General features: G+C 44.2%; 62 protein-coding genes, 1 tRNA gene and 1 riboswitch (2 of these 64 only partly in view). Of the genes, 24 read left to right on the top strand and 39 right to left on the bottom strand.

All coding sequences use genetic code 11. From position 1 onward, the window contains the following. Window positions 1–903: the 3' portion of a D-lactate dehydrogenase gene (dld, locus tag ACYVGZ_RS01175; RefSeq protein ID WP_460750013.1), read on the top strand. It extends 843 nt beyond the left edge of the window; only the last 903 of its 1746 coding nucleotides appear in the window; its start codon lies beyond the left edge, outside the window; the stop codon is at window positions 901–903. A gap of 257 nt (window positions 904–1160) precedes the next feature. Continuing rightward, complete coding sequence (locus tag ACYVGZ_RS01180) at window positions 1161–1532, top strand: MarR family winged helix-turn-helix transcriptional regulator (RefSeq protein ID WP_460750015.1); 372 nt, start codon at window positions 1161–1163, stop codon at window positions 1530–1532. A gap of 7 nt (window positions 1533–1539) precedes the next feature. Here the strand turns inward: ACYVGZ_RS01180 and ACYVGZ_RS01185 are convergent, their stop codons facing one another. The 6 genes from ACYVGZ_RS01185 to htpG all read right to left on the bottom strand — a co-directional run bounded on the left by ACYVGZ_RS01185 (window position 1540) and on the right by htpG (window position 6434). Next, window positions 1540–1743, bottom strand: a complete 204-nt coding sequence (locus tag ACYVGZ_RS01185; RefSeq protein ID WP_460750018.1) for a hypothetical protein — start codon at window positions 1741–1743, stop codon at window positions 1540–1542. Between the two features lie 186 nt (window positions 1744–1929). After that, window positions 1930–2109, bottom strand: coding sequence for a hypothetical protein (locus tag ACYVGZ_RS01190; RefSeq protein ID WP_460750021.1), 180 nt, complete (start codon window positions 2107–2109; stop codon window positions 1930–1932). A gap of 69 nt (window positions 2110–2178) precedes the next feature. Beyond that, window positions 2179–2805, bottom strand: coding sequence for a LysE family translocator (locus ACYVGZ_RS01195; RefSeq protein WP_460750023.1), 627 nt, complete (start codon window positions 2803–2805; stop codon window positions 2179–2181). Between the two features lie 125 nt (window positions 2806–2930). Continuing rightward, window positions 2931–3227, bottom strand: coding sequence for a type II toxin-antitoxin system RelE/ParE family toxin (locus tag ACYVGZ_RS01200; RefSeq protein ID WP_460750026.1), 297 nt, complete (start codon window positions 3225–3227; stop codon window positions 2931–2933). After that, entirely contained in the window at window positions 3215–3472 is a 258-nt protein-coding gene (locus ACYVGZ_RS01205; protein ID WP_460750028.1) for a type II toxin-antitoxin system Phd/YefM family antitoxin, read from the bottom strand. The genes ACYVGZ_RS01200 and ACYVGZ_RS01205 overlap by 13 nt, the downstream gene beginning before the upstream one ends. A 1033-nt stretch (window positions 3473–4505) precedes the next feature. Further along, window positions 4506–6434 carry a molecular chaperone HtpG gene (gene htpG, locus ACYVGZ_RS01210; RefSeq protein WP_460750031.1) on the bottom strand — a complete coding sequence of 643 codons (1929 nt, stop codon included), beginning with the start codon at window positions 6432–6434 and terminating at the stop codon, window positions 4506–4508. 379 nt (window positions 6435–6813) lie between these two features. Between htpG and ACYVGZ_RS01215 the strand changes: the two genes are divergently transcribed. Continuing rightward, a complete protein-coding gene (locus ACYVGZ_RS01215; protein ID WP_460750033.1) occupies window positions 6814–7242 on the top strand; it encodes a hypothetical protein in 429 nt (142 codons plus the stop codon). Window positions 7243–7290: 48 nt separating this feature from the next. Here the strand turns inward: ACYVGZ_RS01215 and ACYVGZ_RS01220 are convergent, their stop codons facing one another. Both ACYVGZ_RS01220 and ACYVGZ_RS01225 read right to left on the bottom strand, forming a co-directional pair. Then, window positions 7291–7992, bottom strand: a complete 702-nt coding sequence (locus ACYVGZ_RS01220; RefSeq protein ID WP_460750036.1) for an O-methyltransferase — start codon at window positions 7990–7992, stop codon at window positions 7291–7293. Further along, a complete protein-coding gene (locus ACYVGZ_RS01225; protein WP_460750039.1) occupies window positions 7982–8710 on the bottom strand; it encodes a DUF599 domain-containing protein in 729 nt (242 codons plus the stop codon). The genes ACYVGZ_RS01220 and ACYVGZ_RS01225 overlap by 11 nt, the downstream gene beginning before the upstream one ends. Window positions 8711–8873: 163 nt before the next feature. Between ACYVGZ_RS01225 and ACYVGZ_RS01230 the strand changes: the two genes are divergently transcribed. Continuing rightward, window positions 8874–8958 (top strand) — tRNA-Leu (locus tag ACYVGZ_RS01230). Between the two features lie 206 nt (window positions 8959–9164). On the opposite strand, the gene pyrC is transcribed toward ACYVGZ_RS01230, so the two are convergent. The 4 genes from pyrC to sbcB form a co-directional block, all read right to left on the bottom strand. After that, window positions 9165–10199 (bottom strand): dihydroorotase, encoded by a 1035-nt coding sequence (gene pyrC, locus ACYVGZ_RS01235; protein ID WP_460750041.1) that lies wholly within the window; start codon window positions 10197–10199, stop codon window positions 9165–9167. Between the two features lie 119 nt (window positions 10200–10318). Next, window positions 10319–12130 (bottom strand): DEAD/DEAH box helicase, encoded by a 1812-nt coding sequence (locus ACYVGZ_RS01240; RefSeq protein ID WP_460750043.1) that lies wholly within the window; start codon window positions 12128–12130, stop codon window positions 10319–10321. Between the two features lie 178 nt (window positions 12131–12308). Next, a complete protein-coding gene (locus ACYVGZ_RS01245) occupies window positions 12309–13346 on the bottom strand; it encodes an AI-2E family transporter (protein WP_460750046.1) in 1038 nt (345 codons plus the stop codon). Between the two features lie 9 nt (window positions 13347–13355). Then, window positions 13356–14810 (bottom strand): exodeoxyribonuclease I, encoded by a 1455-nt coding sequence (sbcB, locus tag ACYVGZ_RS01250; RefSeq protein WP_460750048.1) that lies wholly within the window; start codon window positions 14808–14810, stop codon window positions 13356–13358. 79 nt (window positions 14811–14889) lie between these two features. On the opposite strand from sbcB, the gene ACYVGZ_RS01255 reads away from it, so the two are divergent. After that, window positions 14890–15393: a YchJ family protein gene (locus ACYVGZ_RS01255; protein WP_460750051.1), complete on the top strand. Its 504-nt coding sequence runs from the start codon at window positions 14890–14892 to the stop codon at window positions 15391–15393. A gap of 58 nt (window positions 15394–15451) precedes the next feature. Here ACYVGZ_RS01255 and ACYVGZ_RS01260 read toward each other — a convergent pair whose 3' ends face one another. Beyond that, window positions 15452–16351, bottom strand: a complete 900-nt coding sequence (locus tag ACYVGZ_RS01260; protein ID WP_460750053.1) for an aldo/keto reductase — start codon at window positions 16349–16351, stop codon at window positions 15452–15454. Window positions 16352–16487: 136 nt separating this feature from the next. Here ACYVGZ_RS01260 and ACYVGZ_RS01265 point away from each other — a divergent pair, with 136 nt between their 5' ends. The 3 genes from ACYVGZ_RS01265 to ACYVGZ_RS01275 are packed head-to-tail and all read left to right on the top strand — an operon-like array spanning window position 16488 to window position 19275. Then, window positions 16488–17399 carry a heme/hemin ABC transporter substrate-binding protein gene (locus ACYVGZ_RS01265; RefSeq protein ID WP_460750056.1) on the top strand — a complete coding sequence of 304 codons (912 nt, stop codon included), beginning with the start codon at window positions 16488–16490 and terminating at the stop codon, window positions 17397–17399. Window positions 17400–17401: 2 nt separating this feature from the next. Continuing rightward, window positions 17402–18463 carry a FecCD family ABC transporter permease gene (locus ACYVGZ_RS01270; protein ID WP_460750059.1) on the top strand — a complete coding sequence of 354 codons (1062 nt, stop codon included), beginning with the start codon at window positions 17402–17404 and terminating at the stop codon, window positions 18461–18463. 17 nt (window positions 18464–18480) lie between these two features. Then, window positions 18481–19275, top strand: a complete 795-nt coding sequence (locus tag ACYVGZ_RS01275; RefSeq protein ID WP_460750061.1) for a heme ABC transporter ATP-binding protein — start codon at window positions 18481–18483, stop codon at window positions 19273–19275. Between the two features lie 83 nt (window positions 19276–19358). Here the strand turns inward: ACYVGZ_RS01275 and ACYVGZ_RS01280 are convergent, their stop codons facing one another. Together ACYVGZ_RS01280 and ACYVGZ_RS01285 are read right to left on the bottom strand one after the other, a co-directional pair. Continuing rightward, complete coding sequence (locus ACYVGZ_RS01280; protein WP_460750064.1) at window positions 19359–20435, bottom strand: hemin-degrading factor; 1077 nt, start codon at window positions 20433–20435, stop codon at window positions 19359–19361. A gap of 17 nt (window positions 20436–20452) precedes the next feature. Beyond that, window positions 20453–22345, bottom strand: coding sequence for a TonB-dependent receptor plug domain-containing protein (locus tag ACYVGZ_RS01285; protein WP_460750066.1), 1893 nt, complete (start codon window positions 22343–22345; stop codon window positions 20453–20455). Window positions 22346–22656: 311 nt separating this feature from the next. Between ACYVGZ_RS01285 and aroA the strand changes: the two genes are divergently transcribed. Further along, complete coding sequence (gene aroA / locus ACYVGZ_RS01290; protein WP_460750069.1) at window positions 22657–23937, top strand: 3-phosphoshikimate 1-carboxyvinyltransferase; 1281 nt, start codon at window positions 22657–22659, stop codon at window positions 23935–23937. A gap of 64 nt (window positions 23938–24001) precedes the next feature. Here aroA and ACYVGZ_RS01295 read toward each other — a convergent pair whose 3' ends face one another. Both ACYVGZ_RS01295 and ACYVGZ_RS01300 read right to left on the bottom strand, forming a co-directional pair. Beyond that, the gene (locus tag ACYVGZ_RS01295; RefSeq protein ID WP_460750071.1) at window positions 24002–24253 is read right to left on the bottom strand and encodes a DUF2164 domain-containing protein; all 252 of its coding nucleotides are present in this window, start codon (window positions 24251–24253) and stop codon (window positions 24002–24004) included. Between the two features lie 17 nt (window positions 24254–24270). Continuing rightward, window positions 24271–24738, bottom strand: a complete 468-nt coding sequence (locus ACYVGZ_RS01300) for an OsmC family protein (protein ID WP_460750073.1) — start codon at window positions 24736–24738, stop codon at window positions 24271–24273. Window positions 24739–24851: 113 nt separating this feature from the next. Between ACYVGZ_RS01300 and gloA the strand changes: the two genes are divergently transcribed. Further along, the gene (gene gloA, locus ACYVGZ_RS01305; protein ID WP_460750076.1) at window positions 24852–25379 is read left to right on the top strand and encodes a lactoylglutathione lyase; all 528 of its coding nucleotides are present in this window, start codon (window positions 24852–24854) and stop codon (window positions 25377–25379) included. 526 nt (window positions 25380–25905) lie between these two features. Here the strand turns inward: gloA and thiH are convergent. The 5 genes from thiH to rsmI all read right to left on the bottom strand — a co-directional run bounded on the left by thiH (window position 25906) and on the right by rsmI (window position 31874). Beyond that, entirely contained in the window at window positions 25906–27084 is a 1179-nt protein-coding gene (thiH, locus tag ACYVGZ_RS01310; RefSeq protein ID WP_460750079.1) for a 2-iminoacetate synthase ThiH, read from the bottom strand. Next, a complete protein-coding gene (locus ACYVGZ_RS01315) occupies window positions 27081–27857 on the bottom strand; it encodes a thiazole synthase (RefSeq protein ID WP_460750081.1) in 777 nt (258 codons plus the stop codon). The genes thiH and ACYVGZ_RS01315 overlap by 4 nt, the downstream gene beginning before the upstream one ends. Window positions 27858–27859: 2 nt before the next feature. Further along, a complete protein-coding gene (gene thiS, locus ACYVGZ_RS01320) occupies window positions 27860–28069 on the bottom strand; it encodes a sulfur carrier protein ThiS (RefSeq protein WP_460750084.1) in 210 nt (69 codons plus the stop codon). Beyond that, entirely contained in the window at window positions 28066–30666 is a 2601-nt protein-coding gene (gene thiC, locus ACYVGZ_RS01325; RefSeq protein WP_460750087.1) for a phosphomethylpyrimidine synthase ThiC, read from the bottom strand. Before thiC ends, thiS begins: the two co-directional genes overlap by 4 nt. A 180-nt stretch (window positions 30667–30846) precedes the next feature. Then, window positions 30847–30951: riboswitch (TPP riboswitch) on the bottom strand. 65 nt (window positions 30952–31016) lie between these two features. Then, complete coding sequence (gene rsmI, locus ACYVGZ_RS01330) at window positions 31017–31874, bottom strand: 16S rRNA (cytidine(1402)-2'-O)-methyltransferase (protein ID WP_460750089.1); 858 nt, start codon at window positions 31872–31874, stop codon at window positions 31017–31019. Between the two features lie 33 nt (window positions 31875–31907). Here rsmI and ACYVGZ_RS01335 point away from each other — a divergent pair, with 33 nt between their 5' ends. Genes ACYVGZ_RS01335 through ACYVGZ_RS01345 form a run of 3 tightly spaced genes read left to right on the top strand, consistent with a single transcriptional unit; the run spans window position 31908 to window position 34707 of the window. Further along, the gene (locus ACYVGZ_RS01335) at window positions 31908–33758 is read left to right on the top strand and encodes a penicillin-binding protein activator (protein ID WP_460750092.1); all 1851 of its coding nucleotides are present in this window, start codon (window positions 31908–31910) and stop codon (window positions 33756–33758) included. Further along, entirely contained in the window at window positions 33715–34110 is a 396-nt protein-coding gene (locus ACYVGZ_RS01340) for a YraN family protein (protein ID WP_460750094.1), read from the top strand. Before ACYVGZ_RS01335 ends, ACYVGZ_RS01340 begins: the two co-directional genes overlap by 44 nt. Before the next feature lie 3 nt (window positions 34111–34113). After that, window positions 34114–34707: an SIS domain-containing protein gene (locus ACYVGZ_RS01345; protein WP_460750096.1), complete on the top strand. Its 594-nt coding sequence runs from the start codon at window positions 34114–34116 to the stop codon at window positions 34705–34707. An 87-nt stretch (window positions 34708–34794) separates the two neighbouring features. Here the strand turns inward: ACYVGZ_RS01345 and ACYVGZ_RS01350 are convergent, their stop codons facing one another. The 5 genes from ACYVGZ_RS01350 to zapE form a co-directional block, all read right to left on the bottom strand. Further along, the gene (locus ACYVGZ_RS01350; protein ID WP_460750099.1) at window positions 34795–35178 is read right to left on the bottom strand and encodes a ClpXP protease specificity-enhancing factor; all 384 of its coding nucleotides are present in this window, start codon (window positions 35176–35178) and stop codon (window positions 34795–34797) included. Between the two features lie 72 nt (window positions 35179–35250). Beyond that, window positions 35251–35883, bottom strand: a complete 633-nt coding sequence (locus ACYVGZ_RS01355) for a glutathione S-transferase N-terminal domain-containing protein (protein WP_460750101.1) — start codon at window positions 35881–35883, stop codon at window positions 35251–35253. Window positions 35884–36151: 268 nt separating this feature from the next. Further along, a complete protein-coding gene (gene rpsI, locus ACYVGZ_RS01360) occupies window positions 36152–36544 on the bottom strand; it encodes a 30S ribosomal protein S9 (protein ID WP_460750104.1) in 393 nt (130 codons plus the stop codon). A gap of 14 nt (window positions 36545–36558) precedes the next feature. Then, window positions 36559–36987 (bottom strand): 50S ribosomal protein L13, encoded by a 429-nt coding sequence (rplM, locus tag ACYVGZ_RS01365; protein WP_460750106.1) that lies wholly within the window; start codon window positions 36985–36987, stop codon window positions 36559–36561. 148 nt (window positions 36988–37135) lie between these two features. Beyond that, window positions 37136–38239 (bottom strand): cell division protein ZapE, encoded by a 1104-nt coding sequence (gene zapE / locus ACYVGZ_RS01370; protein ID WP_460750109.1) that lies wholly within the window; start codon window positions 38237–38239, stop codon window positions 37136–37138. Between the two features lie 128 nt (window positions 38240–38367). Between zapE and ACYVGZ_RS01375 the strand changes: the two genes are divergently transcribed. Beyond that, a complete protein-coding gene (locus tag ACYVGZ_RS01375; RefSeq protein ID WP_460750112.1) occupies window positions 38368–38829 on the top strand; it encodes a Z-ring associated ZapG family protein in 462 nt (153 codons plus the stop codon). A 59-nt stretch (window positions 38830–38888) separates the two neighbouring features. Here the strand turns inward: ACYVGZ_RS01375 and ACYVGZ_RS01380 are convergent, their stop codons facing one another. Further along, window positions 38889–39650 (bottom strand): Nif3-like dinuclear metal center hexameric protein, encoded by a 762-nt coding sequence (locus tag ACYVGZ_RS01380; RefSeq protein ID WP_460750115.1) that lies wholly within the window; start codon window positions 39648–39650, stop codon window positions 38889–38891. 19 nt (window positions 39651–39669) lie between these two features. On the opposite strand from ACYVGZ_RS01380, the gene ACYVGZ_RS01385 reads away from it, so the two are divergent. Further along, window positions 39670–40704, top strand: a complete 1035-nt coding sequence (locus ACYVGZ_RS01385) for a S1C family serine protease (RefSeq protein WP_460750118.1) — start codon at window positions 39670–39672, stop codon at window positions 40702–40704. A 7-nt stretch (window positions 40705–40711) separates the two neighbouring features. On the opposite strand, the gene ACYVGZ_RS01390 is transcribed toward ACYVGZ_RS01385, so the two are convergent. The 9 genes from ACYVGZ_RS01390 to ACYVGZ_RS01430 form a co-directional block, all read right to left on the bottom strand. Beyond that, window positions 40712–41251, bottom strand: a complete 540-nt coding sequence (locus tag ACYVGZ_RS01390; RefSeq protein ID WP_460750120.1) for an SRPBCC family protein — start codon at window positions 41249–41251, stop codon at window positions 40712–40714. Continuing rightward, on the bottom strand, window positions 41244–42563 hold the full coding sequence (gene hisD, locus ACYVGZ_RS01395) for a histidinol dehydrogenase (protein WP_460750123.1): 1320 nt from the start codon (window positions 42561–42563) through the stop codon (window positions 41244–41246). The genes ACYVGZ_RS01390 and hisD overlap by 8 nt, the downstream gene beginning before the upstream one ends. Further along, window positions 42564–43208 (bottom strand): ATP phosphoribosyltransferase, encoded by a 645-nt coding sequence (gene hisG / locus ACYVGZ_RS01400; protein WP_460750126.1) that lies wholly within the window; start codon window positions 43206–43208, stop codon window positions 42564–42566. A gap of 1 nt (window position 43209) precedes the next feature. Beyond that, window positions 43210–44472, bottom strand: coding sequence for a UDP-N-acetylglucosamine 1-carboxyvinyltransferase (murA, locus tag ACYVGZ_RS01405; protein ID WP_460750128.1), 1263 nt, complete (start codon window positions 44470–44472; stop codon window positions 43210–43212). A gap of 21 nt (window positions 44473–44493) precedes the next feature. Then, the gene (locus tag ACYVGZ_RS01410; RefSeq protein WP_460750243.1) at window positions 44494–44730 is read right to left on the bottom strand and encodes a BolA family protein; all 237 of its coding nucleotides are present in this window, start codon (window positions 44728–44730) and stop codon (window positions 44494–44496) included. Between the two features lie 182 nt (window positions 44731–44912). Beyond that, window positions 44913–45518 (bottom strand): MlaC/ttg2D family ABC transporter substrate-binding protein, encoded by a 606-nt coding sequence (locus tag ACYVGZ_RS01415; RefSeq protein WP_460750131.1) that lies wholly within the window; start codon window positions 45516–45518, stop codon window positions 44913–44915. Window positions 45519–45521: 3 nt separating this feature from the next. Then, a complete protein-coding gene (gene mlaD, locus ACYVGZ_RS01420) occupies window positions 45522–45986 on the bottom strand; it encodes an outer membrane lipid asymmetry maintenance protein MlaD (RefSeq protein WP_460750134.1) in 465 nt (154 codons plus the stop codon). A gap of 1 nt (window position 45987) precedes the next feature. Further along, window positions 45988–46770 carry a lipid asymmetry maintenance ABC transporter permease subunit MlaE gene (gene mlaE, locus ACYVGZ_RS01425; RefSeq protein ID WP_460750137.1) on the bottom strand — a complete coding sequence of 261 codons (783 nt, stop codon included), beginning with the start codon at window positions 46768–46770 and terminating at the stop codon, window positions 45988–45990. Further along, entirely contained in the window at window positions 46767–47567 is an 801-nt protein-coding gene (locus tag ACYVGZ_RS01430) for an ABC transporter ATP-binding protein (protein ID WP_460750139.1), read from the bottom strand. The genes mlaE and ACYVGZ_RS01430 overlap by 4 nt, the downstream gene beginning before the upstream one ends. Window positions 47568–47738: 171 nt before the next feature. On the opposite strand from ACYVGZ_RS01430, the gene ACYVGZ_RS01435 reads away from it, so the two are divergent. From ACYVGZ_RS01435 to yjgA, 9 genes are all read left to right on the top strand, one after another. After that, complete coding sequence (locus ACYVGZ_RS01435) at window positions 47739–48695, top strand: calcium/sodium antiporter (RefSeq protein ID WP_460750142.1); 957 nt, start codon at window positions 47739–47741, stop codon at window positions 48693–48695. Window positions 48696–48716: 21 nt separating this feature from the next. Further along, entirely contained in the window at window positions 48717–49274 is a 558-nt protein-coding gene (gene lptC / locus ACYVGZ_RS01440) for an LPS export ABC transporter periplasmic protein LptC (RefSeq protein WP_460750145.1), read from the top strand. Next, window positions 49258–49767: a lipopolysaccharide transport periplasmic protein LptA gene (gene lptA, locus ACYVGZ_RS01445; protein WP_460750148.1), complete on the top strand. Its 510-nt coding sequence runs from the start codon at window positions 49258–49260 to the stop codon at window positions 49765–49767. Before lptC ends, lptA begins: the two co-directional genes overlap by 17 nt. After that, window positions 49768–50493, top strand: coding sequence for an LPS export ABC transporter ATP-binding protein (gene lptB / locus ACYVGZ_RS01450; RefSeq protein ID WP_460750151.1), 726 nt, complete (start codon window positions 49768–49770; stop codon window positions 50491–50493). Window positions 50494–50564: 71 nt separating this feature from the next. Next, entirely contained in the window at window positions 50565–52052 is a 1488-nt protein-coding gene (locus tag ACYVGZ_RS01455) for an RNA polymerase factor sigma-54 (protein WP_460750154.1), read from the top strand. Window positions 52053–52069: 17 nt separating this feature from the next. Further along, window positions 52070–52519, top strand: a complete 450-nt coding sequence (locus ACYVGZ_RS01460; protein ID WP_460750157.1) for a PTS sugar transporter subunit IIA — start codon at window positions 52070–52072, stop codon at window positions 52517–52519. Window positions 52520–52529: 10 nt separating this feature from the next. Further along, on the top strand, window positions 52530–52799 hold the full coding sequence (locus ACYVGZ_RS01465; protein ID WP_460750159.1) for an HPr family phosphocarrier protein: 270 nt from the start codon (window positions 52530–52532) through the stop codon (window positions 52797–52799). Between the two features lie 5 nt (window positions 52800–52804). Then, complete coding sequence (gene mgtE, locus ACYVGZ_RS01470) at window positions 52805–54157, top strand: magnesium transporter (protein ID WP_460750161.1); 1353 nt, start codon at window positions 52805–52807, stop codon at window positions 54155–54157. Between the two features lie 6 nt (window positions 54158–54163). Beyond that, window positions 54164–54700, top strand: a complete 537-nt coding sequence (gene yjgA, locus ACYVGZ_RS01475) for a ribosome biogenesis factor YjgA (protein ID WP_460750164.1) — start codon at window positions 54164–54166, stop codon at window positions 54698–54700. On the opposite strand, the gene ACYVGZ_RS01480 is transcribed toward yjgA, so the two are convergent. Together ACYVGZ_RS01480 and ACYVGZ_RS01485 are read right to left on the bottom strand one after the other, a co-directional pair. Beyond that, entirely contained in the window at window positions 54697–55533 is an 837-nt protein-coding gene (locus ACYVGZ_RS01480; protein ID WP_460750167.1) for a carbon-nitrogen hydrolase family protein, read from the bottom strand. The genes yjgA and ACYVGZ_RS01480 overlap by 4 nt on opposite strands. After that, window positions 55534–56429, bottom strand: the 3' portion of a protein-coding gene (locus tag ACYVGZ_RS01485; RefSeq protein WP_460750169.1) for a YhdP family phospholipid transporter. Its footprint extends 2929 nt past the window's final position; only the last 896 of its 3825 coding nucleotides appear in the window; its start codon lies off the right edge, out of view — the gene reads right to left on this strand; it ends in the stop codon at window positions 55534–55536. It lies immediately after the preceding gene.

Here is a 56429-nt window from a genome sequence, read left to right on the forward strand (position 1 = left end):
GACCCACAAGTCATGACGCAAATACGCCGCGACATGTTATCAGGCTTTAAAACCTTACCTGTTTCAGGGGAGTACCTACATAAAGACTGTTACGATGTATCGAAAAAATATGGCAAGGACTCATTCATCGTGATTGACAAATTAGGTGCTAAGTACATGCCTAAGTTATTTGCAATGAAGCGTTCTATTGACGGTTTTACAGACAAACTCGGCTTTTTACCAAGCAAGTTTTCTGATCGCATGCTGCAGTTTATGAGCCAGCTTTGGCCTAATCACCTACCTAAAAGATTAGAAGATTACCGTGCAAAGTATGAACATCATTGGATCATTGAAACCAATGGCGATGGGGTTGATGAAGCACAGGAGTATCTACAAGAATTTTTCAAAACAAACGAAGGGGATTACTTCGCATGTACTGAAGACGAAGCAGATAAAGCCATTCTACACCGCTTTGTTGCCGCTGGAGCAATTGGCCGTAAGCACATTATGGAAGGCAAGGATTTAGGCGCAATTATGACCATAGATGTGGCCTTCCCACGTAATGAGCGCGATTGGCTTGAGCAACTTCCACCAGAAATTGAAGAACACTTGGCAGCAAAATTCTATTATGGGCATTTCTTCTGCCACGTTATGCATCAAAACTACATTATGAAAAAAGGCTCTGATGCGAAAACGATAAAAGATAAAATTCTTAAAACCTTTGACGAGCGTGGTGCAGAATACCCTGCTGAACATAACGTTGGGCACGAGTATACTGCAAAACAGTCATTACGTGATTTCTACAAACAGATTGACCCTACAAACAGTTTTAATGCTGGTATTGGTAAAACCAGTAAGCTTAAATACTATGAAGGCCAAGTCGATCTTCCGCAGTCAGGTTGTGGCTGCGGGCAAAAACACTAATAGCTATTGATAAAAAACGGGCCGCGAAGGCCCGTTTTGAACTGACTCCCAATAGTTGAATTGTCAACTTTGGGGCGGCATTTCTCTTTTGCGTTCATATTTATTCGACCTTGAATTGAATCTTAAATTAGTTGATAATATCAACCAATTCGCTATTTATTAGTTGATAAAACCAACCAATTTAAGGTTATTTTATTGTGCAAAAGAAACATTCATTCGATACGTTTTTCGAACTCATACATTTATTAAAGAAACAAATGCTAAAGCAGATTGAGGAACTTAACCTTGATATCAGCCCCATGCACGTTAGGACATTAAAAATTATTCACCTTACCGAAAGCTGTAAAGCAAGTGATATTGCCAATGTCATGCACAGAGACAAGGCTCAAATTACCCGTTTAATCAGCCCATTAATTAAGGACAATTGGGTCGTTAAAGTGGACAACCCGAACGATAAACGCAGCCAATACCTTTCCCTAACCGAACAGGGAGAAGACTTGATCGACACCATCAACCAAATTGAAACTCGTGTGTTTGATAAAATGACCCAAAACATACCTAAAAAAGAACTACAAGATTTTCTAGAGACTTGCGAACTGTTAAACAGCAACCTAACAAATACGCCCTAACTAATTGTTATTTCAAATACCCCAGATCGTAGGGGGCGTTAGGCCAAAGGCCGTAATGCACCGTCAAACGTAGGGCGCTGTTAAGCCGCAGGCCGTAATGCGCCGTTGGGAACGCAGTTCCCATAACGTAACCGCATACACCATCACCCACCAATGGGCCCGCCTCAACATGCATTTTTAACCAAATTTTACTGCCATTTGAAAATGGCATTCCTCCTCGAAACTCCCGCCTACCTCGTTGGAATGCCATATTTCAAATACCTAAACACGCCTGCCTTGTTAATACTACTGACGAAAATAATACACACCATCACCCACCAATGGGCCCGCATCAACATGCATTTTTAACCGAACTCTGCCAACATTTGAAAATGGCATTCCTCCTCGAAACTCCCGCCTACACCGTTGGAATGCCATATTTCAAATGCCCAAACATGACCGTCTTGCTAATATTACTGACGAAAATAATACACACCAAACCGTAGGGGGCGTTAGGCCGAAGGCCGTAATGCACCGTTGGGAACGCAGTTCCCATAACGTAACCAAACACACCATCACCACTACCCGCCATTACCATGGCAAAGCTAACTTTCGCTACTTAACAATGCAATTGTGCACTTAGCGTATGACATGCAAAATATAAACATTATCGTTGCTTCATAAACGCCACTGCTAACCCTGAAGAAACGAACGTGATACCAACGCCAATATTTAACCCTGACACTAACTTAGGCTTATTCCAAAGCCACTGTGATAACTGATACGAGAAAACACCCATTAGGCTAAATCCAACAGCTGTTAATAACGAAAACCAGACTCCATAGCCGATCATTTGAGTTGTTACTGAGCCTAAGCTTGGATTGACAAATTGAGGAACAAAAGCAAGAACAAACATGCCAGGCTTCGGATTGAGCGCTGCGGATAGAAAGCCAGTGGAAAAAATAACTTTCAGAGACTGCTTTTTCGCAGGTTTTAATGAGAACAGATTCCTCGAACAAAGAACCTTTATACCCAACCAAATTAAATAAGCAGCGCCAATGAATTTAACAACGAAAAAAGCCACTTGCGAGGTTTGAATTAGAAGGGTTAGCCCGAATGTAGCTGCGACAACATGAAATAAGATCCCCGCCCCAGAAGACATACCTGACATTACTGCCGCCAATCTCCCTTGACTTAACCCTCTGCCAATAGCGAGCAAGTTATCCGGACCCGGAGAGATAACCAAGAGTAAACAAGCCAATGTATAAGTAACAAATACCTCAAATGGAAACATGAAATCTCCTTATTTTATGGATCTGAGTGCTAACGCCCCTAATAAACGGCAAATGCTTGCTGGCTAAACTTGCGAGGAACGGCGAGTATTTGTCCGGTTGATTGGTTTGTTAGCCTTACTTACCGTCATTTTAACAAGTACTTTATGAGATCTCGCTCTTGCCTCAAAACAAACAAGATAAATACACAGTCATTTTCTATCTTGTAAAAAATACGACATGGTTCAACTATTACTTCGCGGTAATAAGATGACTCTAATTCTGGAATTTTACGACCAGAAAGAGGATGTTCTCCTAAGCGTTCAACTTTCTCAAAGACCGATTTGACCAGTGATGTTGCAGCAGATGGATTGGACAATTCAATGTAGTCAGCTATTTCACTCAAACCGCTCAAAGCAGGTTCTGTCCAGACTATTTCAACCATTTAGCTAATTTCACTTTCGCTTCAGAATGAGAAACCACTCTATTTTCCTTGATTGCTTTTTCACCTAAAGCTAATCCTTCTAGAATTTGAATTCGTTTTTGCATCAATTCGTAGTCTTGCACATCAACTAAATATGCTGAAGGCTGTCCGTGCTCAGTAATCAGGACTGGTTCTTTTGAAATATGCAGATCAGCTAGGATCTTAGTTGCTTGTCTCTTAAGAGTTGTTACTAATTCGACTTTCATATTCTACCCCCAATCAATGTGATACTAAAGTATCACATCACGAAACTCAACCTTGTAAGGCTAACATCTATGGACACTCCGATTTTTGCAAGCAAAATCAAGTATTAACAAGAGTAGTTTTGCAGCCATCTATTCGGATTTTTTGTAAGACATTAATTGCCTTTATCCCTGATGAACTTCGCCGACTTGGTTCTAATCATTTTAGCGTTTTCAACGAAACGATGTTAGTCCCAGAATTTCCAAGTCACGGTCTTACCTATCTTGTCATCACTCTTCTTTTACTAAGCAAAACTTGGTGTATCACTTTCTTTTCCTCTCTTTTTAACTAATTAGCTGACGTAATCAATATAGAAAGGAGTGTCCATTTCATTATTTTAATAGTGCGCACTATATCTGTGCCGGAAACCTTTATTAATTGATATTAAAAGACTTTTTACTTGACGACCAGTAAAAACAAGCAAATTCGTGATTATTTTTTAGACAAAACAGGCAAGGGCTCACGACACACAAAAATAAACTGTATATTTATATAAATTCAGCACAAACAAGCCAGACATATTTGAGACGGTAAACGGAAAAAACGATAGTGCTCATACACTTTATGGGAACTTCGTTCCCAGCGGTGCATTACGGCCTTCGGCCTAACGGCCCCCTACAATTTTGTGTGTATTATTTTGGTTAGAAATTTTAGCAAGCAGGTATGTTTGATCATTTGAAAAATGGCATTCCAACGAGGTAGGCGGGAGTTTCGAGGAGGAATGCCATTTTCAAATGGTGGCAGAGTTTTGTAGAAATGCATGTTGAGGCGAGCCCATTGGTGGGTGATGGTGTGTTTGGTTACGTTATGGGGGCTGCGCTCCCAGCGGTGCATTACGGCCTTCGGCCTAACGGCCCCCTACGGTTTGGTGTGCGTGATTTTTGTCAGAAGTCATAGCAAGACAGGGGGTGTTTGGTATTGGGAAAAACAGGAAAGCCCCATGCTCGTGGGAGTATGGGGCTTTCGGTGTTGGTTAGCTAGTGCGTAACCTTTGTGTTACTTGCTCAGTTGAACAATCAGTTTGTTCATGCGGCTAACGAAGGTTGCTGGGTCGTCAAGTTGTCCGCCTTCAGAAAGAGTCGCTTGTTCGAACAGTAGCCAAGCCATGTCTGCGAAGCGGTCTTCGTCTGATTCTGCATCCATTTTCGCTACGATTGGGTGATCAGGGTTCACTTCTAAAGTAGGTTTGGATTCAGGCAAGCTCTGGCCTGCTTGCTCAAGCAGGCGGCGCATTTGAAGACCCATGTCGTATTCACCCACTACCAAACAAGCTGGTGAGTTGGTTAGACGGTCTGTGGTGTTCACTCCTGCTACCTGCTCTTCAAGTACGGCTTTCATGCGATCAAGAAGAGGTTTTAGCTGTTCAGCTTTCTCTTCTTTCTCTTTCTTAGCGTCTTCATTTTCTTCTTCCGCTAGATCTAGTTTGCCTTTGGTTACGTCTTGGAAAGATTTACCATCAAACTCTTGTAGGGAAGACATCATCCACTCGTCGATACGGTCGCTCAATAGCAAGACTTCGAAACCTTTCTTACGAAGGATTTCTAGGTGCGGGCTGTTTTTCGCTGTGTTGTGGTTCTCTGCGTAGATGTAGTAGATCTTGTCTTGGCCTTCGCTCATACGAGACACGTAGTCAGCCAAAGATTCTGTTTGATCAACTTTATCCGTATGAGTAGTACTAAAGCGCAACAAAGCAGAAATCTTATCTTTGTTACCCATGTCATCAGCAGGCCCTTCTTTTAGTACGCTACCGAACTCGTTCCAGAAGTTTTGGTAAGTTTCTGGGTCGTTTTTCGCCATTTTAGCCAGCATGTCGAGAACACGCTTAGTTAAGGCTGCACGCATGGAGTCTACTGCGTTATCGCTTTGTAGAATCTCACGAGATACGTTCAAAGATAGATCGTTTGAATCCACCACACCTTTTACAAAACGCATGTAAGGAGGCAGGAAGGCTTCCGCTTCGTCCATGATGAACACACGCTGTACATAAAGTTTTAGGCCACGCTGCATTTCGCGGTTCCACAAGTCATGTGGGGCTTTAGCAGGAATGTACAATAAGCTGGTGTACTCAAGCTTACCTTCTACCTTGTTGTGAGACCATTTTAGTGGCGCTTGGAAATCATGAGATACGTGTTTGTAGAACTCTTGGTACTCTTCGTCCGTCACTTCGTTACGTGGGCGAGTCCATAGGGCTTTAGCTGAGTTAACTGCTTCAAATTCAGCAGGCTTAGACTCATCAACAGGTTTTGGGTTGCCCTCTTCGTCCATTTCTGGGTAGACAATTTTTTCCATTTCAACCGGAATAGACAGGTGATCAGAGTATTTTGTTACTAATGAGCGCAGGCGGTAGTTGTCTGCAAATTCGGCTTCGTCTTTTTTCAGATGAAGGGTAATGCGAGTACCGCGAGTTTCTTTGTCGATGTTTTCAATGGTAAATTCGCCAGAACCGTCAGACACCCAACGTACTGCACTGTCAGCAGAGGCACCAGCGCGGCGGCTTTCTACCGTTACGGAATCCGCAACGATAAAGGCAGAGTAGAAGCCCACACCAAACTGACCAATCAGTTGGCTGTCTTTTTTCTGGTCGCCACTTAGTTGCTCTAGGAACGCAGAAGTTCCCGACTTTGCAATGGTACCAAGGTTGGTAATGGCTTCTTCGCGGCTCATACCAACACCGTTATCATCAATGATGACTGTGTTAGCTTCTTTATCAAACTCGACGCGAACACGAAGGTTTGGGTCGTCAGATAGTAAATCCGAGTTAGCAACGGACTCAAATCGTAGCTTATCTACTGCATCAGATGCATTGGAAATCAGCTCTCTTAGAAAGATTTCTTTGTTGGAATACAAAGAGTGGATCATCAAATGAAGAAGTTGTTTTACTTCTGTTTGAAACCCTAACGTTTCTTTTTGAGTATCAGTTGACATCTTATTACCTGCTCCTATTTTTGCAAAATCTCCTTGTAATTCCACAAGGAGGACATGTTTTAAATAACTTGTGCAACATAGATAAAGCCTCTTAACGTAATTTCAAGAGGTTTAGACTTAATAAATTTGTGGGTATTCGATTATTGCCTTTAAAAGGCGCACCCCACCCCCGTTCATGGCAAGTGCACCTGCCCAGCAAAGGCTAATAGGTGCCTATTTTTTCACACATGATTGAAAGTCACCCCTAAGCCGAGTAGCATTAGGGCTAGGCTAGTTGGGCGCCTACCTCGCAAAAACGATAGTGCCAGCGTAATACAACTTATTTTTTGTATATCATCCTGTAACCGACGGCGAGTAGGTTCATTGAAAGGAGGACGATATGCGTCATCAAAACTATTCAGACCTAGACTGCTGGCTTAGAGAAGCCAAAAACCTACACAGGCTCAGCCAGTCATTTCCTATTTCTCACGCATTGCCTGTGCTTAGGCGATTAGTAAAGTCAAAGGTGTTACCACAAGCGTCTTTACTTGAGCTCAAACACAATACGGCGTTAATCAAACGAAAGCACCTGCTGCACATGTTAGCCATTGAGAATGGAGCACCTTGTTGGGGCGATTTCAAACAACAGGTTCTGGCCTCACAGCCGGGCTCCCTACTGCCAAGCAGCTTGCAACTCAAGCAGGCTGGCTACCCCATTCATTGGTTTTCAAATGAGGGTGAGGCACTCAGTTTTCACGAGACTAACGGCGGGAAGGTAATTAGAGTTGGCGAGCAAGCTGCGGTGATTCCGCAGCACTGGCATCAATAGAATAGTTGGCGTTTGGGAAACCAAACGCCATTAACCTGGCGTGGTCGTTTAACGCTTGCGAATAAGCGTTAAACCATCGCCAATCGGTAAGAGGGAAAGGTCTACGTCTTGGTCTTGGTGGACAAGCTGGTTGAGCTCTCTTACGATTCGGGTGTCTTTGTCGGTAAAAGACTCATCCGCAACATTTCCCCACCAAAGGGTATTGTCGATCACCATGCAGCCCCCTGCCCGCAGCAATTGCTTGCCATACAGGTAGTACTCAATCAGGTTTTGTTTATCTGCGTCAATAAAGAGAAAATCAAAGCTGTTCGCTTCTTGCTCTAACAAGATTTGCATTCTGGGTAAGGCTTTCTCGCAATAGGTGGTCACACGTTCTAACACCCCTGCGTCATTTAAATAGCGAGTCGCAATGTCTAACCACATTTGCTTTTTTTCAATGGCAATGAGTTTGGCATCAGAAGCCATGGCTAAAGCGATCGATAAGGTGCTGTAGCCGGTAAAAACCCCAACTTCGAGAATTTTTTTGGCATTTTGTATTTGCACCAACAGCCCCAAAAACTGCCCCACTTCAGGAGAAAGCTGCATTCTGGCCATATGGTATTGAGCGGTTTCTCTGCGTAAAGCCTCCAAAATAGCAGGCTCACGAACAGAGGTGTTAATCAGATAATCGTATAGGCGGTCATCGACCTTAACAGTGCGGTTCACCGGTTTGTTTTGCGCGCTTACCGCTTTAGGAAAATTAGGAAGCATGGGACTTAATCACCAACCCTCGGCTTAATGTTTTAAAGGTTTTCGAGCGGAACTCGCGACGGTACAAAACCGCCACCACCATAACACTGGCGGCCATACAAAAATAAGGCCCTAAAAACCAGCCACAAAACGCCATGGCAAAATAGTAGGCTCTTAAACCATAGTTAAATTGGTTCGCTGCTAAGCTACAAATTTGCGCCATATGAGTGGCATACATTTCGCGCTCACTTTCTTCGATGCCTCGCTCCGTGGCTAAAGGCGCACTGCCTACTAACACTGAGCAAAAGTTATATTGGCGCACAGACCAGGTAAAGGTAAAAAAGGCGTAGGAGAAAATAATCACCAGAATGATAATTTTTAATTCCCATTCTTGGGGGCTAATCGGTGCCATTAGGTAGAAGTCTGAAATAATTCCTAAGGCTTTTTCGGAGTAATTAAAGGCCGTAAATAAGCCTGCAATGATCAGCAGACTACTGGAGGCAAAAAATAAACTACTACGTTCTAGGTTCGCCATAACCGAGGCATCGGCAATGCGATTATCGCGGCGTAATAGACGCGACATCCAAGCCAACCTAAACTGGTGCAACACGCTCACCAAACAAGATTTTCGCTTGGCATTATGTTTTGAATATAAGGCATACCCCCACCAGCAAGAGAAAAAGACAAACAGGGTAACAAAGTCGATGGTATCAAGCTGCAGTAATGAATGACGTTCCATAGATAGCTCGGTAGATGTGACAATAGGAGAAGTATTATTAGAGCATTTTTTGCCACAAGTGTCCTTGCTTTATGGCTTACATAAAAGTGTTTTTTTATTCTTTGAAAGAAAAGCTTGCATCAGAGAATAAAATCCGTATTATCTCGCGCTGTCAACACGACATGCGGATGTGGTGGAATTGGTAGACACGCTGGATTTAGGTTCCAGTGCTTCACGGCGTGAGAGTTCGAGTCTCTCCATCCGCACCATTTTTCTTCTCTTATTTATTTCTTTAGATTATACCTTCATTTATTAGATAACCCCCTTTTCAAGACTGCTTTCTTTATTCGCGCTACTTATTTAACACTCTATTTTTTAATAATTGTCCTCTCTGTGGCCTCTGACATTCGTACGTTTCAGCGACAAAAAAGCCGAACCCATTACTGAGTCCGGCTTCTGTGTTGAATACTCTAGTCTACTTTTTTAAAGACCAAGCCAAGTTTCTACCAGCAAAGAAAGGAACAATGTTATCCCCTGTTGGCAAAACAATGTTTTTTGGCACTGTCCATTCTTCACGTACTAGGGTCACTGTGTCTGTATTACGGGGTAAACCGTAGAAGTCAGCCCCATAATGGCTGGCAAAGCCTTCTAATTTATCTAACGCATCCAGCTCTTCAAACACCTGAGCATACAACTCAAGAGCAGACCAAGCGCTGTAACAACCGGCACAACCACAGTCGGATTCTTTTCTATCCTTTGTGTGTGGTGCGGAATCGGTTCCTAGAAAGAACCTAGGAGAGCCAGATTTCACTACCGCACGCAAAGCTTCTTGGTGCAGGCTGCGCTTTAGTACAGGTAAACAGTAATTATGAGGTCTGATACCACCGTCTAGCATGTCATTTCGATTCAGCAAAAGGTGCTGAGGCGTAATGGTCGCCGCGACACCCTCACGGGATTCCAACACAAAATCCGCCGCGTCTTTCGTAGTAATATGCTCGAAGACCACTTTTAAGTGAGGAACACGTTTTACGATATTCACCATGTGCTGGTCTATAAATTCTTTTTCACGATCAAAAATATCAATATGTTTCTGAGTCACTTCACCATGAATAAGCAGCAACATGCCGTTATCTGCTAAGGCTTCAAACACAGGGTAAAGGCTTTCAAGTGAGCTGACGCCAGCATCTGAGTTGGTCGTTGCACCTGCTGGGTACATTTTGCAAGCCAACACCCCAGCCTGTTTCGCGGCTTTAATGTCTTCAACACTGGTTTTATCGGTGAGATACAGAGTCATTAAAGGCTCAAATTGACTCCCTTCTGGGCGAGCAGCCAAAATACGCTCTTTGTAAGACATAGCTAATTCTGCTGTGGTCACAGGGGGTACCAGATTAGGCATAACAATCGCACGTTGAAAGCAACGAGCCGTTGCTGGCACGGTTTCTAGCAACATTTCCTGATCACGAAAGTGCAAGTGCCAGTCGTCAGGCTTAGTTATGGTAATCTCGTTCATTTTTACATCCTCTACTAACATAATGTTCGTTTAGCCTGTGCAGGCTTAGAAAAAGGTAAAAAAAAACTGAGTAACCTAAATCACTCAGTTTTTTTGGAATCCACATAGACAAGGGCTGCCTAGCTATCTTTACGATTTCTAGGGCGACGATCACGACCATTTGAAGGTCGGCGGCGATCCCCAGATGGGCGACGGTCACCAAAAGAGCGCTTACGCGAAGGCGCAGCGGCACGTTTGTTTAGCTCGTCGGCGTTTTCCAACACAGCAATGTCGGAACGTTGTCCGCAAATGCGTGTTTTGCCCAACTTACCAATCACATCGCCTGCCAAGTTAGCTGGCAAGTCTACAGTTGAGAAGTCTTCATAAATTTCAATGTGGCCAATGTAGCGGCTTTCAATGTCGGCTTCGTTGGCAATGGCACCCACAATGTTGCCAGGCTTAACACCGTTGTTGTAACCCACTTGAACCACATAACGCTTCATGCTCATGCCAGGGTCGTCTTTAAGCGGCATTGCATCCTGTGTTACAGGGCGATGCTTACGCTGACGTTCACGAGGCTGGCGGTCATCACGATCACGACGCTCACGGCGTTCTTGACGCACTTCCATTTCTGACAACAATAGAGGCGTTTTGCCTTGTGCCATATGAGCCAATGCCGCCGCCATTTTTAATGGGTCCACGTCATTGTCTTTGTGGTAGCTTTGTACCAACTCTAGGAAGAAGTCTAGGTTTTCGTTGTCTAATGTATCCGTAATACGCTGCTTAAATCGCTCAACACGTTGTGCATTGATATCAGAAGCCGTTGGCAGCTCCATACGCTCAATTGGCTGACGAGTTGCACGCTCAATGGCTTGCAACATACGGCGCTCACGGTGTGCAACAAACAAGATTGCTGTACCAGAACGGCCCGCACGACCTGTACGACCAATACGGTGAACGTAAGACTCTGTATCGTATGGGATATCGTAGTTAACAACATGGCTGACACGCTCAACGTCCAAACCACGCGCCACAACGTCCGTTGCTACAAGAATGTCAATTTGACCTTTCTTGATGCGCTCAACAGTACGCTCACGTAAGTTCTGGCTGATGTCGCCATTCAAGGCTTCACAAGCATGACCACGAGCGGTTAGCTTTTCAGCCAACTCAACCGTAGCGGCTTTTGTACGTACGAAGATGATCATGCCATCATGTTCACTCATTTCTAGAATACGCGTGAGGGCATCTAGCTTATGCAGACCACTGACCTGCCAGTATTTTTGAGTGATGGTTGTTGCCGTAGAGGTTTTTGTAACAATTTTAACTTCTTTCGGGTTCACCAAATGGCGGTTCGCAACCTGACGAATAATAGACGGCATAGTCGCTGAGAATAGAGCAATTTGGCGCTCTGATGGCGTATGCTCAAGAATCCACTCAACATCGTCTATGAACCCCATACGAAGCATTTCATCTGCTTCGTCCAATACTAGGGCTTTCAGGCCATCTAGCTTAAGGGTTTTACGGCGAATGTGGTCCATAACACGACCAGGCGTACCGACAACCACTTGCACACCGCGGCGAAGCTGGCGCAATTGTGTGTCGTAAGACATACCACCATAAATAGGCAGTACGTGGAAATCTGGAATATTACGGGCATAACTTTGAAATGCTTCAGAAACCTGAATAGCAAGTTCACGAGTTGGCGCCAAAACAAGAAGTTGGGTTGTTCTATCTGTTGCATCTAAACGAGACAACAGCGGCAATGCAAATGCAGCCGTTTTACCCGTACCTGTTTGCGCTTGCCCAAGAAGGTCATGACCTTCTAATAAATGCGGAATACTTTGCGCTTGGATTGCGGAAGGCTGTTCGTAACCTAGATCAGAAACAGCTTTAAGAACAGGGGCGATGAGGCCCAACGAATCGAATGTAGGCTGATTATCAGCGTCTGACATGTAAATGTGTACCTTTTAATGGGATGGATAAGGCGCATCACCATTGATGTACCTTACAAGAATTACCGAGGCTAAAACCTGATGGCGAATTATATACCAGCTATCAGTAATTAGCTACCGAGTTTCAGCATTAAGTTGATTGTTTTTTAACCAGACACTATTAACTAAAATCCGCGCGCTATTTTTTATTCTCTGCCTCTGGGTGGGAGTCAATCATAATGGCTAGCCAATGGGTTTTGGGATTCGCTTCAAGGGCAATTTTCACTATGATGGTTAAGGGAATCGACAACAACATGCCAACAGGCCCGAACACCCAGCCCCACAAAATTAACGAGAGAAACACCACAAGAGTGGACAACCCTAAACCACGCCCCATGTAGCGCGGTTCAATCACATTTCCCATAATTAAGTTCACCACAACAAAGCCTAAACCGGTTAACCCTGCTGATAAGGCTCCCAACTGAACAAACGCCAACATAATAGCCGGCACAGCCGCAATGATTGAACCAATATTCGGAACAAAATTGAGCAAAAAGGCACACACCCCCCAAAGTATTGGGAAGTCTACTCCTAAAAACCACAACCAAGTGGTGATACAAATACCTGTCATCACACTGACGGTTGTTTTAATCACAAGATAACGGTTTACAGACTGAATGAATGACTGAAAGCTTTGTAATGATTGATCCGCATTGTTTAGGGCAAGCGTTAACTTACGAGGTAGCTCTACCGCTTCAAATAACACAAAGACCACAATCATCACCACTAGGATCATGTTTGTCAGTGCACTGCCTAACCCTCGAAGCGCATTTGCCACCATTTGCATTAACACAGAAGGGTCCACAACCCCCTTTACTTGCTCATAAGAAATTTGCACGCCCAACTGATTTAGCAGAGCAATGGCATTGGCCATTTCATCTGCTAACCGGGCTTTATAAACAGGCAATTGATTAGAGAAACTATCAAGAGAAGCTCCCACTAATAATCCCACCGAGCCTATGCCGATCAAAATAAACAGCACAACCAAAAGTATCGACAACCAAGTAGGCACATGACGACGGCGCAAGCTCGACATAACCGGAGCACAAATAATCGCAATAAAAATAGACAGCATTAGCGGTACAACAATTTGTGATGCAGCCTTAAGCCCAGCAATAATAATGACTATCGCGGCAAAAATCACAAAACCATTGGCCCCTTTGTGTTGCTCTAACATTTTGTCACCTTAATCGTTTATTGGATAAATACTCTGTGCGTAATCAGACAGATCTTGTAACATAATTTGTTTGCTTTGTGACAGATCTGGGTTTTGCGCCAAGGTATTTAAACGGTCAAAATAGGCATCCATGTAAATGGTACCGCCGCCCTCTTTAGATAATAATTTCATAGAACGATATTCTTCCCATTCTTCACGCTGGGCGTCACTTAACTGGTCTGGGTAGTTTCGTGCAATATATCGCATTAACATTTCTGGTAAACGTCGGTCATCGAAAGACAACTCTAATTCACTCAAGCTGTCTGCTGGCGTTGTTCGAATTGTTTCCATTCTGGCTTTGTCTTCTCGACTAAAAAAGCCGCCACTGTAAAGCATTAGATCAGGGTCTTTATGTATTGGGTGCTCTTGTTGCTCGAAAACCTTGCTTAACTTAGCCGCCAGTTGAGGCGCTTGTTTGAGCAACGCCAAGTTTCGACGACAAGTATCGCCATCTAACCCCAAGCGAGTCACAACTTGCTGATCTTTCAAGAAAGTCGCTGGCGCCACCGCTGGGCACTTATTGTAATGGATCACTTTTAAAGGCAAACGACTGAGTTCACCCAACTCCTCTTGCTTGCTAAACGCGCGATGACGAATGTCTTCAATGGATAAATCCACTAATGGTTGGGCATCTGCCATTAAGTCATACACAATCACCCCGTTTTTATTACTTGGGTGCGGCGCAACAGGCACGACAAAAGCGGCGTATTTTTTGGCCTGCCCAAACATTCCCGAAATATGCAAAAACGGTTTCATCCGAACGACATCAATAAATTGTTGTAACTCGTGCTTTTGTCGCATTTTTAAGAAATAGGCAAATAACTTAGGTTGCTTATCGCGTATTAATTTCGCGATGGCAATGGTGCCATACACATCAGATAAAGCATCGTGAGCTTGTTCATGAGCAATGCCATTTTCTTGCGTCAGCAACTCCAATTTCATGGACACTTGGCCGTCTTCATTGGTTGGCCATTTAATGCCTTCTGGGCGCATCGCGTAAGTCATTCGCACCAGATCTATGATATCCCAACGGGAGCAATTGTTTTGCCACTCTCGGGCATAAGGGTCAATAAAGTTACGATAAAAGCCATTACGAACCACTTCATCATCAAAACGAATGGTGTTGTAACCCAATGCACACGTGCCTGGAACTGAGAGTTGGGCTTCAATTGCCTGCATAAACTCGGCTTCACACAAGCCTTCCCGGTTGGCATCTTGAGGGGTAATACCTGTTAACAAACAAGCTTCGGGTTGCGGCAAGACATCTTCAGCTAAACGACAGTAAAGCATGATGGGTTCCCCAATGGGGTTAAAGTCACTGTCGGTGCGAATCCCTGCAAATTGCATAGGACGATCGCGGGCGGGATCAACCCCTGTTGTTTCGAAATCAAACCAAAAAAATGTGCTTGGAGCCGCTACTGTCACAAATAAGTCCTGTTAGCCTTTGAATAAAAAGGTATTATACGCATCTTGGTGACGATTTGGCGATGTAAGGAGTTAATCTATGCCAACCCCTGAGAACTGCCTATGTGGTAATGGCAGCCCTTATGAAATTTGTTGTGGCATGTACCACAATAACCCTGGCACTGCTCCAACAGCAGAAGCCCTAATGCGCTCGCGCTATTCCGCCTTTGCGTTAGGCAAGTTTGATTACATTGCTGCCACCCAAAAATTAGAGGACGACCCGAAGCAAACAGGTGCCGATGTTGAAGACAGCAACCAACATACCCAATGGATCAAGCTGGAAATCACCGACACGGAAAACGGCTCAGAAAAAGACAAAACGGGCATGGTGGCATTCTGCGCACACTTTAAAGAAGGCAAGCACATTGGTCGTTTGAGCGAACGCTCTCTTTTCAAAAAAGTCAAAGGCCAATGGTTTTACATTGCTGGCGAGCATGAGGTACAAAAAAATACGCCGTTAATAAAAAACGACGCGATGAAGATTGGCCGCAATGACCCCTGCCTATGCGGCTCTGGTAAAAAATACAAAAAGTGCTGTGGTTAGCCCCTTCTAGGCTGGCTAAATAAAGGAGGACAAAATTGTTGCCCTCCCCTGTAGCTACTTATGGCACCGCATGCCCCTGAGAGGCAATTAGTATACGAAACCAATCATCATCGCTGAGTGAATTCTCCTGAGCCGCAACCGCTGAGGCCAAGCGTTCAACCTGCCCTGATCCCATAACAGGACAAATTCCTGCAGGATGATGCAGCAGCCAGGCAATCGCCAATTGATCAATCGTTAAACCTAACGAGTGCGACATTTGCACTAATTCATGTTGTAGCCTTTGTGCTTGAGAGTCTTGAGCGGAAAACAGTCGGCCTCCTGCAAAGGGGGACCAAGCCATGGGTGTCACTGCATGCTGCTGCATATGCTCTAATGTGCCATCATTAAAGTGCTTCAATTCTAATGCCGATAATTCCACCTGATTCACCACTAAAGGGGCTTCCACACGAGACTGCAATAAATCAAATTGCGCTGGTGTAAAGTTAGAAACACCAAAATGCTTCACTTTACCCAAGGTAAATAGTAGATCAAATGCTTGCGCCACTTCATCCGCGTCCATAAGAGGGCTCGGGCGATGCAACAATAAGGTATCGATATACTCGCACTTTAAGTGGCTAAGAGAACGGTCAACGCTGGCAATAATATGCTCTGCTCGATAGTCATACCGATGCACCTTAATGTCGGCTCTATTATCACTAGGTAATAGAATGCCACACTTTGTCACGATTTCGAGTTTGTCTCGTAGCGCTGGTTTTAACGCTAACGCCTGACCGAACAACTGCTCACACTGGTAATCCCCATAGATGTCAGCGTGATCCATTGTGGTGACCCCAAGATCCACACACTGCTCAATAAACCCAAGCATTTCCGACTGACTCTTCTGCCACTCGTCAGCGCGCCAAAAGCCTTGTGCTATACGTGAACCCTCAAAACCTAATGGGTGATATTGGTGTCTCATTTTTCTTCATCCTTTTCAATAATGAGCGACATTGTAAACAACCGAGTAACAAACTCAAATTACCCAAGCAAATATAGAATTGACTTTCATTTGCTAATGATTATCATTTGTTTAAATTATTCTATCGAGACCGTCCATGAAACCATTCCGCTTATTATCGTTTCTTACATTCGCTTTTTTGCTGCTTCACCCCCCCACTTATGCCGCAGACCGCATTGCCGTGGCAGGTGGCTCTATCACTGAAATCATTTACCGCTTAGGAGAAGAGCAACGAATTGTAGGGGTCGACTCCACCAGCACCTTTGCCCAAGCGGACAAAACTCACCCATTATTAGGCTATGTGCGCAATATTTCGGTAGAAGGCTTGCTTTCCCTTAAACCAGATCTACTCCTAGGAGAGAACGACACTGGCCCAACTAAAGCCCTAGAACAGGTAAAATCCGTTGGTCTAAAAACCGTTATTATTGAGGAAGATGGCTCCATCCCAGCTATAAAAGAAAAAATTCGCCACGTGGCTAAGCTATTAAATGTTGCTGAAAAAGGCGAAGCGTTAATAAAAGACATCCAAGTCGACATTGATGCATTAGCCTTTGCTCGACATAAGCTTAGTCAATCACATACTCCCCAACCAAAGGTGTTATTTCTGCTAACCCTCAGAAACGGCACACCTATTGCCGCAGGCACTCAAACCACAGCGGACACAACGATTACTGAAGCGGGAGGTAAAAACGTTCTAGATTCAGAGAAAGGTTGGGTAAAACTGTCTCCCGAGGCTGCATTAGCGTTAAACCCAGATGCGATTATTGTTATGAACCACCACGACGCCCCTCTTGATGCGGTCAGCAAGCTTGCGCACTTTAAGTACTCTAACGCCGTGAAAAATCAAACTGTTCACAGTATTGATGGTGGTTACCTACTTGGCTTCGGCCCACGAACTCCCCAAGCTATTGTCGAGCTGGGCACGCTTATTTTTCCAAATTACCCATTACCCGACAACTACCAGTTTCGCTATGAAAATGGCCGCGATAACCATCAGGAACACCACTAAACATGGATACCTTAACCCTTAGTAGTGGCCGCAGTGTAAAACAAAGTGTCGCTTTTCCCATTGGCATTACTTTATTAGTTGTTAGCTTTTTACTGTCCATCAGTATTGGAGCCATGCCACTACCCTTTGCAACCGTGCTTACAGACATATTCTCTTTTAAAAGCCCTTCGGATTACAGTTTAAACACCAATGTATTGCTCGAAATACGCTTACCAAGAACGCTACTCGCCATGGGAGTCGGAGCAGCATTAGGCTTATGCGGTGCTGCCATGCAAGCCCTGTTTCGCAACCCTTTAGCAGACCCGGGTCTAATTGGCGTAGCTGGCGGAGGCGCATTTGGAGCGGTGCTTGTGATCGTTCTGGGTAACGCGTTAGCCGCTAATTTCATGTCTTATTTTGGTATTTTCGCTCTACCTATCGGGGCTATGTTAGGCTGCCTTGGTGTTTGTAGCATTATTTACAAACTCAGCAACCAACAAGGGCAATTCACGATTATTACCTTGCTTCTAGCAGGCATTGCGGTTAATGCCATTGTGGGTTCTCTTATCGGTATTCTTACTTTAATTAGTACAGATGAAGAGCTTAGAGAACTGACCTTTTGGACAATGGGCAACCTTGGTGGAAACGGATGGGCGCTCACTTTGCCTGTTTTAGGGCTTATATCGATAAGCTTGGCGGGATTAAATAAGCTTGCCAAGCCACTTAACTTGTATTTGCTCGGTGAAGCCCAAGCACAGCATTTAGGCATTCAGGTGGCAGGGCTTAAAAAGCAAGTCTTTTTGTATACTGCCATTGCTATCGGTGCTGCGGTTTCTATTAGCGGAATGATTGGTTTTGTCGGTTTTGTTATCCCACACCTAGTTCGAATTATGCTTGGTCCAGATCATAAATACCTGTTTCCTACAAGTATGCTTCTCGGGGCCAGCTTTTTAACCTTAACCGATGTGATTGCCCGTATTGTGATCATTCCAGCAGAGCTGCCTATTGGACTGGTGACCAGTGCTTTAGGAGGGCCATTTTTCCTTTACGTACTTTACAAGCAAACAAACCGTTTGAACCATTAGTGAATGAGGGACTCATCATGTCTATTTCAACACATGGCTTGTCTGTCACCTTTAATGGTAAGACCTGCCTTAAAGAAGCCAACTTATCTATAAAAAGTGGTGAGTTAACTGTTTTAATTGGCCCCAATGGGGCTGGAAAGTCAACGCTGTTAAAAGCCTGCAGTGGAGACTTGGCAAGCTTTCAAGGGCAAATCAACATGAATGGTCATGCCATTGATGAGATCTCTCCAAGTGAGATGGCGAAAACTCGCGCTGTGATGACACAATCCTATGAGTTAGATTTTAGTTTCAGTGTGAAAGAAATCGTCGCCATGGGCTGTCATGCTTATGAGGAGCGTGTCAGTCACTATGATAAGCAACAAATAATTCAAGAGACCATGGGGTTTCTTGGTATATCACACCTAAGTGAGAGCAACTTTATGACGCTCTCTGGTGGGGAAAAACAACGTACTCAACTGGCGCGTGTGCTAACTCAAATTTGGTACCCATATGAACAAGAGCACCCTAGATTCCTTTTGTTGGATGAGCCGACATCAAGCTTGGATATTTTTCATCAATATCATGTACTCACGCTTGCTAAGCAACTGACCAAGCGCAATATTGGTGTGTTAGCCGTACTACATGATTTATCGCTAGCCGCCAGTTTCGCCGATCAGTTAATATTATTAAAGCAAGGTTCTATCATTGCTAAAGGAAGTGCCAAAGAGGTTCTACAACGCCAGCACTTAGAAGATGTCTATCAAGTAAAAGCAGACTACTACCGGCACTCGAACCTAACGAACCCCACTATACTGCTCGATTCCCAGCAGTAGACTGTTTGATACAAGAACCCACCAAAAAAGGGAGCATCAACACCAGACGCTCCCTTTTTCATGCATTACGATCTCGTAATATATTAAGCAACCAAGGTTGCTTCCGCTACTTGTCGCCAAGCTAGGTTTTCAGGGCTTTTCTCAATTCTCTTACCAAAGAATTGGGCCACTTGTTGGCTTTCTTGGTCGTATAACTCTAATGAAGTGATAATACCATCAGAAGTCGGTTTACGAACCAACCAGCCTTTCGTTACACCGCTCATCAATAAGTGTAAGCTAAACTCAGGGTCTAAAATATTGAGCCAATCCCCTTTCTCAACGACTCTATGGATTTCTCCTGAATGGATTTGAATACCACCATTGTTTCCCACAAAGCACATAATCGGCACCTGCTCTTGGGCAAGACTGACGAGTGCAGCCTTTAACTTACTTACTTCAAACGGCTGAGCATATTGATCACCAACAATGGCAAAGGCTTGCTCCCGACTCACCCCATACTTTTTTAGGAGCCCTACAAACTGATGCACATCGGTCATGTTAGACCAGTCTTCTCGTAACGCTTGCTGATCAACCTTCTCACTATCTGTGTATTCAATTACTTCGCTTGTTTCATCAAAGGTTATTTCTTGGCGCTGGTCTGTGTGGCGATATTTTGCAAGTAATCGCTCAAAAGCGGATATATCACTATTCTCTTGTAGATACAGCTTTTGAATTGCTATCCCCTTGGCATCAAAAAACTGCAAACTGTAACGCTCACCGTTTTCTAAACGCTCCCGCACTGCAAAGCCATGTTTCCAGCGTCGCAAGAATAACCGTAAATCAATACGGTTATCAGAGGAGATGATCAGCCCCATTCCCATAGGGCCTCCCACTTTCACATTTTCATAAATCCCTTTGCGCTCATGCACTGCGAATTCATTTCGCATTAAAATCATTACATAGCCAAGTTCAGGTAGGTCTTTAAGCAGATCCGAAAACTCACCATTAAGATACACACTTTGTAGCCCTAATTGGTTGCTCACCAATTCCGCTTCAGGTACTCCCAAGCTGGCAGCAATGTCGCGCTGCCTAGCACGTGGATGATCTTTTTTATAATCTATATATTGCTCAACCAATGCTTTATTCATACAAGGTCGATCAAAGTATTCATTCAAATTCATTACAATTACCTTATCTATTAAAATGAAGAAGTGAGTGACAGCTTGTAAGAACGCCCACTTTCTAGGTATTGATCTGACTCATTCAATACTACTTTGTCGGTGAGGTTGTTTATACCAAAACGCAGGGTCGTATTATCGAAAATAGCTTTACTCACACCAATATCAGCCACAAAGTAAGAGTCGATGGCTTCTGTGTTATCGGTATCCGTAAACTGGTCTCCTACATATCGAGCAGACGCATCTAAATCGAATCCGGCAAAGGCATTTCTTTGCAGGTAATACGCTTTTGCTAGGTGATCAGCACGATCTGTCAGCTCCTTACCATTCGATTCATCTTCCGTGTCCAGGTAGGTGTAGCTCAGAGTGAGTTTGCTTGAGCCATCGCCGTTAAATACCGACCAGTTTATCTCTAACCCTTTCAGAATCGCTGAATCAACATTGTTGTACTGCACTGAGGTGATACCGGAAGCTGTTGATGAGGTGGTTGCAATTAGGTCGTCCACATTAGAGCGGAACAAGGTAATTTCACCAGAAGAGTTAGCTTGTTGGAACGTCAGCCCTAGCTCAGCGGTTTTTGCTGTTTCCGGTTTCAAATCATCATTACCAAGATATTGACGAGTTGGCCCAGCGCTCACCACATAGCTAGATGACCCCTGACTAATCGAAGGCGCTAAATAGCTTTTTCCGTAACCTGCTTTAAAACCAATATTTGGAGTAATTTGCGTCAAAACACTCACTTTAGGGCTGGTTTCATTACCATATTTGCTGTGGGAGTCATATGCCACACCAAAGGTTAAGCTCGTATCTTCTGAGACTTGGTACACGTCTTGAACGGAAACCGTTGTTGCGTCTACTTTGTCTTCGAAAGTGGTTGTATCATCACGTATTGCTTCTTCTTCCCGATAGTTGAGCCCCAAACTTAGGTAGTTTTTATCGTTCAGATAACCTTGTGTGTCTAGGGCTAAATCATCTTCATTGACTGTCCAGACTTTCGTTCCTTCAATAACACTCGCCTCACCTGTAGTTAAAGAAGCTGAGGTATCAAAGCTACCAAGTTGGGTAAAATATTCCGCCGTGAAAATTTTATTTTCAATGTCTGTTGAATCATCACCACGGCTTGATGCAAGAACAAACTCTTTACTTCGCTCATCGGAAACCAGCGCACCTAATTCGAAACGGTCTCCGTTATCAAAGTCGACCCCTAGCTCTACTTGGTAGTTGTCTAGGTCTTTCGAAGACTGCAGGCTGGCTTCATTGTTTTCGTCTAGAATTTCATCGGTACTGGAAGTTTGACCGGCAACCAATAGGTCTATATTGTCACTAACAGCTCCTGAAGCGGAGAGACTAAGGCCCTGACCATCGCCACCATTTGCGTCGTCCATTACCTCTGTGTACATAGTAAGGGAACCACTCCATTCGGCTGTTGCCTTCTTGGTAATAATATTGATTACACCGGCTAAGGCATCGGCACCGTATAAGCTAGAGGCAGGTCCACGAATAATTTCAATTTTCTCAATATTGGCTACAGGCACCAGACCATATCGATAAGCAGGCTCGGAAGGTACACTTCGATCTGTATTAGGAATGCGCTTACCATTCACAAGAATGAGCACCTGCTCAGAGTCAAAGCCACGAATTTGGGGCGCTAAAGCAGGATTATTTCCCGTCTTCACTAGCTGCACACTTGGAGACATATTAATAATGTCCGTTAAATTACTTGCGCCGCTGGCTTGAATATCCTCGGCGGTAATAACATCAACTGAGCCAGAGAAACTTTTTTCGTCAACTGGCGCTTTCGCTGAAACAATTAATGAGTCTAGCGCCACGCTAGCATTATTTGCCGCTAAAACACTACCTGCCGCTAGGCAAGAGCAAACGAGCACTGCTATATCTTTCTTTTTGAACTGCATGTGTAAAACCTAATGTAAAGTTAATTTAAGAAATAAACTGCATCCTTGTAACTTATTCTCAAATAATAATGATTATCATAACCATTATCAACAATATCTTTACATTGATTTTGATTTATTTGTTTCGCTGCAAATATGACAACCCTCTTCTTACTCGTTATACTTACCGTTATTCAAGACTGACCTCGACATAAAGAGCGAAGCGACCACCACTACACGGAATACATTTACACCTTATGTAACGCGAACATTTTTCTGAACAACCACTTCTTGAAGCATAAAATTACAACCACATAGTGATGGATAAAAACATGAACTCAATTACGCTTGGCCCGCTTAAAAGCGCCAACGGTAAAATCCAAATTCCTGGATCAAAAAGCCTTTCAAATCGTATTTTGTTACTGGCTACTTTGGCCAAAGGAACCACCAAGATCACAAACCTATTGGACAGTGATGATATTCGCCATATGCTAGAAAGCCTAAAGCAACTCGGGGTGAATTACCGCCTTGAAGACCAAGGCGCAACTTGTTATGTAGACGGTTTAGCAGGCCCTATTAAGGCTGACTTTGGTGACCTATTTTTAGGCAATGCGGGTACCGCTATGCGTCCACTAACTGCGGCGCTGTGTTTAGGGCAAGGTGAATACCGTTTACATGGTGAACCTCGTATGCACGAACGTCCTATTGGTGACCTTGTGGATGCCCTGCAAACATTAGGCGTGGACATTCAATACGAAGGCGAAGTTAACTACCCCCCTCTGCGTATTAAAGCTAACGGCTTAGCTGGCGGGGAAGTGTCGATTAAAGGCAATATTTCCAGCCAGTTTTTAACCGCTATTTTAATGAGCGCCCCTTTAGCCCAAAGTGATTTAACCATTAAGGTTGAAGGTGAATTGGTCTCTAAGCCCTACATAGACATTACTCTGCATGCCATGAAGCAATTTGGTGTGGATGTTGAAAATCAAAATTACCAAGCCTTTGTGGTCAAAGGCGGTCAGACTTACCAGAGCCCAGGCGAAATCATGGTTGAAGGGGATGCGTCTTCGGCGTCTTACTTCCTTGCTGCAGCAGCCATTGCGGGTGGCAAAATCAAGGTTCACGGCATTGGCACTGACAGCGTGCAAGGTGACGTGAAATTCGCTGAAGTACTGGAAAAAATGGGGGCCAAAATCACTTATGGTCCAACTTGGGTCGAAGCAGAACGTAACGAGCTAAAAGGTGTGGATTTAGACATGAATCACATTCCTGATGCTGCCATGACCATTGCCACCACAGCCCTTTTTGCTGATGGCCCAACAACGATTCGTAATATCTACAACTGGCGTGTAAAAGAAACGGATCGTTTATATGCTATGGCTACTGAACTGAAGAAACTCGGCGCTGAAGTCATTGAAGGTGAAGACTACATCAGTGTCACTCCGGTTAAAAACCTACAGCATGCCGCGATCGATACCTATAACGATCACCGTATTGCCATGTGTTTTTCACTGGTAGCTTTCTCGGATACGCCAGTAACCATTAACGATCCGGGTTGTACTTCAAAAACCTTCCCGACTTATTTTGAACTCTTCAATCAAGTTACTAAAAGTTAACCCTGAAACACATTGGGTGTTCAAACGGATTCGTTTGTTCGCCCAATGTGTTTTCACCTAATCATCAATCGAGCTTTTCAGCCATTTCTAACCCGTAAATATCATCGTTAATGCTTTCCACTTTTGCCATCAATGCTTGTTGCGCATCCGCTAAGCCTTGATTATAAAAAGGAGCGGCAAAGTGCTCGGTGATAAAATCTAAAAGAAATTCTCCTTCAAAAGTGCCAATTTGAGTATCCAGCTCTTGCTCCAAATACTCTTTTAATTTGTCGACCATTTTCTCTTTCGTTGCTGAGTCCAGCTCTATTTTTGCCATCCATCGTCTCTCTTGAGTTAATTAGGTATTTCCGTAACCACCTTGGTGATAACCGAATTAGCAATAAAGCATTTATTATGGGCTAATTCATGCATTTGTTCTAATTCAATTTGAGAAGGAATAGAATCACCAGAAAAGTCGACTTGTGGCCTTAAACGCACCTCTGTCATGGCCATTTTTTCCGCGCTATTTTTAGCCATTACACCGATAGCATTATCCAAGTACTGATCCACTACAAAGCCTTTTTGGGCAGCAATGGATAAGAAGAACAACATATGACAACTGGATAAAGACGCCACAAACGCCTCTTCTGGATCTAAATTTTCTTCATTAGAGTAAGGAATTGGCACCACATGAGGGGAAGAAGACGCAGGTACGCTCAAGCCGCCATCAAACGACCATTGATGGGCACGACTGTATTTATTATCTGTATAAGCCTCATTACTACCACGCCGCCAAACCACTTTTGCATAATATTCAGACATAGATTCCTCTACTCACTAATGACAATGACCTCATTGATTGCAAAATTCTTTGTTGTACCCCGCCCATGCTACCTCATAAAATACCTTAACTCATTACAGAAAAGGCTTTCTATATGTCATCATTCAACGAGTCACCCGAAGCAATATCTCAGGCAACCAAAGGATATGTGATGCAGCAAACTATGCTACGCATTAAAGATCCAAAACCCTCTTTAGCGTTTTATCAAAATGTCTTGGGTATGAAACTACTAGGCAAATACGACTTCCCTACCATGAAGTTCACCCTGTACTTTTTGGGTTATGAAGAAAACTTACCCGAAGAAGATGGCCCAAAAAAAACCGCGTGGGTATTTAAACGCCCTGCCTTAGTAGAGCTCACCCATAACTGGGGCAGTGAAAACGACGACAGTTTTGCAGGTTACCACAATGGTAACGACGCGCCGAAAGGCTTTGGCCATATTGGCATCAGCGTTCCTAATGTCTATGAAGCCTGCGAACGCTTTGAAAAGTATGGCGTAAATTTTGTTAAAAAGCCCGACGACGGCTCTATGAAAGGCTTGGCTTTCATACAAGATCCAGACGGATATTGGATTGAAATCTTTTCTGCTCAAGGCATTACAGAGATTATCCACGCCCAATAGTTCTCATCAGCTATCTAAGCGCGCCACCTTCAGGTCGCGCTTACCTTTCCCCCCCTACTTCAATCAAGTTACTTTGCTTGATGTATTTGCAATAAGGCACAACCTATATTGCTGCCACCACTCAGCACGAAGGTTGTGGTTGTGCATTTACGCTGACGCGTTGAGGAACGAAACAGGCGCAAGTAAATGTAAAGCACAACCTGTATTGTTGCCACCGATCAGCACGAAGGTTGCGGTTGTGCATTTACGCCGACGCGTTGAGGAACGAAACAGGCGCAAGTCAATGTGAAGCACAACCTGTATTGTTGCCACCACTCAGCACGAAGGTTGTTGTTTTGGCATTTGCGCTGATGCGTCGAGGAACGAGACAGGCGCAAGTAAATATGAAGCACAACCTGTATTATTTCCACCGATCAGCACGAAGGTTGTGGTTGTACATTTGCGCTGATGCGTCGAGGAACGAGACAGGCGCAAGTAAATGCAAAACAATAACCAGCTATCTAACTCCCCAACCAAGCCCATAGCCTCAACACAATGCTGGGTCCCAATCTTTCCAAACCACATCTTTCCCTTGCCCTCGGATCATGGCCGCAATCTCTTGAACATTGCGTTCATCACTGATTTCGAACTGCTCAAGAGCTTGTTGTGCGTCATCAGCATAACCACCAGGTTGGGTTTTCGATTCAGCACTCATGGTGGTAAAGCCCATGTTAATAGCATGATTACGAAACTCAGGAGACTCACGGGTAGATAAGCTCATTTCCACGTCAGGGTCAAAAAGACGCCATGCGGCAATTAGCTGAACCAGTTGGCGGTCACTGATTACAGATTTTGGCTCAATACCTCCTTCACAAGGTCGAATTCTCGGGAAGGCAACGCTAAAGCGACTGCGCCAATAGTGTTTTTGTAAATGTCTTAGATGATGCGCCATCATAACGGAATCGGTTCGCCAGTCATCAAGCCCCAAAAGCACCCCTAAACCAATTTTATGGATGCCCGCTTTACCCAAGCGATCTGGAGCATCCAAGCGGTAATTAAAGTTGCCTTTATTGCCTCGTAAATGGTGCTCCAAGTAAGTATTTTTTGAGTAAGTCTCTTGGTAGACCAATACCGCATCAAGACCTAATTGCTGTAACTTTGCGTATTCATGGGTTTCTAAAGGCTGAACCTCCATAGACAGCTGACTAAAATGAGGCTTTATGTGGGGCAGCATTTTTTCAAAGTATGGCATAGAGACACGTTTCGTCTCACCAGTGACCAAAAGGATATGATCAAATCCCTTGCCTTTAATGGCCGCAATTTCCGCGGCTATTTGCCCTTCATTCAAAGTTAAACGCTTAATGGCATTGCTCATGGAAAAGCCACAATAAGTACACTCATTGGCACAGGTATTCGACAGGTACAAAGGAGCAAACAAACTCATGGTGTTTCCAAACCTTTGCTTTGTCATTTGCTCACTTTGGGCCACCATTTCTAATAAAAATGGTTCCGCCGCAGGCGAAATGAGCGCGGCAAAATCGTCAACATTACGTTTCGTTTTAGCAAGAGCACGTAAAACATCGGATTCCTTGTAATGCTGCTGACGTTTTTCTACTTGAGACCACTGTACTTGCTCCAGCCAAGCGCTGAACTGCCCAGCTACAGCTGGGCTCTGCACAGGAGCAAGTTTATCCTTTCGATCTGTACCAATTAGGGATTGTGTCACGATAGCGCCCCAAGAAACTCGGTTAATGGGCTCGACGCTTGTGCCTTCACCTGTTTCTCACCTAGGCCTGCTTCATATGCCATACGCCCCGCTTGCACCGCCATTTTAAAAGCCTGCGCCATTGGAACTGGCTGTTTCGCAACCGCCATCGCGGTATTGACTAAAACAGCGTCAGCGCCAATTTCTAACGCCAATGCAGCATCCGATGGTGCCCCTATTCCTGCATCCACAATGACGGGCACATTACTTTGCTCTATGATAATTTCTAAAAATGGACGGCTTGCCAAGCCCATATTTGAACCGATAGGCGACCCAAGCGGCATGACGCACTGACTACCGACTTCTTCCAAACGCTTACATAAAACGGGGTCAGCATGCACATAAGGCATGACAACAAAGCCTTTTTTGACCAACTCTTCAGCGGCAAGCAAGGTTTCCATTCCGTCTGGCATTAAATACCTTGGGTCTGGGTGAATTTCTAATTTCACCCAGTTTGTTTGCAGAGCTTCCCGGGCCAATTCTGCGGCAAACACGGCTTCTTTTGCGGTTCTGGCACCCGATGTATTTGGCAATAGTTTTAAGCCCTGTTGCTGTAAAGGCTGCAAAATATTATCAGACTGATTTTGCAGGTCCATGCGCCTTAATGACAAGGTCACCAGTTGCGTTTCACTGGCCAGCAATGAGTTCATCATGGTATCAGCACTGGCGTATTTTCCTGTCCCTGTGAATAAGCGCGATTGAAACTCATGACCGGCAATGACTAAAGGTTCCATTTCTATCCTCCTGCAATCGATTCAAATATATAAACATGTTGCCCTGCCTCAAGGGTGGTAGAAGCCCATAGGCTTTTGGGTACCACTTGCTGATTCAAAGCAATGGCCAACCCTCGCCCCTCGCTTTCTAGCTCTACTAACAGGTCAGCAAGAGTTTGGCCCGCAAAATGATAGGCTTCATCATTCAATTGGATTAGACACTTTTGGGTCATGGCTTTGTTCCTACTGGCTGTAAGCATTCCGACATAAGCTGTTTTATCACTCGCTCAGGATTCTGTGACTGAGTAATTGCGGTGACCACCGCCACGCTGTCTACGCCCGTTTTCACAACACTGGCAAAACGTTCTTGGCTAATGCCACCAATGGCCACAGTAGGTACAGCACCATCAATTAAAGCCACTTGCCTAGCAAGCTCTGTTAAACCTTGAGGTTGAGATGGCATTTGTTTAGTTTGAGTAGGAAAAATGTGCCCCAATGCCACATAGCTGGGTTTGAGGTGCAGAGCTTGCTTAAGCTCTTGTTCATCGTGAGTGCTGACCCCAAAACGCAACCCTGCTTGCTGTATTTTCTGTAAATCTGCGACTTGTAAATCTTCTTGGCCCAAGTGAACGCCATAAGCGCCAAGCTCAATGGCCAATTGCCAGAAATCATTAATGAATACTTGGGCTTGGTATTGTTCACCTAGGGCAATCGCCTGGGCAATTTGCTCTTTAAGCTGACTATAATCGGGCTCTTTAATACGCAATTGGGCCAGCTTAACACCTTGCTTTAGGACACACTCCAGCCACTCTAATGTATCTACAACAGGGTAAAGCCCCATTTTTTCTTTATCCATCGGAGCAAAGGGTTCTAACTCTGAGGACACTAATTTATCTTGGCTTAAATACACCTGACTGCCTAATTCACGAAACTGCTCTGACATTTTTTGCATGCCTTGATCAGCCTCTACATCCGGTAAAGTTAAAGCCTGTACTTCTAGATCTTTGGCGTAGTCACGTACTTCTTGAGTGATTTTCATAGAACAAAACTTCGGGCCACACATAGAACAAAAGTGGGCCACCTTACCAGAGGCTTGAGGCAAGGTTTCGTCGTGGTACTGGCGTGCTGTTTCAGGGTCTAGCGCGAGGTTAAATTGGTCCTCCCAACGGAACTCAAAACGTGCTTTGGATAAAGCGTTATCACGAATTTGAGCGCCGGGGTGACCTTTCGCCAAATCAGCGGCATGAGCCGCAATTTTATAGGTAATTAAGCCCTGCTTTACATCTTCTTTATTAGGCAAACCTAAATGTTCTTTGGGGGTCACATAACACAACATAGCACACCCATACCAACCTATTTGGGCGGCGCCTATACCTGAGGTAATATGGTCATAGCCTGGCGCAATATCTTGCGTTAAGGGCCCTAAGGTGTAGAAAGGTGCTTCATGACAATGCTCTAATTGCTCATGCATGTTTTCTTCAATAAGTTGCATAGGAACATGGCCTGGCCCTTCAATCATGACTTGCACATCGTATTCCCAAGCCACCTTTGTCAGCTCACCTAATGTACGCAGTTCTGACATTTGAGCTTCATCGTTGGCGTCCATAATGGAGCCAGGACGCAAACCATCTCCTAACGACAGCGACACGTCGTAGGCTGCACAAATCTCACAAATTTCTCTAAAGCGGGTATATAAAAAGTTTTCTTCATGATGGGCCAGACACCATTTAGCCATAATCGAGCCGCCACGAGAAACAATCCCCGTCAATCGTTTTGCCGTCATTGGTACAAAACGTAATAACACACCGGCATGAATCGTAAAATAATCTACTCCCTGCTCCGCTTGCTCTATTAGTGTGTCTCGAAATACCTGCCAATTTAGATCTTCCGCCACACCATCCACTTTTTCTAAAGCCTGATAAATAGGGACAGTACCAATTGGCACAGGCGAGTTTCTTAGAATCCATTCACGGGTTTCATGAATGTTTTTCCCCGTGGACAAATCCATCACGGTATCGGCCCCCCAGCGAGTCGACCACACTAATTTTTCGACCTCTTCTTCAATGGATGATGTAACAGCAGAGTTGCCAATATTCGCATTCACTTTAACCAGAAAGTTTCGCCCTATGATCATAGGCTCTGATTCTGGGTGGTTAATATTATTCGGGATAATCGCTCGACCTTTGGCTACTTCGTCGCGAATAAACTCGGGGGTGATTTGCTCTTGAATATTGGCGCCAAAGCTCTGGCCTGGGTGTTGTTTTAATAACAGCTCACTCTGAATGGCCGCTAAATTCTGGTTTTCACGAATAGCAATGTATTCCATTTCTGGGGTGATGATACCCTTCTTGGCATAGTGCATTTGCGTTACGCACTGACCAGACTTCGCCTTTCGGACTGTTGGCAATGCTTTAAAACGCAATTCGTCTAAACGACTGTCTGCCAAGCGAGATTGAGCAAACTCAGACGAAACCGCATCTAATTCTTGAGTATCATCACGCTGCTCTATCCAACTCGCTCTAATGGCATCAATGCCTTTATAAACATCAATTTTGTTATTTATGTCACCGTATGGACCAGAGCAGTCGTAGACATACACAGGCTCATTTGGCTCAAAAGTTAATTTGGCGGGGTCCGAACCAACGACGGTATCGGTAAGATGGATTTTCCGCATAGGAACTCGGATGGTTTCCTGACTACCTTGCACATAAATGCGTTCCGAAGCAGGAAAAGGCGTTGCTTGTAAGCTATCGATGAATTGCTTTGCTTGCAAACGTGACGCTTCGCGACTGGACTTAGATATTCTTTTAGGTGTTGTTGGATTCGACATTAAGCAGTTCCCTTTAATATTGTTATGGAAATTGCTTGTCTGAAATGCGCTTTAAGCAGGCTCGATAGACTCATATCGACTTACTGCTTAACAATGAAGGTTTAACTCAAAGCAAGTTGATTAGGTATGTAGCTGCACCCTATTCAACTTGCGAAGACAAACCGACAAAATGCAGAAAAGAAAAATGATTTTCTTGTTTCCTACGCGGGGATTAGCCCGATCAGGTTCTGCGGATCCCGTACTTATTTGTACGATCTCAGCCATATGGCACTCCGACAAGTGACGCTTAGTATACTGAGAAAAAGCAAGCTGTAAACTTGTTCACCTATCGGAGTGAGAAAAACTTTCGGTTATTGATTCATCTCTAAAGCCATTTTGTATAGGGCGTTTTTCTTTTCACCGGTTAATTTAGCTGCCATAGCAGCAGCTTGTTTAACCGGCAGATCTTCTAAAAGTATCGCCAATACCCTTTGTGCCTCTTGTTCTGCAGCACTGGCTTCGATTTTTTCAATTTGCAGCATCACTACAAACTCACCACGCATTTGGTTGGCGTCTTGATCAAATTGAGTAAGCAGCTCACTTGGCGTACCAGACAAAAAGGTCTCAAAGGTTTTAGTGACTTCTCGGCCAATGACAACCTGCACTCTATCACCATATACTTTGTCTAAATCTTGTATCGAATCGTAGATACGGTGGGTAGATTCATAGAAAACCACGGTACCAGCTTGAGACTGCCAACTCTCGTAGAGGTCGCAACGGGCTTTAGATTTTGCAGGCACAAAACCCGCAAAGAAAAATTGGTCTGTCGCCAATCCTGAAGCACATAGAGCCGCAATGAAAGCACACGCTCCCGGTACAGGGGATACTCGCAAGCCTTTTTCCCGTAAATTAGACACAATATGATAACCTGGGTCAGAAATTAAAGGCGTACCCGCGTCAGACACCAAAGCAACATTTTTCCCTTCTTCCAACAAACTGGCCACATAATTCGCTTTGTCTTTCTCGTTATGGTCATGGAGGGAGAATAACTTGGCTTCGATTCCAAAATGATTCAGTAAGCGCTTAGTATGGCGGGTATCTTCTGCACCAATATAGTCTACATCTCGTAAAGTTTGTTCCGCTCTTTTACTAAAGTCGTCTAAATTTCCAATCGGGGTCGCAACTATGTGAAGTGTGCCCCTAACATCATCCGAACTATGTGCTAACATGTCGCCTCTTTGTTCTATTAAATTGTGCCGCTTATGATCTCATTTTCGCAACGCATCATACCATTAACTCTAGGTACTTTTCTGCTTAGTGCCTGTGGCTCGTTAGATTTAAATACACCACAATCATTCACTGTGGTGCAAACACCAGCAAACACCAGTACTAACGAAGAAAACACGGTTCCTGACAGCATTTTCCACCCTCACACCAGCAGCGCCAATGCGGCCATTGAAAGTGACTTTCAAGCTGCACAAGACTACTACGACGCGGGGTTATATCAGCAATCTCTGCAAATGCTAGAAGATAAGGTCTTGATCGCCCCTTCTTCATTAGAATTCGATGCGAATCTTTTAGCGGCTCTGGCAAGCGCAAAAATACAAAATCATATTGCCAGTGTGACTTACATTAATCAGGCTGAGAGCTTAAACCAAGCACGTCATCCTGACCAACAGAACACCCTAGACTTAACTAAGGCACAAATTCTAGAAGCCTTTGGCAGCTGGCCTGAAGCCGTAAAAGCCCGTCTTAACCTAAGTTTCAACCTACCACTTGATGAGGGCCAGGCAAACGAAGAGTTGTTATGGCAAGACATTCAGAATTTGTCTGAAATGGAAATGGCCAAACTTTATGAAGAGCAACTCCCCTCTTTAGAAGGCTGGCTGGCGCTTAGCGATATTCTACGCAACTCAGCTTGGTCGTTAGAGCAACAGCTCCAAGCCTACCAAGACTGGCAGTTAGAAAACCCCAGCCATCCTGCCGCTCAAAATACACCTCAAGATTTCCAGGTAATGGCCTCTATTGAGCAAATGGAAGCACAACGCATTGTGTTAATGTTACCGACCACTGGCCGCCTAAGACACGCTTCGCAAGCTATTATTGATGGTTTTTTTGCAGCCTATTACCATAAACAAAACCAACGACCAGACGTTTACATTGTTAATACGGCACAATACGATAATATAGAAGACGCCCTAGTCGCTGCCTACCAACAAGAACCGGATGTGATTGTCGGACCCTTGCAAAAAAGTGCCGTCGCAAGACTCAGCCAATTAGCACTAGAGTACCCTGTCATCGCGCTTAACCAGCTTGAGATTAATACCCCTAACCCCAATTTGTATCATTTTTCTCTATCGCCAGAAGACGACATTCAGCAACTGATTCTTTTTGCCAAAAAGCATGGAGCAAACAAAGCGGCCATTTTAAGCACAGAAGACACCTGGGCCTTAAAACAAGCAGATGAATTTTTACACGCCGCTGATAAAGAAAAGATCACCATTACCTCGAATCAAACCTATGAAAATAGCCCTTTAGGACGACAGAATGCGATTCAAAAACTACTCTTAGTGGATGAAAGCCTAAAGCGCAAAAGTTTGATTCAAGGGTGGACAGGCGAACAAGTAGAAAGCACTGTGCGATCACGCCAAGATCTGGACTATGTTTTTTATGTGGGTAGATTAGACGACGCCAAGCAAATTCGCCCTCTTATCGATTTTTACTTTGCCGACAAAATCCCCATGTTAGCCAGCAGCTCGTTACACGATAACCAGCCGGGAAAAAACATTAAGTTCGCTGATATTGAGCGCATTTTATTTACGGAGATTCCAGCACTGACTGCTAACACAACATCAAACAGCAACCTGCCGCCCAAAGCAGGCTCCAACATATTAAGACGTTTGCAGGCTCTTGGGGCAGACAGTTATTTGCTTGCTAACCGTTACCCTTTGTTCCAACAATTACCCAATACACGGATTGTGGGTAACACAGGCACAATCACCCTAGATGACGAAGGTGTGTTCCATAAACGTCCGCAAGTGATGACATACCAAAAAGGAAATTTGGTTAATGCGAAAAGTGAGCGATTTTTTCAAACGCCTGAAGACTCCTAGAACGGGTGCAACCAATGATGGCCAAAGGGCTGAGCAATTCGCAGAAGACTATCTTGGCGAACAAGGTTTATCGTTCATCGAAAGAAACTTTTTTTGCAAGTCTGGTGAGATTGATCTTATTTTTTTAGATCATCACACCATCGTCTTTGTGGAGGTAAGGTATCGTGCTGACCTACGCCACGGCAGTGCCGCCGAAAGCATTACGCCATCAAAATTACGTAAAATTCATCGTAGTGCTATGACTTGGCTGCAAAAAAACAATAAGTTAGCTAACTCTTGCCGCTTTGATGCGGTATTATTTGACACAAGAATAGACAGACAACATTTAACTTGGCTTAAAGACATACTGTAATTTATGGATTTTCAAGAAGCGATTTACACCCAATTTGCTCAAAGCTTTGAAGCAAAGCAACAAGCCCTAGAAGGCTTACCACCTTATATTGAACATGCAGCAAGAGTCATTTTTAACAGCATTGCCGCGGGCGGGAAAGTCGTTTGCATAGGCAATAGCACCGGCTCACACCTAGCTCAGTACTTCAGCACTCTATTATTAGATCGACTCGATAGAGAAAGACCAGGCTTACCCGCTATTAGCTTATCGGGAGATGGTGCTACCCTACTTTCTGTCACACACAATGACAGCTACCATGATGTGTTTTCAAAACAAATTACTGCTATTGGGAATGCGGGCGACATACTATTTGTAGTGGCAAACAGAGGCAATACTTCCCCTATCATTCAGGGCATTCAAGCCGCTCATGAACGAAAAATGAATATAGTGGCACTGACTAGCCCTGAAGCCAAAAACGTCTCGTCACTCACTTCTCGGGATGACACAGAAATCAAAGTAAATTTGTTAGGAACAGCAAGAGTACACGAGTGCCAGCTCACCGTTATTCATACCCTAGTTGACTTACTTGAACGCCAACTTTTCGGCTACGAAGACTAATAAATAGCTCCTTACCCATTGATAGACTTGCTCACTTATCGCGATAAAGTAGCAAGTCTATCAAGCAGCAAACTTACTTTAATATGATTACTTAACAACTTTTAGCGTAAAGCCTTTTTTCGGCTCTGGTGGTGTTGGTTCACTGGGTGGAGTATCTGGAAACTCTTCCTCTGGAAAGACGAAGCCATCGCCATTTTCCTTAGCGTATAAGGCCAATGCTGCTCCCATTGGCACATAAACCTGCATTGGCTTGCCACCAAATCTGGCCTCAAAAGACACTGCTTCCTTATCCATTATCAGGTGACGCACCGCAGACATACTAATATTCAATACAATTTGTCCATCTTGAATAAACTCAGTTGGGACTATGGTATTTTTATATTCTGCATCTACCAACAAATAAGGTGTCATATCGTTATCAGACACCCAAGCGTAGGCAGCATTTAATAAATATGATCGTTTAGCTAACATATGAGATCCTTTTAAAACAAAAAGGAGCTTTACGCTCCTTTCTTTTGACTAACTAATATAGGCAACCCTTTATTAGTCTAGGCGCATTTCCTGTTCAGCTTCAGACAAGCTTTCTTGGAACGATTCGCGAGAAAACACTAGATCCATATACTTATACAAAGAAGGAACTTGTTCCTTAGCAATCTCAACGCCAAGAACTGGCAGACGCCATAAAATAGGTGCTAGGCAGCAATCTACAATGGTGAATTCTTCGCTCATGAAGTAAGGTTTTTCGTCAAAAATTGGCGAAACGTTGATCAAACCCTCACGCAATTCTTTTTGAGCTTGGGCAACCGCTTCCTTATCTTTACTGGTCAAAATAAGGTCAGCTAAATCCGCCCAGTCACGTTGAATGCGATACATGTATAAACGGCTCTCAGCTCGCGCCACCGGATAAACAGGCAACAAAGGAGGATGAGGGAAACGCTCATCTAAATACTCCATCATGACATTTGGCTCGTACAACACCAAATCACGATCAACTAAAGCAGGCAATTCATTGTAAGGATTCACATCAGCCAATTCAGCTGGTTTATTAAATGGGTCTACATCAATAATATCAACGGTCACCGCTTTTTCAGCCAAAACGATACGAACTCTATGGCTATAATGATCTTCTCCATCTGAGAAAAAAGTCATTGAGGAGCGCTTTGCAATAACACCCATGTCTAACCCCTATTAAAATACATTGAAAACTCCTTAAAGGAGTCAATATTAAGATAAAGCCAAAGCTGTGATTACAGCCTTGAAACACATTCTTAGTACTTTTGTTTCACAGCACATCTTTAAAAAATTCTTTCCCGACATTCTAACATAAGTCAGCGAATTTTATTTCGATGAATTCAATTTCAACACGCTAATTTGTTTTTTTTAGAAACAAAAAAACGCTTGGCGCAATACACCAAGCGTTTTAAAAGCAACTCTAAAACAAATATTAACGTTTTGAGAATTGTGGACGACGACGCGCTTTGCGAAGACCGACTTTCTTACGTTCAACTGCACGAGAGTCACGAGTAACGTAACCAGCAGAACGTAGAGTACGACGTAGAGACTCATCGTATTGCATCAAGGCACGAGTAATACCGTGGCGGATAGCACCAGCTTGACCAGAAATACCACCGCCTTTAACAGTGATGTAAACGTCAAACTTTTCAGTTGCTTCAACAAGTTCAAGAGGCTGACGAACAACCATTTGAGCCGTTTTACGACCAAAGTATTGAGAAAGAGTACGGTTGTTGATAACTAGGTTACCAGTACCGGCCTTAAGAAACACACGAGCGGTAGACGTTTTACGACGACCTGTACCGTAGTATTGAGTAGCTGACATAATGTTCTTCCGTATTAAATGTTAAGTTCTTGAGGCTGTTGAGCAGCATGTGGATGCTCAGAACCAGCGTACACTTTCATTTTCTTGTGCATTGCACGGCCCAAAGGACCTTTTGGCAACATACCTTTTACGGCGATCTCAAGAACACGCTCAGGAGCATGATCAATCAGCGTCTCGAAATTCATAGAGCGTAAGCCGCCTGGGTAACCAGTGTGGCGGTAGTATTGTTTAGCAGCAGCTTTGTTACCAGTAACGTGAACTTTCTCAGCGTTAACGACAACGATGTAGTCACCTGTGTCAACGTGAGGAGTGTATTCAGCTTTATGCTTACCACGTAAACGGCGAGCAATCTCGGTAGCCAAACGGCCTAGTGTTTTGCCTTCAGCATCAACCACGAACCAGTCGCGGCGTACTTCAGCAGGTTTTGCTGTAAAAGTTTTCATTAAAAAACCCTATCAATACGCATGTATAAACATGCCATACCTATTATTATTGGTTATTTAAAAAGTATTTTTTAAATAACGTGCACTTACCTTAAAAAAGGCGAGCAAATTATACTGCATACCAAAGAAATTAGAAAGCCCTATTTCACTATTCAGGGCGATGCTCTAAAGACAAGTACTCTTCAGATTGCATTTCTAATAACCGACTGATCGTTCTATCATATTCGAAGGCCAACCGAGTTCCCTTGTATATCTCAGGAATGGCGACTTCGGCAGAAAAAATCACCTTGACGTGGCGATCGTAAAACTCGTCTACCAAGTTAATAAAACGACGAGCAAGGTCGTCTCTGTCTGCATCCATTTGCGGTAAGTTTGAAATAATTACTGTGGAATATAAGCGCGCAATTTCTATGTAATCTACTTGGCTACGAGGCCCATCACATAATGCCTCTATATCAAACCAAGCCATGCTTTCACAGCTACGCTTTAAGGGAATTTCACGACCTTCAATTTCAACTGCACCACCTTCAACAATGTGAGAGGCGTCAGAAATCAGGCTCATAAAACGCTCTTCAAGAGCGGCATCTGCTTCTTGATTCAGCGGAAAATGATACAGTTTGGCTTGCTTAAGCGTTCTTAAACGATAGTCAACACCACCGTCTACATTCATAATTTTGGTGTGTTTTTTTACAAGTTCTATCGCAGGCAAAAAACGCGCTCTTTGCAAACCATTTTTATACAAACCATCCGGCTCAATATTAGAGGTGGCCACCAAGCTTGTGCCATTTTTAAACAACTCTTCGAGTAACCCAGCTAGGATCATAGCGTCGGTAATGTCCGTTACAAAGAACTCATCGAAGCACAGAATGTCAGCTTTGTCAGAAATTTGCTTACCGACAATTTCCAAAGGATTTTTCACATCTTTTAACTTGCGCATCTCTTGATGCACCATTTGCATAAAGCGATGGAAGTGCAAACGCAACTTTTTATCTGTCGGAAGGCAGTCAAAAAAGGTGTCCATCAGATAGGTTTTACCACGCCCAACACCACCCCAGAAGTACAACCCTGTCTCGACTTCTTTCGCCTTTTTCTTACGAAAACGAGAGAACAGACCACCGGAACCCGTGTCATCTTGACGATTAACCAAGCGTTCAAACAACTCTTGTAACGCCTCAACGGCCTCCTCTTGAGCGGGGTCATAATGAAAATCTTCGCGTTCAAGGTCCTGTTTATATCGTGTAATGGGTGTCATTATATCTCTTCGTGGTAGCCAATTTGTTGGGATCTATTCTAACAAATAACTTCTTAAACAACAGCTACCGCGCTATTATCATTGCTAGGAAATCGGCTATAATGGCCTATCGATTTTGGGAGTAAGTCATGATCACTGAAGAATTTAACATCATTATATTTGTCACCGGCATTATTATTGGTTGTATCGCAACCTTTGCCTTTAAAAGCCTCTCTTCAAAAGGCAACCACACAGCGAGCAGCCCTTCAGCAGCAAGTGCAGCAAGCGTTCAATCATTGCAACAAGAACTGGATAAAAACCAGGTTATCATTGATAACTTTTTCTCCGACAGCGACCAGCAACTTCAGGCTGCAGAAAAACGCTTAACCGAATTGCGCCAAAACCTAAGCAGCGGTGCAAAACAACTTAGCAACATCAGCATTAGTGCACCACAGACAGCAAATCCTGATGCCGAACCGTCTCCTGAAAGTGAGGTTACTGCCCCACCTCGTGACTATGCAATTAAGTCAGAAACCGATGAGGGCATGCTAAGTGAAAAATTTGGTTTACCAAAAGACAACGAGACCATCGAGCCAAACCGTACCATTTAAATAGTACTTAATGGCAGACATAAAAAAGAGAGCCGCGGCTCTCTTTTTTATGTCTGCCATTAGGCAGGGCTATCAATATCAACAAATTGAGAGTCTAGGCCGTGCTCCTCGCGTAAAAACTTCGCCATTGAGCGAGCCCCAAAACGCTCTGTTGCATGATGACCTGCTGCAATAAAGTGAATACCCATTTCTCGAGCAATATGAATGGTCTGTTCTGACACTTCCCCTGTAATAAAAACATCTGCTTGAGCTGCGACTGCCTGTTCTATATAGCCTTGAGCACCACCTGTACACAAAGCGACCGATCGAATTTGACTTGGCCCAGCCGATTCAAACAAAACATCTCTTTGCACAGCCGACTCTATTAAAGATTTAAACGCAGTGACTGATAAAGGCTCGGGGAGCTCTCCAACCAGACCGATCGCCTCATCAAGTGGCACGCCTGCTTGTAACCCGAATCGGCTTTCTAAACCGAGCGCATTGGCAAGACCTGCATTATTCCCCAAACTAGGATGCGCATCTAAAGGTAAATGGTAGCCATACAAATTAATATCGTTTTTGATTAAAGCACTGATACGGCGGTATTTCATACCGGTTATAGTAGGCGCTTCCCCTTTCCAAAAATAACCATGATGAACCAAAATCGCATCCGCTTGCTCAGCCACAGCAACATCAATCAGAGCTTGGCAGGCTGTCACCCCTGTAATGACTTTATTTATTTCAGTTTTTCCCTCAACTTGTAACCCATTTGGCGCATAATCTTTAAATCGCTTGGGAGTTAGGGTGTGATCTAGTATTCTTTCAAATTCACTGCGTAACAAAATATATCCTTACATTCTTATGACTATTAAGACACATTGGCTTTGGCTTATTATCGCCGCCTTACTTGGCATTTGTATAGGTCTGGCTGCACTACTCATACAAACATTCCACCAGAACCAGACTCGGGGCTATAGCTACTCAGTCAACAAAGCCATACCTGCTGTAGTGAGTATATACACTGAAGTTTCTGAAAAAGACGAGCTCATTGGTAACCAAGGATCTTACAGCATTAACCTAGGTTCTGGAGTGATTATAGATTCTCAAGGCTATATTCTGACTAATCACCACGTCATTCAAAACTCCACCAGCATTACCGTCAGACTATATGATGATCGCCACCTTGATGCCAAGCTCGTCGGCTCCGACCCTGCCACAGATTTAGCCGTACTCAAGATTGATTCGCGCAAACTACCTCATATAGAGCTGGGCGATAGCCAAAGCCTAGTCGTTGGGGATCAAATCCTCGCCATTGGCAACCCTTATGATATAGGCCAAACCGTTACTGCCGGGATCATTAGCGCCAAAGGCAGAAACAGCATTGGCCTAAACACTTACGAAAACTTTCTACAAACGGACGCTGCCATCAACCCTGGTAACTCGGGGGGAGCACTCGTGAATCTGCAGGGGCAACTTGTCGGGATCAGCTCTGCTATTTATTCCAGTACAACAGGCTCTCAAGGAATTGGTTTTGCCACACCAGTTAACGATGCCATCAAAATCATGAAGGAGTTAATTCAAAATGGTCATATAGAGAGAGGCTATCTTGGCATGGAAGTGCAGAGCATTACAGCCTTACAGGAACGCAACCAACACGCTCTTCACTCAAAAGGCCTATTAGTTAGTCAGGTATTCCCTAACAGCCCAGCTCAAAAAGCCGGGTTTAAAGTTGGAGATATCATAATAAAAGTGAACAATATTAACAGCAAAGATCCCAACAAAATGAAAAGCTACATCACTTCTATGAAACCCGGCAGTATTATTTCCATTGTCGGCAGCCGAGGTAGCCAATCATTCATGGCAGATATTACCCTAGCCCCTCAATTTAATAACTGACAGCCTTTTAGTTTTCTAATAAGGCTTTCAAACGCTGCAAACTTAGCTCAAAGTTTCGCCCTGCAATGTCGTTAGCAAAAAATGCAACGTATGGGCTTAGCAAACCGACCTTCAATTCCCCTTCAATGACCCACCGAACCTGTGTCTGGCCTTGTTCGCTGGTGATCGAAATACGATTCGATACTGGCTCCACACTAGGTTTAGGAGACACGGTAAAACGAACTCCCTGCTCGTTAACATCATTGATGGTTAACACACCTTGCTGGTCTGTATTTTGATATACAATCGCAACTTGTTCGCCCACTTTCAGCTGTCGCTTATTCGGTACTAACTGACCATCTTGGATGTACATCCACTGGCTCAAGCTTTCTTGATTAAGCACGGCATGACTTACTGTATCAGGCACTGCTTGAATTATTACACTACGTTCGACTCGATAATCTGTCGGCAAAACAAAGCCAAGAGCAATGACAAGAAGAATCACTAAGGCGAGCACCCGCGTAATTCTTCTCAATACATATAAGGCTGGCGGATGCGGCTTACTCACCTTGCTTCCCATCGAGAATACGATATTCAGCCGACATAGCATGAGCTTCCAAAGACTCTCCACGCGCCAAAGGCGACGCAATTTTTGCCAGGTTACTCGCGCCCTCAGGTGAACAGTTAATCAATGAACTGCGTTTTTGAAAGTCATAAACACCCAGCGGCGATGAAAAACGTGCCGTGCCAGAGGTTGGCAATACGTGATTTGGTCCTGCACAGTAATCTCCCAAAGCCTCTGGAGTATGCCTGCCCATAAAAATAGCGCCCGCATGGCGAATTTTTTGGGCCCAAACTTCTGGCTCATCCACAGAAAGCTCTAAATGTTCAGCCGCCACGACATTTGCGATGTCTATTGCTTCTTCCATATCTTCCACATGGATAAAAGCACCGCGACCTTCTAGTGAGGTTTTGATTATGTCTTGTCGACTTTGCGTCTCTATTAAACGCTCCATTGAGCGTTTAACATCATCAATGAACCGCTTATCAGGAGAAATCAATATAGATTGCGCATCTTCATCGTGCTCTGCTTGGGAAAACAAATCCATAGCAATCCAATCTGGGTCAGTTTTGCCGTCGCAAACCACTAAGATCTCCGATGGCCCTGCGATCATATCAATACCAACAGCGCCAAATACCATGCGCTTTGCTGTTGCCACGTAAATATTACCTGGCCCAACTATTTTATCGACTTTAGGAATGGTTTGTGTGCCATAAGCCAACGCCGCCACTGCCTGAGCACCACCTATTGTAAACACTCGGTCAACACCTGCAATGTAAGCGGCAGTCAACACGATGTCATTAACATAGCCATCAGGGGTTGGCACCACCATGATAATTTCACCAACACCGGCCACCTTAGCAGGCATGACATTCATCAATACAGAAGATGGGTAAGCTGCCTTGCCGCCAGGAACATATACGCCCACACGGTCTAATGGGGTGACTTTTTGGCCTAATACGGTGCCATCATCTTCTTCATACTGCCACGATGGCTGCTTTTGACGCTCGTGGTAAGAATGCACACGTGCTGCCGCGGCCTCTAAACTTGCTACCAGTTCAGGGCTAATACGCTGTTTCGCCTGTGCCATTTGCTCACGAGAGATTTCTAACTCATGGGCCTGTTCCACATCGCGTCGGTCAAACTGGTTAGTAAATTCAATAACAGCCTGATCCCCTTCTGCGCGCACTCGAGTAACAATATTAGTTACCGCTTCTTGTACGCCCGCATCAGAAACCGAATCCCAAGCAAGTAAAGCATCAAGCTCGCTGCGAAAGCCTTCTTGCTTAGAAGAAAATTCACGAATCGTTAGTTCCAATTATTCACCCTCGTTGTCTTCTACAGCATTTCGAATCATGTCAATGATGGGTTCGATTTGCCCATATTTGGTTTTATAAGCCGCCTTATTGACTACCAAACGCGTACTGATAGGAGCAATCAATTCTCTTGCTTCTAGGCCATTGGCTTTAAGCGTATTGCCGGTATCAACAATGTCTACGATTAGATCAGCTAAGCCCATAATCGGCGCCAGTTCCATTGCGCCATACAGCTTAATAACATCGGCTTGAATACCTTGTTCCGCAAAGTAGGCTTTAGCGGTTTTAGAAAACTTTGATGCGACTTTTAAGCGACGATTCGGTAGAGCTTGCCCTACTACGCCAGCCGTCATCAAACGGCACTTAGAGATTTTTAGATCCAACAATTCATATAAGTTCTTTGTGGATGCTTCCATTAAGACATCTTTACCTGACACACCAAAATCTGCGATGCCGTGCTCTACATAAGTTGGTACATCAGTCGCTCGCAAAATAACTAATTTGATATGCTCGTGATTGGTATCAAAAATCAGTTTACGGCTCTTGTGGATGTCTTCCGCAGGAACAATGTTGGCTTTTTCAAGTAATGGCAAAGTTTCGCCAAGTATACGCCCCTTAGAAAGGGCAATAGTTAAAGTGTTACTCATATTAGTTCAATACCCGTGAAATTTTTGCACCTAAAGCGCCAAATTTTTCTTCAATACACTCGTAGCCACGGTCAATGTGATAAATACGGTCAATTCGAGTGTCACCTTCCGCCACCAACGCTGATAACACTAAGCTAGCTGATGCACGCAAGTCCGTCGCCATCACTGGCGCACCTTTTAGTTTCTCGCAACCACGCACAATGGCAGTGTTGCCAGCGACTTCTATGTCTGCGCCCATGCGCAACATTTCATTCACGTGCATAAAGCGGTTTTCAAAGATATTTTCTATGACACGCCCTACACCGTTCGCTACTGCGTTTAACGCAACAAATTGTGCTTGCATATCAGTAGGGAAAGCTGGGTAAGGAGCCGTACTGATGTTTACCGCAGTAGGGCGACGGCCTTCCATATCCACTTCTATCCAGTTTTCGCCACAAGTAACTTTTGCTCCTGCTTCCTCCAACTTAGAAAGCACGGCTTCTAAAGACTTCACATCTGTATCTGTAACTTTAACCTTACCTCCTGTAATAGCGGCTGCTACCAAGAAGGTACCGGTTTCAATACGATCAGGCATTACTGGGTACGTTGTGCCATGTAAAGTCTCAACACCATCAATAACAATAGTATCTGTACCATGACCCGTAATTTTGGCTCCCATAGCGATTAGGCATTCAGCCAAATCAACCACTTCTGGCTCTCGTGCAGCATTTTCAAGAATGGTTTGCCCCTCAGCAAGGGCCGCTGCCATTAATAGGTTTTCTGTTCCTGTTACCGTGACCTTGTCGAAGAAAATGCGAGCGCCTTTAAGGCGCCCATCAACGCTGGCAATAATATCGCCACCTTCTACAAGAATATTGGCACCCATCGCTTCAAGGCCACGCAAGTGTAGGTCTACTGGGCGGCTACCAATGGCACAACCACCAGGCAGAGACACGATCGCCTTACCAAAATGACTTACCAACGGACCTAGCACCAAAATTGAGGCTCGCATGGTTTTTACCAATTCATAGGGTGCTTCAGAGTTGTTCAACGTGGAAACATCTAGTTGCACACTCATTTTTTCGTCTACAACAACGCCACACCCCATAGACCCTAATAGCTCCAACATAGTGGTGATGTCATGTAAATGAGGTAAATTCTGAATCGTGATCGGCTCTTTAGTTAACAAGGTTGCTGCCAAAATAGGTAATGCGGCATTCTTCGCACCTGATGCTCGAACCACCCCGTTAAGCTTTGCTCCACCCGTAATTAATAACTTATCCATATTCTGTTCTCTTATAATTTTTTATTGTGCGTCGTATTGAGCTGGGGTGTAGGTTTTCATGGTCACTGCGTGAATGGCCCCACTGGCAATTTGTTCCTGCAAATGGGAGTAAACAAGCTGTTGTCTTTTTACAGTAGAAAGACCTTCAAATACGGGTGAAATCACCACAACCTGAAAATTACAACCTTCACCTTGAGCAATAACTTCACTCTTCTCAATGGCAGCTTCTAATAAATTTTTTACTTCAATTGCGTTCACAGTCGCTCCGACATTCATTACATTTTCAATTACTGACATTCTACCTTACTCCCGCCAACTACTTAACACTTGATGTGTCAACAGAGCATAAAAATCCCCTCTAATCACAGCAATTTGCGCAAAAAAAATCCGAATAGCCAAAACCTTCGGATTTTTTTATGACTCAAGAGTGTAAATTGCGGTTACTTTGTTAAAGAGTCTCGCCACGCATCAATAGCATCGTCTATCTTATTTTTATTTTGTTGCATCATGGTGGCAAACTGCTTACGGAATGTCAGACCAAAATTAATGCCATTGATCACAACATTATCCAGTATCCAATTCGCACCACGCTCTTTCATTTCAAAGGTAATATTCAGTTTACCCGCCGCTTCAAGCTCCGCTTCAACGTCAACCTTAACACTTTTTCCTTTACGCTGAGGCCCCAACGGCAAAACCTTAATTTTATCCGCATCAAACTCTAAAATTGACTTACCATAAGTGTTAAGTAAAGCCCGCTTGGTTTCTTGAGAAAAACGGGTGCGCTGCTCTTTTGAAGCACGACGATAGTACTTTCCCATCACTCGGCGTGACAACACATCAAAATCAACCACGTCAGACAAAATGCCATCGACACGCTGATTAAGCAACACGGGATCTTTTGATAATATGTCTTTGTCCGCCACTATTTGCGTTCGGAAGGATTCGATCACATCAATTACGGCATCACGCGCCCCTTCTGGATTTGCCCAAACAGAGTGTATAGACAACACAGCCAATAACACCAAACCTTTTATAAACTTCAACATGTTTTATTCCTCTGAGTCTCCAGATTGAAATAAGAACTGACTAATCAGGTTTTCAAGTACCAATGACGATTGAGTGTCATAAATCTCACCACCATTTTCTAGCACTTCATCGTCGGCCCCTATCGTGATCCCTAAATACTTTTCACCTAACAAGCCACTGGTTAAAATGGCCACCGAACTGTCCGTTGGAATATTGTTAATATCTGAACGTATGTTCATTGTTACTAAGGCCATATAAAGCTCTTTATCAAAGGTGATGGACTCCACATCACCCACACCTACGCCAGCAATGGTGACTTTAGCCCGTTCCGACAAACCTGCTATGTCGTCAAAGCGCGCCACTACCTGATAAGTATCTTTTTTACTGGCAAAGGCTAAACCACTCACCTGCACTGCCAAATACACAAACGCCGCCATACCCAATACGATAAAACAGCCTACAAAAAGTTCCGTACGTTTATTTCTCATTTTAAAAATCCCCAAACATGGCTGCAGTTAATACAAAATCTAACGCTAGAATAGCCAACGAACCCAACACCACGGTGCGGGTAGTGGCTTTACCAATTCCTTCTGACGTGGGTATACACTCATACCCTTGATAAACGGCAATCCAAGTAACCACAATGGCAAAGCAAACGGCTTTAATCACCCCATTAATGATATCCGTATCAAAATACACCGACTGCTGCATGAGAGACCAAAAAGCACCATCATGAACACCTAGCCAGCCCACTGACACCATAAGGCCACCAATAATACCAACCGCGGTAAAAATGAGGCTCAGCAATGGCAAGCAAATCACGCCAGCGATAAACCTCGGCGCGACCACTCGACGCAAAGGGTCTACCCCCATCATTTCATAGCTAGACAATTGTTCTGTTGCTTTCATAAGACCAATTTCGGCAGTTAAAGAAGAACCAGCTCGCCCCGCAAACAATAAGGCGGTTACCACGGGACCCAACTCTCTTAACAGCGATAACGCTAACAGCTGCCCTACCGCATCTTCCGAGCCAAATTTAGCAAGAATACTGTAACCTTGCAGGGATAAAACCATGCCGATAAAAGCCCCCGACACCACCACTATAACCAGAGACAGCACACCGACAGAATATAACTGCTTAACCAATAAGTTCATCGCTTCTGCTGGCCTAACAGGAACACGAGCCACACTTTGAAATAAGAAAATCCCTGCTCGCCCCACGGAGCTAAGCCATAATAACGCCGCGCTACCTAGCCCGACCAAGCCACTCATAATGAACTCCTTGTGTTTTCATGGTTACCTTTTGTCTCTGGGTAGTGAAACGGCACAGGACCATCTGGCTGGCCTTGAAGAAACTGTTTCACCCTTGGGTCTTGTGACGCTCGAATATGTTCAGCACTCCCTTCTGCAATCACTCGCCCACCCGCTAGAATACAAACATGGTCTGCAATAGATAAAGATTCTTCAACATCGTGAGACACCAACACCGAAGTTATGTCTGTATCTGTATTGAGGTTACGGATTAACTCCACCAGCACACCTTTTGATATGGGATCTTGTCCTGTAAAAGGCTCATCATACATAACCAGCTCAGGATCCAATGCAATGGCACGAGCCAAAGCGACACGACGAGCCATTCCTCCGGACAACTCAGAGGGCAAAAGGTGGGCGGCGCCACGTAAGCCAACACTGTGCAGCTTGTTTTTCACCCTTTCTTGAATCGCTTCTTCCGACAGTTTTGTATGTTCTTGTAACGGAAAAGCAACATTTTCATAAACCGACATATCACTAAACAAAGCACCACTTTGAAACAACATGCCTAATTTTTTTCGCACTTCATAAAGAGAAGATCGAGACAAAGCATGTACATCTTGCCCGTCCACAAAGATATGCCCTTCATCAGGTGTCAGTTGTGCTGCGATCAACCGCAATAAGGTTGTCTTTCCCGTCCCACTCGGCCCCATCACCGCGGTCACCTTACCTTTGGGTATGGTTAAAGTGACATCTTCGTATATCACTCTGTCAGCTCGAGAGAACTTAAGATTTTGGACTTCTATATATGCATCCATTGGCGAAATACCCTAATCCGTAGAATAATGGGATAAATGTTATCACTCAGACCTTAAAAAGCCTATTGAACAGGAGACAAATCCCATTTTGTTTCAAAGATCAAGTCTTGAATTTACCCGCCAAACCTCATTAAATGTACGTCCCTTAAGTTTTTGAGATATATCGACATTATGCTGCTTTATTCCGCTGCTCTGTTAGCCGGTCTGGTATTACTGGTATTAAGCTCTGACAAGTTCATTGAGCATGCTGCTTTAGTTGCTGAAAAATTAAACGTTAGCCCTATGGTCATTGGCATTACGTTAGTGGCTTTAGGCACCTCTGCACCAGAAATGGTGGTATCTGCCATCGCAGCGTTTGACCAGGCACCAGAAATTGCCATTGGTAATGTCCTTGGTTCCAACATTGCCAATATTGGTCTGGTATTCGGCATCACTCTATTGCTCTCCTCCATTCCTATTGCAAAAGGCCTAGCCACTAAAGAAGTGCCTCTGGTATTAGCCATTACACTTTTATCTGGCCTATTACTATGGGATGGTCATTTGAGTGTTTTTGACGGATGCGCTCTACTTATTGCCTTCATTATTATTCTTCTTATTTTATTAAGAAACGCCAAAGACTTAGAAGAAGAACTCGCCGCTGAGCTCCCAGAAGACGATGGCGGTTCGGTTGGCAAATCGGTCTTGATTGCCGTCGTAGGATTGGCTGTACTGATTGGCAGCTCAAAACTCTTGGTGTGGGGAGCGACAGGGATCGCCACAGCGCTTGGCGTGAGCGAACTGGTGATCGGATTAACCATTGTCGCGATCGGCACTAGCCTACCAGAACTCGCCGCATCCGTTAGTAGTGTACGTAAAGGTCACCATGACATCGCCATTGGCAATGTTTTAGGGTCAAACATTTTTAACTTGGCTACGGTTTTACCTCTTCCTGCACTCATTGCTCCAGGAGTCACCGATAACCAAATAATGTCTCGTGACTTTCCTTGGGTGCTCGCTCTAACCCTTGTAATGGCTGCTGCTGTTTTTCTCTTTAATCGCGCTCAAAACAAACAAATTCCTAGATGGCTAGGCCTACCTTTGGTCGGGTCTTATGGCGTATATTTAATACTTATGGGAACAAGTAGCTAACGTGGATTCAAAATGCTTGGTATGAGTTTGAAAAAGTGGTTTTTATTTGGCGCTCTAGTAGGTGCAGCCGGCTTACTGTTTATAGTGGGTAAGGGACCTCAATCTAACCTTGTTACCACAGAGTCCCTAAGTAGCTCTCCTGATTATTTCATTACGCAAGTACGAGTAAAGGAATTCGATCCTTCAGGCAAACTCATTGAGACACTAGAGGCTGCAAAAACATTACATTATCTAGCGGCAAAAAAAACACTGCTTGAATTTCCTTTTGTAGAGCGCCATGCCGACACCAGTAGCTGGAGTGCCGAATCATTACAGGGCGTAATAGAAGATGGCAGCAAAGACATTTTATTAACTCAAGATGCAAAAGCGCTAAAACGCCAAGTCGGTGCCGCTGATATCACTTTATCTGCAGACACGGTACACTATCTTGATAAAGATCAATCGTTAAGCAGCTATGGAAATGCCAAGCTTTATTCCACTCAAGGCATTACCAGTGCAAGTAAGATCACAGCTTTTATCAATTCCGGTGAAGTAATCATGACCAAACCGGTAAGAGGACATTATGAACCAACTCGCTAAGTTAACTCTTTTTCTAGCTTCATGTTGCCTTACTTCCCTTGCTACTGCGCTGCCAAGCGACACGGAGCAACCGTTAGAAATTCAAGCAGACGAAGCTTCGTTCAACCAAACCACAGGCGAAGCGATTTATAAGGGTAACGTTCTCATTACCCAGGGCACCATTGAAATTGAGGCTGAGTATTTAAAAATCAGCACCAATCCGCAAACCCAAAAATTTAACAAGCTTAAAGCCAAAGGCTCGCCAGCCAAGTTCAGCCAACAAATCGATGAAGCAGGCAACATGGTTATTAGCCAAGGGGATAACATTGATTATTCAACGCTAGAGGCAAAACTTGAAATCTCAGGCAATGGCTACCTAAATCGGATCGACAATAAAGTATCTGCCGATTACATACTTTACATGGTAAACAGTGGCGCTTTCCAAGCAAACAAAACGGATACTGGTCGCGTTTCTATGACCCTGCAACCCCAAGCAGCACAAGATGAGAACTAAATGGCACTATTAGAAGCAAAGAACCTCGCTAAAAGCTATAAGAAGCGCCAAGTCGTTAAAGATGTCTCTTTGGCGGTTGAGTCTGGTCAAGCCGTTGGTCTACTCGGACCGAACGGCGCAGGTAAAACCACCTGCTTTTATATGATAGTCGGCATGGTCACAAATGATGCAGGCGGAATTTTCATTGACGGCCAAGATGTTACCCATAATGCGATGCATACACGCGCCCAAAAAGGCATTGGCTATCTACCACAAGAAGCGTCAATTTTTCGAAAAATGTCTGTCGAAGACAACATTCTGGCCATTTTAGAAACCCGCAAAGACCTAAACAAACAGCAGCAACAAGCCAAACTTGAATCCCTACTAGAAGAGTTTCATGTTACCCACATTCGAAAAAACCTAGGTATGGCTCTATCAGGTGGCGAACGACGTCGAGTAGAGATTGCTCGTGCCCTCGCCATGAACCCTAAATTTGTATTGCTGGATGAACCTTTCGCTGGGGTCGACCCCATTTCCGTTGGGGATATAAAGCTGATCATCAAACACCTTCAAGAAAGTGGCATTGGTGTATTAATTACCGACCATAACGTAAGGGAAACGTTAGATATTTGTGATAAGGCGTATATTGTCGGTAACGGCCATATTATCGCTTCTGGCGACGCCGAGACGGTTATTAATAATGAGCAGGTAAAAAAGGTGTATCTTGGCGACGATTTCCGTCTATAACCCTTATCATTATTAGATAAAGAGAGTAGTATGCATATCTTGTTCCAACTTAAATTACTAAGTGTTGCTCTATGAAGCAGTCGTTACAATTAAAAATCGGTCAACAACTGACGATGACCCCTCAACTGCAGCAAGCCATTCGCTTGTTACAGTTATCCACCTTAGATTTACAGCAAGAAATCCATGAGTTTCTTGAGTCTAACCCATTGTTAGAAATCGATGATGAACTGGCAAATACTCCTGCCGAAAACAACAGTATCGAAAGCAAAACCGAGAAAAAGACCGACGAGAGAAGCACTGAAGCTGAATCCAACCCTGAGGAAGCACGACTTGAATCCGAATGGACTGACAGCATTCCAGAAGAGCTTTCGATAGACAGTAACTGGGACGACACCTACCAAAATTCAGCCTCAGTAAGTGATGTGTCAAGCTTTGAAGGGGAAAGTGACTTTGAAAGTCGCAATGCCCCAGAAGAAAATATTCAAGACCATTTAATTTGGCAGCTTAACCTAACTCACATGTCTGACCGTGACATTGAAATTGCCTACGCCATCATCGAATGTGTTAAATCTGATGGTTATTTGAGCATTTCTACGGAAGAAATTTGCGAAGCTTTAAGTGCTGAACTTGAAGAACTCGAAATTGACGAAGTCATTGCCGTTCAACATCGACTACAACGCTTTGATCCGGTTGGTGTGTGTTCAATCGATTTACGTGACTGCTTACTCGTACAATTAGAAGCGTACCGAGATCACCCTTTATACAAGAGCACACACAATTTAATAGACAATCACTTAGGCCTATTAGGTAGCCGAGATTTTGCCCAATTAACTCGCAAAACAAAGCTCAAAGAAGCGGCTCTAAAAGAAGTTGTGACGTTAATTCAACAACTCAACCCGCGCCCAGGCTCTGCGGTAGACAACTTAAACACGGATTATGTGATTCCTGATGTCAGCGTAAAAAAGATAAAAGGTACTTGGCAAGTTGAGCTCAATAATGACGCCCTTCCTCCCGTAAAAATTAATGAAACTTATTCAGCCATGGCCAACACGGCAGCGAAAAGTGAAGATGCCACCTACATTAAAAACTCACTGCAAGAAGCGAAGTGGTTCATTAAAAGCTTACAAAGTCGTAACGAAACCTTATTGAAAGTCGCCAGCTGTATCGTGAACCGACAAATTGACTTCTTCGAACTTGGCGAAGAAGCAATGAAACCCATGGTTCTTCATGATGTCGCGGAAGAAGTAGGCATGCATGAATCCACGATATCGCGAGTTACGACACAAAAGTTTATGCATACACCCAAAGGTATCTTTGAGCTGAAATACTTTTTCTCAAGCCATGTTAACACGGCTTCTGGTGGCGAGTGCTCCTCAACGGCTATTCGTGCAATGATTAAAAAGCTCGTGGCTGAAGAACCCGCACAGAAACCCTTGAGTGACAATAAATTAGCAAACACCTTGGCCGACCAAGGCATTCAAGTTGCTCGCCGAACGGTAGCGAAATATCGTGAAGCGATGAACATCCCACCCTCAAACGAACGTAAACGACTGATTTAAACGGATACTATAAAACCATGCCATTGGATACCCTACTTAAAGCTGATTTGGTTTTTGCAAAAAAAGATATTGTAAGCAAGAAACGCGCTCTCGAAAATTTAGCTTGCATCGTTGCAGACCGTTTGCATTGTGAAGAAAGTGCGGTGTACGACGCCTTACTTAGCCGAGAAAAACTGGGCAGTACCGGTATTGGCTCTGGCTTAGCTATTCCCCATTGTCGGCTAGATACTGCGAATCGCTCTGCGATTGTGGTAATGTCATTACAAGAAGCGATTGACTTTGATTCTATTGATAGAAAACCCGTTGATCTTATTTTCGCTTTAATCGCACCGCCACATGAATGTAATCATCATTTGGCAACATTAGCGCAAATAGCAGAACTTGCTCAATCACCAGAGGCATTGGACAAATTACGAGGGGCTCAGGATGATGAAGCCCTCTATATGACCTTCAAATCTCTGTTATAAAGGAAGGCCTATGCAAAAAACATCCATAACTATTATCAACAAGCTGGGACTGCACGCTCGAGCTGCTGGCAAGCTCATTGAAACCACTACACGTTTTTCTTGCGACATTACCATTGAGAAGGACGGTCGTAATGTGGATGGCAAAAGCATCATGGCAATGATGATGCTAGCGGCTAGCAAAGGAACTCAGATCACCATTAAAACTAACGGTGATGATGAAACGGAAGCGCTCGCGGCCATTGTTGCCCTCATTGAAGACAAGTTCGGGGAAGACGAGTAACCCCTATGTCTGAACAAAGCACCCTACAACATCTGCAAACCGTTACCGACTCTCTTGAGTCCGGTAAAACCATGCAGATTCGTTACCTTCTTAATGGTGCTTTACCGGCTCAAGATGTTGCTCGCCTATTGGAATCGTCTCCTCCTAAGGAACGTAAGCTTCTCTGGGAGCTTATTGATTCACAAAATGAAGGTGAAGTACTTCAGTACCTGAATGAAGATATCAGTCTTACCTTCTTAAAAGAAATGGACACAGAGCGTGTTGTTGCTGTGTCTGAGAATTTTGAAAACGATGACTTAGCCGACTTACTTCAGTATCTACCCGAAACGGTTGTAAAAGAAGTTCTTGCGTCCATGAGCGCGCAAGACAGAACTCGCGTTGAAACACTGCTTAGCTACTCAGAAGACTCCGCAGGCGGTTTGATGAATACGGACACCATTACGGTGCGCCCCAACATCACCGTTGATATTGTCTTCCGTTATTTACGCCGCCATGAAGAGCTGCCTGATATGACAGACAGCATCTTGGTAGTAAGCCGCTCCGATCGCCTGCTAGGCTCGTTACCCATTACTAAGTTATTAGTTGCAGATGCCGATACCCGAGTTCGGGATATCATGGAAACCGAAATCACTCCTTTGCACGCCAACACGCCTGTTAGTGATGTAGCCCAGCTGTTCGAAAAAATGGATTTAGTGTCCGCCCCCGTAATAGACGAAGAGAGCCAAAAGCTCTTGGGCCGTATCACCATTGATGATGTGGTCGATGTTATTCGTGATGAAGCAGAACACTCCATGCTTAGCATGGCAGGCCTTGACGACGATGAAGATACTTTCTCGCCCATCATGAAAACCACTCGCCGCCGGGCGGTATGGCTAGGGATCAATTTAATTACTGCGTTCACTGCTTCCTATGTAATTGGCCTGTTTCAAGACACCCTCGACAAAGTTGTCGCCCTCGCCATACTCATGCCCATTGTTGCCAGTATGGGTGGAATTGCCGGCTCTCAAGTATTAACTCTCGTTATTCGAGGCATCGCACTGGATCAAATCGGTCCGACAAACGCACGCTGGCTACTGAACAGAGAGCTCATTGTTGGTATGATTAATGGTATACTCTGGGCCACTGTCATTGCAGCACTTACCGCAGTGTGGTTTGATGATATTCAAATCGCCTACATTATTGCAGGTGCGATAGTAATAAATCTTTTATTTGCCGCCCTAACAGGCACTCTATTACCACTGTTACTCAAAAAACTTGGTATTGACCCCGCTCTGGCTGGCAGTGTAATTCTAACAACCGTAACCGACGTTGTAGGCTTTTTGTCCTTCTTAGGACTGGCCACTATTTTCTTAATATAGGTTCCCATGACTGATTTTGATCAATTTGATAACGAAGAAGACCTCCCGAAAAGTAAAACCCAAATCAAAAGAGAAATGGAGGCCTTACAAGTACTAGGCAAGAAATTACTGTCTCTTAGTAAAGGACAGCAAAAGAAGGTTCCTATGTCGGATACTCTGCGTGATGCCCTTGCAGAGGCCGACCGCATAAAGCAACATGAAGCCATGCGCAGACACTTACAGTACATTGGTAAAATCATGCGCACCGAAGACCACGAAGCCATTGAGCACCAGGTCGCGTTATTTGACACTACCTCTGCAGCTTACAACAAGCTTTTTCATCAACTGGAACAAACCCGTGATACCTTGATCGGTGAGAACAGCAAAGCCGCGTTGTCAGACTACTTAGCCGAACACCCTGAACTTGAAGACATTCAGCAATTGCGTCAATTGATTCGCGCCTCACAAAAAGAAGTACAAAAAGGGGCCAATACCACCAACCGCAAAAAGCTATTTCGCTTTTTAAGAGAAGCCCAAGAAAAAAAATTGGGACTTAGTGACTAAACCCCAATTCTACGATGAAGCTGGCAGGGCATTTTATCTCTCACCCTGACCACTTCATTCGTGTCTATTTTTGCTACAAAATAGCCCACGCGCTCCCCTAACCCAGCTAATTTTTCACCATAAGGCGAAAAAAGCACACTGTGACCGTAAGTTTGGCGCTTCTCATTATGCCAACCACATTGATTAACCCCTAAAAAGTAGCATTGATTCTCTATAGCCCGTGCGGCTAGGAGTGTTAACCAATGAGCTTTCCCCGTCACATAGGTAAAAGCGGCAGGCACAAGGATTAGCTGAGCCCCTGCTTGACTAAGATCGCGATAAAGCTCAGGAAAACGCAAGTCGTAGCAAATACTCAAGCCCACCTTAACACCATCAATATCAATTAGAGTGGGATGCCAATCTGCAGGCTCAATAAAGTTAGACTCTCGATAATTGGCAGTGCTGTCTTCGACATCCACATCAAACAAATGCACTTTATCGTAATGGCACTGCAATGTCCCATCAGGAGCAAACACCCAGCTACGTTGCCGTACTCTATGATCCGCCAAAGGCTCCCCCATCTCATCATAAGCGTAGGGGTGAGAGCCAACGACAATATACACATTATATTGTTTTGCCAAACTGGCCACTTGTTCCATTAGGCGTAGTTGCTCTTGTGACTCCGCCAGGGCTCGCATATCCTTTCCACTGAACAAAAACACGTTCTCCGGCAACACCAGCAAACGTGCCCCGTCATTAACTGCGGCTTGCAGTAAGCTTTCAACTTGCGCAAAATTCTTACGCCAGCACTGACCACTAGTAAGCTGTAACCCAGCAACAATTAACTTGCTCATCTATTTATCACTTCGCGCATTCGGCTGATACTGAACCTGCTTGAAAACGGGCTCATCAAAGGAGCCGTTAACTAAGTATTTAACACTGGTAATTTTGGAAATTTTATCGCCCACCAATTGGTCTGTAATGTACAACAACCCAGCTATTTGTGGAGTCGCCCATATTAAGCCGGCTAAAGGTAGTGCTCCAGAAATAGGAAAACTGGCTTCGATTTCTTGATCTAATGTTTCGCTTTCAATATTCGCACTACCCTGAACGATCACGTTTGCAGTAGGAGACGTCACCTTGATTGGCTCTTGTGTGGTGACAACGCCTTGGTTTAGTAGTAGCTTTCCAGTAAATTCATCATAAGTAAAGCCCGGCTCATAAACATCGGAAAAATCTAAGGATAAGCGGCGACTTAGAGCACCGAAATTAAAAATACCTAGCACTTTCAAAAACGCAGGCAACTCCTCCACTTGTGAAAAGTTGCCATCCAAGGCTGAAAAGTTAATCCTTCCTGACGCAGAGGATCGATCAAAATAAAATGGATGACCTTGCCAACTCAACGCTAAATTTATGTCATATTCTTCAGAAGTCACCAAAGGCTGTTTGGAGAACTTTCCGGTTAACTCGGCCAAGTCTTCCCCTTTGACCGCAACCATCAACTCAACATTTGGGCTTATTCCATCATCCTGCCAAAACAGACTGCCATCAAAGCTAGCTGTTTCCAGTCGAGTTGATAATGGGTCTATCCTCAGACGGTCACCTAGATTAGTAATCTGCATTTGCCAATCCCCTAATGGGCGGTGATCCAAATACAACTCATCAATCGAGAAGCCCATAGTCGGAATTTGATTAGCATGCAAAATCGGGGTGCTTTTCTCTTCTTCTGTCGGTTCAGCAGGATCGCTTT

The sequence above is a fragment of the Marinomonas epiphytica genome (assembly GCF_054780655.1).

Excerpts from the sequence above, each read along its gene's own strand:
- ACYVGZ_RS01180 (WP_460750015.1), top strand. The coding sequence starts at position 1,161 with ATGCTAAAGCAGATTGAGGAACTTAACCTTGATATCAGCCCCATGCAC.
- ACYVGZ_RS01185 (WP_460750018.1), bottom strand. The coding sequence starts at position 1,743 with ATGCCATTTTCAAATGGCAGTAAAATTTGGTTAAAAATGCATGTTGAG.
- ACYVGZ_RS01190 (WP_460750021.1), bottom strand. The coding sequence starts at position 2,109 with ATGGTAATGGCGGGTAGTGGTGATGGTGTGTTTGGTTACGTTATGGGA.
- ACYVGZ_RS01195 (WP_460750023.1), bottom strand. The coding sequence starts at position 2,805 with ATGTTTCCATTTGAGGTATTTGTTACTTATACATTGGCTTGTTTACTC.
- ACYVGZ_RS01200 (WP_460750026.1), bottom strand. The coding sequence starts at position 3,227 with ATGGTTGAAATAGTCTGGACAGAACCTGCTTTGAGCGGTTTGAGTGAA.
- ACYVGZ_RS01205 (WP_460750028.1), bottom strand. The coding sequence starts at position 3,472 with ATGAAAGTCGAATTAGTAACAACTCTTAAGAGACAAGCAACTAAGATC.
- htpG (WP_460750031.1), bottom strand. The coding sequence starts at position 6,434 with ATGTCAACTGATACTCAAAAAGAAACGTTAGGGTTTCAAACAGAAGTA.
- ACYVGZ_RS01215 (WP_460750033.1), top strand. The coding sequence starts at position 6,814 with ATGCGTCATCAAAACTATTCAGACCTAGACTGCTGGCTTAGAGAAGCC.
- ACYVGZ_RS01220 (WP_460750036.1), bottom strand. The coding sequence starts at position 7,992 with ATGCTTCCTAATTTTCCTAAAGCGGTAAGCGCGCAAAACAAACCGGTG.
- ACYVGZ_RS01225 (WP_460750039.1), bottom strand. The coding sequence starts at position 8,710 with ATGGAACGTCATTCATTACTGCAGCTTGATACCATCGACTTTGTTACC.
- pyrC (WP_460750041.1), bottom strand. The coding sequence starts at position 10,199 with ATGAACGAGATTACCATAACTAAGCCTGACGACTGGCACTTGCACTTT.
- ACYVGZ_RS01240 (WP_460750043.1), bottom strand. The coding sequence starts at position 12,130 with ATGTCAGACGCTGATAATCAGCCTACATTCGATTCGTTGGGCCTCATC.
- ACYVGZ_RS01245 (WP_460750046.1), bottom strand. The coding sequence starts at position 13,346 with ATGTTAGAGCAACACAAAGGGGCCAATGGTTTTGTGATTTTTGCCGCG.
- ACYVGZ_RS01255 (WP_460750051.1), top strand. The coding sequence starts at position 14,890 with ATGCCAACCCCTGAGAACTGCCTATGTGGTAATGGCAGCCCTTATGAA.
- ACYVGZ_RS01260 (WP_460750053.1), bottom strand. The coding sequence starts at position 16,351 with ATGAGACACCAATATCACCCATTAGGTTTTGAGGGTTCACGTATAGCA.
- ACYVGZ_RS01265 (WP_460750056.1), top strand. The coding sequence starts at position 16,488 with ATGAAACCATTCCGCTTATTATCGTTTCTTACATTCGCTTTTTTGCTG.
- ACYVGZ_RS01270 (WP_460750059.1), top strand. The coding sequence starts at position 17,402 with ATGGATACCTTAACCCTTAGTAGTGGCCGCAGTGTAAAACAAAGTGTC.
- ACYVGZ_RS01275 (WP_460750061.1), top strand. The coding sequence starts at position 18,481 with ATGTCTATTTCAACACATGGCTTGTCTGTCACCTTTAATGGTAAGACC.
- ACYVGZ_RS01280 (WP_460750064.1), bottom strand. The coding sequence starts at position 20,435 with ATGAATTTGAATGAATACTTTGATCGACCTTGTATGAATAAAGCATTG.
- ACYVGZ_RS01285 (WP_460750066.1), bottom strand. The coding sequence starts at position 22,345 with ATGCAGTTCAAAAAGAAAGATATAGCAGTGCTCGTTTGCTCTTGCCTA.
- aroA (WP_460750069.1), top strand. The coding sequence starts at position 22,657 with ATGAACTCAATTACGCTTGGCCCGCTTAAAAGCGCCAACGGTAAAATC.
- ACYVGZ_RS01295 (WP_460750071.1), bottom strand. The coding sequence starts at position 24,253 with ATGGCAAAAATAGAGCTGGACTCAGCAACGAAAGAGAAAATGGTCGAC.
- ACYVGZ_RS01300 (WP_460750073.1), bottom strand. The coding sequence starts at position 24,738 with ATGTCTGAATATTATGCAAAAGTGGTTTGGCGGCGTGGTAGTAATGAG.
- gloA (WP_460750076.1), top strand. The coding sequence starts at position 24,852 with ATGTCATCATTCAACGAGTCACCCGAAGCAATATCTCAGGCAACCAAA.
- ACYVGZ_RS01315 (WP_460750081.1), bottom strand. The coding sequence starts at position 27,857 with ATGGAACCTTTAGTCATTGCCGGTCATGAGTTTCAATCGCGCTTATTC.
- thiS (WP_460750084.1), bottom strand. The coding sequence starts at position 28,069 with ATGACCCAAAAGTGTCTAATCCAATTGAATGATGAAGCCTATCATTTT.
- thiC (WP_460750087.1), bottom strand. The coding sequence starts at position 30,666 with ATGTCGAATCCAACAACACCTAAAAGAATATCTAAGTCCAGTCGCGAA.
- rsmI (WP_460750089.1), bottom strand. The coding sequence starts at position 31,874 with ATGTTAGCACATAGTTCGGATGATGTTAGGGGCACACTTCACATAGTT.
- ACYVGZ_RS01335 (WP_460750092.1), top strand. The coding sequence starts at position 31,908 with ATGATCTCATTTTCGCAACGCATCATACCATTAACTCTAGGTACTTTT.
- ACYVGZ_RS01340 (WP_460750094.1), top strand. The coding sequence starts at position 33,715 with ATGCGAAAAGTGAGCGATTTTTTCAAACGCCTGAAGACTCCTAGAACG.
- ACYVGZ_RS01345 (WP_460750096.1), top strand. The coding sequence starts at position 34,114 with ATGGATTTTCAAGAAGCGATTTACACCCAATTTGCTCAAAGCTTTGAA.
- ACYVGZ_RS01350 (WP_460750099.1), bottom strand. The coding sequence starts at position 35,178 with ATGTTAGCTAAACGATCATATTTATTAAATGCTGCCTACGCTTGGGTG.
- ACYVGZ_RS01355 (WP_460750101.1), bottom strand. The coding sequence starts at position 35,883 with ATGGGTGTTATTGCAAAGCGCTCCTCAATGACTTTTTTCTCAGATGGA.
- rpsI (WP_460750104.1), bottom strand. The coding sequence starts at position 36,544 with ATGTCAGCTACTCAATACTACGGTACAGGTCGTCGTAAAACGTCTACC.
- rplM (WP_460750106.1), bottom strand. The coding sequence starts at position 36,987 with ATGAAAACTTTTACAGCAAAACCTGCTGAAGTACGCCGCGACTGGTTC.
- zapE (WP_460750109.1), bottom strand. The coding sequence starts at position 38,239 with ATGACACCCATTACACGATATAAACAGGACCTTGAACGCGAAGATTTT.
- ACYVGZ_RS01375 (WP_460750112.1), top strand. The coding sequence starts at position 38,368 with ATGATCACTGAAGAATTTAACATCATTATATTTGTCACCGGCATTATT.
- ACYVGZ_RS01385 (WP_460750118.1), top strand. The coding sequence starts at position 39,670 with ATGACTATTAAGACACATTGGCTTTGGCTTATTATCGCCGCCTTACTT.
- hisG (WP_460750126.1), bottom strand. The coding sequence starts at position 43,208 with ATGAGTAACACTTTAACTATTGCCCTTTCTAAGGGGCGTATACTTGGC.
- murA (WP_460750128.1), bottom strand. The coding sequence starts at position 44,472 with ATGGATAAGTTATTAATTACGGGTGGAGCAAAGCTTAACGGGGTGGTT.
- ACYVGZ_RS01415 (WP_460750131.1), bottom strand. The coding sequence starts at position 45,518 with ATGTTGAAGTTTATAAAAGGTTTGGTGTTATTGGCTGTGTTGTCTATA.
- mlaD (WP_460750134.1), bottom strand. The coding sequence starts at position 45,986 with ATGAGAAATAAACGTACGGAACTTTTTGTAGGCTGTTTTATCGTATTG.
- mlaE (WP_460750137.1), bottom strand. The coding sequence starts at position 46,770 with ATGAGTGGCTTGGTCGGGCTAGGTAGCGCGGCGTTATTATGGCTTAGC.
- ACYVGZ_RS01430 (WP_460750139.1), bottom strand. The coding sequence starts at position 47,567 with ATGGATGCATATATAGAAGTCCAAAATCTTAAGTTCTCTCGAGCTGAC.
- ACYVGZ_RS01435 (WP_460750142.1), top strand. The coding sequence starts at position 47,739 with ATGCTGCTTTATTCCGCTGCTCTGTTAGCCGGTCTGGTATTACTGGTA.
- lptC (WP_460750145.1), top strand. The coding sequence starts at position 48,717 with ATGAGTTTGAAAAAGTGGTTTTTATTTGGCGCTCTAGTAGGTGCAGCC.
- lptA (WP_460750148.1), top strand. The coding sequence starts at position 49,258 with ATGAACCAACTCGCTAAGTTAACTCTTTTTCTAGCTTCATGTTGCCTT.
- lptB (WP_460750151.1), top strand. The coding sequence starts at position 49,768 with ATGGCACTATTAGAAGCAAAGAACCTCGCTAAAAGCTATAAGAAGCGC.
- ACYVGZ_RS01455 (WP_460750154.1), top strand. The coding sequence starts at position 50,565 with ATGAAGCAGTCGTTACAATTAAAAATCGGTCAACAACTGACGATGACC.
- ACYVGZ_RS01460 (WP_460750157.1), top strand. The coding sequence starts at position 52,070 with ATGCCATTGGATACCCTACTTAAAGCTGATTTGGTTTTTGCAAAAAAA.
- ACYVGZ_RS01465 (WP_460750159.1), top strand. The coding sequence starts at position 52,530 with ATGCAAAAAACATCCATAACTATTATCAACAAGCTGGGACTGCACGCT.
- mgtE (WP_460750161.1), top strand. The coding sequence starts at position 52,805 with ATGTCTGAACAAAGCACCCTACAACATCTGCAAACCGTTACCGACTCT.
- yjgA (WP_460750164.1), top strand. The coding sequence starts at position 54,164 with ATGACTGATTTTGATCAATTTGATAACGAAGAAGACCTCCCGAAAAGT.
- ACYVGZ_RS01480 (WP_460750167.1), bottom strand. The coding sequence starts at position 55,533 with ATGAGCAAGTTAATTGTTGCTGGGTTACAGCTTACTAGTGGTCAGTGC.